Origin of the sequence: Enterococcus cecorum, from assembly GCF_052119425.1 — a bacterium.
GTDB classification, from domain to species: Bacteria; Bacillota; Bacilli; order Lactobacillales; family Enterococcaceae; genus Enterococcus_E; species Enterococcus_E cecorum_C.
In genome coordinates this window covers 1-57,671 of the sequence record NZ_JBQKFH010000009.1, presented here as the reverse complement: position 1 = coordinate 57,671, position 57,671 = coordinate 1, and the positions used below count along the sequence as shown (strand labels likewise).

Below are 57,671 nucleotides of genomic sequence, written 5' to 3'. Positions count from 1 at the left end.
ACCAGATATGAATGGGTTGGCTACTGGTTTTATTTTGTCACAAACATCCGTAGTATTAGCAACTTTAACTGGTATTTATTTCTTAAAACAAGCAAAAACCAAAAAAGAAATGACTGTAACAATTTTAGGCTTGGTACTTATTATCTTTGCTGCAAGTTTGACGGTAATTGTATAAAAATAATGAACATAAACGAATTTCTAAGCAACTGATGGTGGTTGTTTGGAAATTCGTTTTTATCATATAGAAAAGATTTTTTTAAGATTACTGGCTATTTCTTGAATGTGTTGTAATCTAGCGTATATTAATCTTTGAATAGCATTTAAGGAGATTGATTATGAAAAAGCAACTTTATCGTATACTTGGTTTATTAGCAGTTGGGGTGATGGTTGTTTTACTTTGGTTTTTCTGGCCAAGTCATAAAGAAACCGCACCAAAAGCAGCACATAGTAATCACAAACAAGTCACTTCAACACAAAATGAAGTTAAATCCTATCCTGTCACTTTATTTTTTCACGGATATGGCGGAACCAAACATTCGATGGGTGGGATGATTCAACGCCTTTGTTCCCGTTACCAAGCAACACATACGCTGGATTTGACTGTGAATACAGATGGCACGATTCAGACATCCGGGACATTTGAACAAGCAGACAAACCAGTACTCATAAATGTATTATTTGCTGATAATAAAAACAATGAATGGAATCAGGCCGAATGGATTTATCAAGCTTTACAATTTGTGAAAGCCCAATATCATGTTGAAAAAGTCAATGTAGTCGGACATTCGATGGGTGGGGTTAGTCTATTTCGCTTTTTAGAAACGTATCAAAATCAAGGCGAACTGCCAACGGTTGAGCATTTTATTTCGATTGCAGCACCGTTTAATGAATTTTTAGATACTTCAAATGAACAAAGTGTGGATCAATTATTACAACAAGGACCGACACAGATTAGCCCACGGTATCAAGATTTTCAAAGTAATATCGCTAATTTCCCTAAAAATGTCCAAGTGAGCTTATTTGCGGGACAATTAACCGCGTCTGATTTAAGCGATGGTACTGTGCCACTTACTTCTGCCCTTGCCGTCAATCAATTATTATCCAGTCAACAAATACCCGTTGAAACTTTTGTGTTTAAAGGAATTTTAGCCCAACATTCAGCGCTTCATGCTAATCCAAAAGTAGATAAAAGAATCGCAGAAATACTTTGGAAATAATTTTTTTGAAAAAACTTTGAAAAAACGGTTGAAAACTATAAAATCTTACGCTATACTATTCCAGTGTGCACGAAAAAGTGTACATTACGTGGGAGGAGAAATTTTGAGCTCCAATTAACCACATCACGGACTCAAGGAGGTATGTCTCGTGGCAAAGAAAGTAGAAAAAATTGTTAAATTGCAAATTCCTGCAGGTAAAGCAACACCAGCTCCACCAGTAGGTCCTGCATTAGGTCAAGCAGGGGTTAACATCATGGGATTCACTAAAGAATTCAATGCTCGTACCGCTGATCAAGCAGGTTTAATTATTCCGGTTGTGATTTCTGTATACGAAGACCGTTCATTCACATTCGTTACAAAAACACCACCAGCTGCAGTATTATTAAAGAAAGCTGCTAAAATTGAAAAAGGCTCAGGTGTGCCTAACAAAACTAAAGTTGCCAAAGTTACTAGCGATCAAGTAAGAGAAATCGCTGAGTTGAAAATGGAAGACCTAAACGCTGCATCTGTTGAAGCTGCAATGCGCATGGTTGAAGGAACTGCACGAAGCATGGGTATCACTGTAGAATAATTTCTGCACACCCTAGCGTAGCTTCTCAGTTGGCTTTATATTGAAAAATATAAAACACGTGGGAGGTTCTACCGTTATAACCACATCAAGGAGGAAAACTAATGGCTAAAAAAAGCAAAAAAATGCAAGAAGCATTGAAAAAAGTTGAAGCTGCGAAATTATACTCTGTTGAAGAAGCTGTAGCTTTAGCAAAAGAAACAAACTTTGCAAAATTTGATGCAACTGTTGAAGTTGCTTATCGTTTAAATGTAGATCCTAAGAAAGCAGACCAACAAATTCGTGGCGCTGTTGTATTACCAAATGGTACTGGTAAAACTCAATCTGTCTTAGTATTTGCACGTGGCGAAAAAGCAAAAGAAGCAGAAGCTGCTGGTGCTGACTATGTTGGCGAAGCAGACTTAGTACAAAAAATTCAAGGTGGTTGGTTCGACTTTGACGTTGTCGTAGCAACTCCTGATATGATGGCTGAAGTTGGTAAATTAGGTCGTGTCTTAGGTCCTAAAGGCTTAATGCCAAACCCTAAAACTGGTACTGTTACAATGGACGTTACAAAAGCAGTTAACGAAGTAAAAGCTGGTAAAGTAACTTACCGTGTAGACCGTAACGGTAACATTCATGTACCAATCGGTAAAGTATCATTCGACAACGAAAAATTAGTTGAAAACTTCAAGACTATTCATGACGTTTTAGTAAAAGCAAAACCATCTGCTGCTAAAGGTCAATACATGAAGAACATTACAATTACAACAACATTTGGTCCTGGAATCCATGTTGACCAAGCTAGTTTCTAATTTTTAGAAAAAAAGTGTTGACTTGTCCACTTTATCATGGTAAAGTGGACAAGGTTAAATAATTAACTGTACCGAAGACAGTAGGTGAGGTAACTCATAAATCCTACCGAGGACATTTATTGATAAGATCAATGGTCCCTCTATGTCTACGGTGGCATAGAGTTTTTTCGTATAGAGAAACTCTTCCATCAAAATCAGGAGGTGAAAGTATAATGAGTGAAGCAACTATCGCTAAAAAAGCTGCTATTGTTGAAGAAGTTACAGAAAAATTCAACGCTGCTGCATCTGTTGTAATCGTTGATTACCGTGGATTAACAGTTGATGAAGTAACTCGTTTACGTAAACAATTACGCGAAGCAAACGTAGAAATGAAAGTTATCAAAAATTCTATCCTTTCTCGTGCTGCTAAAGCTGCTGGTTTAGAAGGTCTTGATGAAGTATTCACAGGTCCTACTGCTGTAGCATTCAGTAACGAAGATGTAGTCGCACCAGCTAAGATTATGGATGAATTTGCTAAAGAAGCAAAAGCATTAGAAATCAAAGGTGGTATCATCGAAGGTAAAGTGGCATCATTGGAAGAAATCCATGCATTGGCAAAATTACCAAACCGCGAAGGATTACTATCTATGTTACTATCTGTTCTTCAAGCTCCAGTCCGCAACGTGGCATACGCTGTCAAAGCTGTGGCAGAAAAGAACGAAGAAGTGGCTTAATCGCTGCTTAATCAATCAGAAATTGATGCAATTTGAAAACATATTAATTATTTAAAATATTGGAGGAAAATCATAATGGCATTAAACATTGAAAACATTGTTGAAGAGCTAAAAGGCGCAACAATCTTAGAATTAAACGACTTAGTTAAAGCTATCGAAGAAGAATTTGGCGTATCTGCTGCAGCTCCTGTAGCTGTTGCTGCTGCTGGTGGTGCAGCAGCTGCTGAAGAACAAACAGAATTCACTGTTGAATTAACAGCTGCTGGCGACCAAAAAGTTAAAGTTATCAAAGCAGTTCGTGAAGCTACTGGCTTAGGCTTGAAAGAAGCTAAAGCTGTTGTAGATGGCGCTCCTGCACCAGTTAAAGAAGGAATCTCTAAAGAAGAAGCAGAAGCTCTTAAAGCATCATTAGAAGAAGCTGGAGCAACTGTAACAGTTAAATAATTTGTTATTTAATTAGAGTTGATGACTCAGGAAACGATTGTGTTTCCTGGGTCTTTTTTTGGGTTCTGAATTTTATATGGTTGAACCATTTGATCATTCATATGAACCTGATTGGCGTGATGAAAGTCAATTAGAGAAAGTAAGTCATAAAAATTCTCAAAATCATTATGATGAAAAGGAAAATAATGAATGGTATGGAATTGATTGAGTATAGAGAATGCAAAGTTTTATTAGATATTTTGCAAGTGTAGGTTACTTGCTAGGAGCTTATGATGCGTATGATTTGATGTATCAAGAGGGCGGGTTAGGTTTTGATTTGAATGATTTGGAAAATTTGCGAGATTTAAAATAAAAAAACAAGCAGCATGAAACTACTTGTTTAAATTCTTATAGATTACGCAGGATACCAAAGATGATTAAGGCAATCACATATAGCCATAATAAGACTTGATTCCACTGAGGATTCGTTTGTTTGGTGAGCTGTAAATAGCGTTGATAGAGGATTTCACCGATCAAAAACGGCAAAGTTAGTAATAAAAACGGATTTTCCAAGTAGGCGGTATGAAAGTCTAGCTGAATGAGTGCAATCAACATATGTGTAATCCCACAACCAGGACATAACCAACCAGTGATTGTACGAAATGGACAGGGAATACCTAAATGGGTGAAATTTAACCAAAGATAATAGCCAAATCCGATACCTATAATCATCAAGAGGTATCGGATTTCTTTTTGTATTTGGCTTTTTGTTATTGTTTTTTTAGAATTCATATTCATCAAAGAAATTATTTTCGATATTTTGCATAATACACATATTGACAATAGGTAATTGGAAAATCGCTAAAATTAAGAAGATTAAATCAAAATTGCTATTGTTTTTAGAGATTTTGTTACATAAAGTTCCCATCTTGTAGTACCAATAAAAGCTATAGATACCACAAGTAATAAAGGTAAAGACTAATAATAAAGCACCAGAGACGCGTGTGGTACTTAAGTCTTCGGGATACATGGATTCATAAATGTTGTGAATTTCATCGTTTAGCATCACCATCCAGTAAAGAGAATAAATCCCACAAGTGACTAAACTTAAAAGGATGGATACGACAAAGTTTCTTTTGGTAATCTTCATTTTTAAACTCCTAACTACTAAATTATTTTTTCATTTGCACTTATTATACACAAAAATAAAGTTCATTTCATCCACCTTTGGACCGAATCATTATGAATGGTTGGTAAAATGTGCCGTTTGTGTTAATTGGATGAGAAGTTGCACGACTTTTTCAATAGGATAATTGATGTCTTCTTCTAGCCAATATTTGATTAAAGAGATGGCTCCAGAGGTGAAGTAGGCAAAGGAGAGTTCCAATTCAAAAGGACTCGCTTGTGGAAAATTTAAGGCAAAGTTTTGCAAGGACAGGTTTTTGATGCTTAGTAAGACCTGTTCAGTAAATTTATCACTTTGACTACTTTTTAGAACTAGAATCTGTAATCCTTCATCTTGTTTGACAAAATTGAGGAGTGTGGTCAGGCTCTTCTCTAGATTTAAATCGGTCTCAGAAAATTCTTGCTTGACGGTTTGGATATAGCTCGTCTGGATTTTGTTATATAAGTCTAGCACATCGGTATAATAGCGATAAAAAGTCCCCCGATTAATATCTGCTTTTTCGGCAATTTTTTTCACGGTTATTTTGTTTAAGTCTTTTTCTTTAAGCAAGTCAAAAAAGGTCTGTTGAATGATTTGTTTGGTAAACTGACTCCGACGATTATCAATTGTTCCAGCCATAAAAATCTTCCTTTCTGATGATGAACAGTTACTAAAAATGTGTTCAGTTCATGGCATAGCGTTGTAGATTGTTTCTTGAGCTTTCTTATTAACCATAGTATACTAACAGTGTGTTAAAAATTCAACACTGTGTACAAATAATCGAAAAGTAAGGCGAGGAAAATTTCATGGAATATATCGAAGTGAAAAATGAATCCAAACATTACCAAATGGGTGAGACCACCATTACAGCGAATCATCGACTGTCTTTTTCTGTCAAGAAGGGAGAACTAGCGATTATTCTAGGTCCGAGTGGTGCGGGAAAGTCCACTGTTTTAAATATTTTAGGAGGCATGGATACACCGGATGAAGGGGAAATCTTTGTGGATGGTGTAGATATTGCAAAGTTTAACGAAAAAGAATTAACGACCTACCGACGCTTAGATGTGGGGTTTGTTTTCCAGTTTTATAATTTAGTTCCGAATTTAACGGCTAAGGAAAATGTAGAATTGGCAACAGAACTCGTCAAAGATGCGATGGATCCGGTGGAAGTATTAAAACTTGTCGGCCTAGAAAACCGCTTGGATAATTTTCCAGCGCAATTATCAGGTGGTGAACAACAACGGGTATCTATCGCGCGGGCTTTGGCTAAAAATCCTAAGTTACTGCTCTGTGATGAACCGACTGGCGCATTGGATTTTCAGACAGGTAAGATGATTTTGAAATTATTACAGCAAGTTAGTCAAGTGCATGGAAATACGGTCTTGATTATTACCCATAATTCGGCTTTGGCTCCGATTGCTAACCGTGTGATTCATATTAATGATGCCAAGGTGCAAAAAATAGAAGAAAATCCACATCCAAAATCAATTGATGAACTTGTTTGGTAGGTGATGATGATGAAACATAGAACCTATTTTAAAGCTAGTTTAAGAGAAATTAAGCAATCAAAAGGCCGCTTTTTCTCCATTATGATGATTATTTTTCTAGGTGTGTTTTTGTTTGTAGGTGTAAAGGCAGCGGCACCTAGTTTACAAAATTCAGCTAATCAGGAATTAAGGGATTTAAAGGCTAGTGATATTCAAATTATCTCTACAGGTGGCTTAACGAAAAAAGATGTTCAGTCATTAAAAAAGTTAAAAGCAACGATTGATCCAGGGTATTTATTATATGATGCCGATGCTAAGACCAATAAAGTCTATGAATTATTGAGCTATCACAAAAATCAACTCAATCAACTTAAAGTAAAATCCGGGCATCTTCCAAAAGCTGATAATGAAATTGTGATGGATGCTAAGGCGAAAAAGGCAGGCTATCATTTAGGCCAAACTTTTACTTTTGATTTACCGAATGATTTGCGCCAAAAAACATATAAATTAGTCGGTTTTGTGGATTCCCCGCTATTTGTATCTAATAATGAAAGAGGAGCGAGTACGGTAGGAAATGGTTCTGTAGATTATTTTGTCTATGTACCTAAAGAGAATTTCAAAGCAGAGGTTTATAGCACCATTTATCTCGCCTTTTCAGATTTACAAAAGCAAAATGTCTATCAAAACAATTATGAAAAACGTGTGTCCAAACGATTAGCGCAGGTCAAAAAAGTCTTAAAAAATCGTCCAGGTCAACGTTTAGCTGAAATCAAAACACAAGCAAATAAGCCTATTGATGATGCACAAAAACAGTTTGATGCAGGTAAGCAACAATTGCAGCAAGCCAAACAGCAACTCAGTCCACAAATAGCAATTGCTTCTCAGCTTCCTTTAGAGGCTCAAGCAAAATTAAAGCAAGCTCAAGCAGATTTGCAAAATAAAGAAGTGCAACTAAGTAAGCAACAGGCGCAACTCGATAAACAAAAGGAAAAACTTGAACAGTTACATGAACCTAAGTATCTCTATTATACCAAGGATGAGAATGTAGGAATTCAAAGCTATGGGGAATTAACAACACAAATTGATGGGATTGCCAATGTCTTTCCAGTATTTTTCTTTTTCATTGCTGCTTTAATTACCTTTAGTACCATGACTCGCATGGTAGAAGAAAACCGTCGCGAAATCGGTATCCTAAAAGCTTTAGGGTATGGAAAATGGACAATTGCACAAAAATATATATTATATGCGAGTTTGGCTACTTTCTTGGGAATTCTCTTGGGGACTGTTGCTGGAACGAATTCTTTACCTTACATTATCAATCTATTCTTAACGGCTAATTTCATTTTTGATACGCTACATTTATCTTATGCAACCGGTGCGATTTTACTTTCCATTATTGCCTGTATTTTCGCATCATTAGGGGCTGTGGCGATGGTTTTAGTGAAAGAATTACACGAAAAGCCAGCCTATCTCTTACTTCCTAAAGCACCTAAGCCAGGCAAACGAATTTTGTTGGAGTATCTTACACCGCTTTGGTCACGATTTAGCTTTAATCAAAAGGTCAGCTATCGAAATATTTTTCGGTATAAATCCCGCATGATTATGGCAATTATCGGGATAGCTGGTTGTTGCGGTTTGATGGTTGCAGGTGTGGGCTTGAAACATTCATTAGAAGCCGTGATTGATGAGCATTTCGGCCCAATTGTAGATTATCAAGGTATTGTTTCACTAAACGATACCTCAAAAAAGAGTCGGGAAAAAGTTGAGCAAGTGCTGTATTCAGATCATCATATCAAAGCAATCTTACCTGTTGAAATGCAGTCGTTGGAATATCATAAAAAGTCTGTGTCGGTTATGAGCTTTGATCAGGGAAATCCTAATGAAAAATTTGTTCACTTCAAAGATTTACAGAATAATCCGCTACATGTTACTAATCAAGGTGCAATTATCACTCATCCGTTTGCAAAAGAATATGATTTGCAAAAAGGGGATATGCTGACTTTACAAGATAGTGACGGTAGAAAATATAAAATAAAAGTAGCAGCGGTGGCAAAATATTATATTGGTAACTTTATTTATATGACGAAAAATTATGCTGAAGATATTTTTGGCAGTAACTATCAAAAAAATACTTTACTGATTCAAGCAACCAAGATGAGCAAATCACAAGAAGCTAAATTTTCGAAAAAAGTCCTTAAAACTAATAAAGTAAGCAATCTTACGTTGATGACAGGTCAAATTAAATTGCAAAAGAAAATGACAGATAATCTGGATATTATTGTGATTATCTTTGTTGTACTCTCAGGGATGTTAGCCTTAGTTGTTTTATATAATTTAACGAATATCAATATTTCTGAAAGAATTCGTGAATTGTCTACGATTAAGGTGCTGGGCTTTTATAACAAGGAAGTTACGATGTATATTGTACGTGAAAATATCATCTTCACTATTTTGGGGATTATACTTGGATTTGGTGTAGGTTATCTTTTGACGGGCTTTATTTTATATCAAGTCTCCTTTAATCAAGTCATTTTTCCAATAAAAATCCATGCAAGTGCTTATCTTCTGGCAAGTGGGATGACGATTATCTTTACCTTTATTGTAATGGTTATTACGCAATTTCGTTTGAAACATATTCATATGATTGATGCATTAAAATCAAATGAATAACGAAGATTGTGATGGCTAAAGATGTGAAAAATGTTGTTTCATGGTATAAACCTTTCCTTATATGAGGGTTACACCTCACAAAAAAGAACAGCTCTTTATGAACTGTTCTTTTTTGATTAGTTGTTATTAAAAAAGTTTTCAAGTCCTTTTACAATATCATTAGCGATCTTTTCTCGATAATCATTACTGGTAATATAGGCTAAATCTTTTTCATTATTAAGGTAACCTAGTTCTAGTAAAAGAGATGGCTGGGTTGTTTCACGAATCACTTCGAAATTTCCTTGCTCAATACCTAAATTATTCAAAGGTAGGTTATCAAATTGGTGACTGATACTTTGAGCTAAGTTTTGATATTTATTATAGTAGTAATAAGTTTTGACGCCTGAGTACTGATTATCAACATCAGCTGCGTCAAAGTGAATGCTTAAGAAAACATCGGCATTTTTATCCATTGAAAATTTTGTGACATCATCTAAATAAATATATTTATTACTTGAATTATGGGTTAAGTAAACTTTTGCACCAGCATTTTCTAAGGCTTTTTTGATTACTTTAACCATCGCGATGGTCATATCTTTTTCATAGTATTTTTTATTTATGCTAGATGCACCAATGTCATCGCCTCCATGACCAGCATCTAAAACGATAATTGCATTTTTAAGTGTATGTATGGGTTGAAGCATTTTTTTTGTGAATTTACTAGCATCACTTTTCGAAACATAGCCAGTAAAACCTTGATTAGTAGACACTAAATAAAAGTCATTTTCCATTCCTTGATAATCAAAAATTTCCCCTGGTGATACAGCTTCTAAAATTTGACTAGTAGCATCGGCATTTTGATATAGATTAATATCACGAGATGTTACTTTTACAAAAGACTTTTCTTCTGCTTTTCGCTGAGGAATCTTTTTTTTCTTAACGGTTGTTACTGTAGTTGCCTCCTTTTTTTCTGGTTTATGTAGTAAATGCCCTTTGATTGGTCCAAAAATGAGCCATAACAGTAAAAGAATACCTAGAAGGGAGAAACGATAGCGCCACTTCTTTTTTAATCTGCGTTTTTTCTTTTTCTTAGCCAAAAAATGACCTCCATTCTTTCAGTGAATATTGAAGAACTATGTGACAAGTATGTAAAAGATTAATGACAACTGAATCACCTTACTTGTAATTTTACTGAATCTTTCTTACAATGTAAATTATTGAATAAGAATTTTGGGGGAAATATGAAAAAAATTGTGATATTTCTATTCAGTGGGGTATTGTTTTTTTCAATTGGCATTTATTTTGAGCGCTGGATAGCGGGAGATTATTCAAAGAAGTTGCATCTATCTGAAACGGTACTAGCAACTTCTTTGAATAAGCAAAAGCAAAGTGAATTGAAAGAAAATAATTTGAATTCATCTACTACTTTAATGGCCGAGGCTAATCATGAATTACGCAATCCATTGAAAATAGTTTCAAATCCAGCAATGCAAAATTTTCGTTGGCGTAATCTTGAACCTGTTGTTTTAGTCGATGAGCAGACGAATCATTTTTTGTTTCAAACTGGTAAAATCTATCTCTATCCGCATAAAGAGTCGCTTGTTTATCCAAAGTCTGAACAATTTTTGCATTTTATGGCTATCTCTAGACAAACGGTCAAGAGCCAAGGAAAATTATGGTATCAAGTGGCCTTTCCTGATGAAGTACTAGGGTGGGTTTGTGAAGATCAGATTGAAATGCACAACGATGACTATTATTTCTATCAAACGGGTGGTTCCCAACCCAATTTAGCTAAGGTTAAGGATCTGAATATTGAGGTATCAATTGGGCAAAAGCGTGTTTATGTAAAAAGTGGAGAAAACATTGTGTATACCATGCTTTGTCAAACTGCTCGTAACGGTTACTTCACGCCGACTGGCAGTTATTCTGTTAATGATTATCGAGCGAATAGTTTTTGGTCTACTTTTGGTGGGGCGGACTATGCGGTTGGTTGGAAAGATGGCGGATTGTATCTGTTCCATAGCATTGATAAAGAATCTGATAAAGGTCCTTATGCAAAAAGTCAGGGATTAAAGCTTGGAGTGACGGGAAGTGGCGTTTCCCACGGCTGTATTCAATTATCAATTCCTGATGCGAAATGGTTTTATGAACAATTGCCGACGGGTACACCTGTTAGTATTCTTGCCTAATAAATGAGTCAATTTCTAATGATAATGATTATTAGGAATATGACTCATTTTTTGTTTTTTTATAGCGATAAACTATACATTAATAAAAATAGGTGCTAAACAAAAGCAACAATGTATGGTAAAATTGAATAAAAGTGACATAAATGTAAATTAAGAATTATACTAGAATGATTCGCTTTCATAAAAAATGAAAAATAATAAAAATGATATTTAATTATACTTGTAATTTTGATTTCTTAAATGAACATTTTAGTTTTATGTTATCTTTAGAAAGATGTGATAGCAATGTTTAATCAAATGAATATTAATGTCAATGCGCCGAATGAAAAATTAAGTATCGAAATTCGTTTAGTTGGAAAACATGTTGAATATAGTTTTTCAAGAATAGCGGGTCTTTATACTTATCATTCTGGAAGTGTTGATGAGAAAAAATCTCAAGAATGGTTGCAAGAGATTAAACAATCCTCTTTGGCTGACTGGCCGGTTTTACCAAATGATGCTAGTCCAGAAATCAAACAAAAAAATAAATGGAATGTAGAATTTTTTGATGAAGATGGATTGGTTATTTCCTATGGTGCAGATGATTATTTTCCAAAAAATTGGGGAAAATTTCAACAAAAAGTATTGGACATGATTCCTGAATTACTTGAACAGTATGGAAGAGGCATTGAAGCTGTTACTTTTACGGTCAAAAATTTAGATAAATATATGCCTTCGAATTTTATGCTTTCTAAGCAAACCTATTTAATTTTGCAAGAGACCTTAACATTACGACGCAGTACACGCAAGATCACCTATGAGAAAATCGATGAAGTGAATCAAAGAACTTATTATGAATTCGAACGTCGCGAGTTAGGTCAACTGTTAAATACTTTTCAATTGGTTTTCGCTACTCAAAATAGTCGTGGGAAAGAAGAAGACCGCAAAGTCCATGATTCAGATGTTTACTTAAAGATTGAGTTGATCGATGGCACTTTTGAAGAGTATTATTGGGGTTTACATCAGATGTTTTTTACACCTGGTTGGAAAGAATTAGTAGATGCTATCCATGATTTGATGCTACAGGGAAGTACTTTTTTAGGCCATATCTTTACCTCACTGCCACTCCGTCATAAAGAAATCAGCCAATATATCTATGCTTTGGTTGAAATTGAAGAGACCAGGCAGCAGAATTATTATGTGGTAGATAATCTTTTCGTCCATGAAGGTGATTATGTAGTAGTACCAGTGGGCAATCAATTAGAAGAAAAAGTTGCCAAAATATTGAGTCTAGAATATTATGACTTGAAAGATTTGCCTCAGCCATTAGAATTTACCCGCAAAATTTTGCGTAAGTCAGATACCGTGAAGTTTGCACGTGACTTAGAAGATGACTCGGTGATTGATAATCGTCAAATTGATATTGCTTTAGAAGAGATTGATGAGGATCCATCTATTGAAGAGACGATTGCCTTAATGGAAGCTATACGGCAAAATATGAATTTAGGTGGTGAGTTAATTTTACCTGTTCACCCGATAAGAACCAAAAATTCTCATCATAGCTATCACTTAGGTTCTAAAGATGAAATATTAATGACAACCGATGGTAAGTCTTGGGAATTGTTCCGACTTTTTGTAGAGAATAACCAAGAGGCGTTTGTTGCTTTTACTAATATTGAGGAATTTGAAAAAGACGGTCGCACGAAAGGGATTGTTTATCCGATTTCAGCAATTTTGGAAATGGTGGCAAAAACACCTAATGTCAATGGTATTATGCTAAATCCATATGGACGGCCATTCTTTTTGGCAAAGGAATTGATTATGACCATTTTCATGCGTAATCAAGAAACCATGAAGCGTAGTCAAATCTATTTAGAGTATGCAAATGTGGTGAATTTAACTGCAGATAGTGTCGTGAATAATTTGAAATTTAATTTGGATAATACCCAAAGTTTGGATTATGTGTTACGAACAAAGATTGGTACACGTTTGGCAGATTATTATGATGATTTGATGACTTTACGCCCTGGTGAGGTGAAAGTAACTCCTGGATTTGGTGCGAAAACGAAATATATTTTCCACACCGTTATTCCCAAATATCAGCAATGTCCTCAGGCAGATGAATGTGTCATCAATAGCTACTATGAGTCATTAAATCAAGCACGTAAATTAAATTTGAAACAGATTGTATTGCCAATCTTTGGCTTTAATGATGCAGGCTATCCTTTAGAAGAATTAATGCCACTCATTATCAATACAGTTGCGCAGTGGATGACTGATAATCGTGATTATGTTTTACATGTTTATTTATCTACAGAAGATTTTGAAGTATACAGTGCTTTTCGTGATTATTTAGAAGAGGCTTAAGGGGGAAAAGATGAACGATAAACAAATCAGTTCTTTAGAAAAAATTGTTAGTACAGTGGTAGATATTTTGTTAGGGATTTTGGTCGTTATTGTCATTATTGTGATGGGTGAAGCGATTTATTCGATTTTCCAGCAAGTCGTGCCGTTAAAAAGTACTAATTCCCTATACTATCTGATTGAAGAGGTAGCGACATTATTTATCCTTTTAGAGATTATTTTAATGCTATTGAGATATGTCCGTGATGACCACCATATCCCGGTGCGCTATTTAGTTTTGATTAGTATTACCGCTATCTTAAGACAATTGTTGCTTGCACATGGAAGTGGCTTAGAGACTTTATTTATGGCTTTTGCGATTTTGGTTTTAGTGATTGTTTTATATATATTAGAGCATCTCAAGTCATTTAAGCCAGAGATATTGGTTAAGCAAATGATTGCCAAAATGAAAAAAGAAGAGAAAGAGTAAGGTTTTGGCCTTGCTCTTTTTTGTTTAAATACAATGAGAATTATGTGAAAGGTTTAATAATACTTGCAATTATAACTATGAAAGCGTTACAATAATTACGAGAAATATTTTTTAAAGAGAAATGTAAACGCTAACAATAAGAGGTGGTTAACATGCGTTGGTGGCAAAAAATATTCGGAAAAAAAGAAGAAAAAATGCCAGAAAAGAAGCAAGTGGCAGCAACTTCTTTTACCGAACAAGTTCATAATAAAGAACCAGGTGAACAATGGCGCGAAATCCCATTGTTCGTTGAGGTAGAAGGAAGCCAAAGAGAGCTTGCGGCTGTTATTAGCAGTGCGATTTGTGCAGGAGATGCTCCGGATAGTACTTGGCAAGTAAAAAGCATTAAGCAGCACAATCCTGATGCGAAAGTGATTAGCTTGATTGCAGCGAGTTTGGCAGCTGAAATTTATCCAGAGAGTCAATGGAAAATCCATTCTATTAAAGAAAAAATTTAGTCGGAGGAATTGTTATGCTTAGAAAATTTAAAATATCAATTGATGGGAAAGAATATTTAGTGGAAATGGAGGAAATTGGGGGAGGTGCACCACAAGCACCGGTTGTCCCACAAGCACCAGTAACTCCTACACCACCGGTTGCGCCTCAAGCACCGGTAGCACCAGAAGTTCCTAAGACACCTACAGCTGCTAGTCCAGTTACAAGTGATGCTGAGCCATTGGTTGCCCCTATGCCTGGTAATATTTTGAAATTATTAGTAAATGTTGGAGATTCCGTACAAGAAAATCAACCAGTGATGATCTTAGAAGCGATGAAAATGGAAAATGAAATTGTCGCGCATCGCAGTGGGTTTGTCAAACAAATTTGTGTTGAGGTTAATACAATGGTCAATCCTGGAGATCCGTTAATTGTAATTGAATAGAATGGAGGGAGAGTCATGCAAGCTTTAATGGATAGCTTACAAGTCTTTGTCCAAGAACCAGGACGCATTGTGATGATGGTCATTGGTGGCATTTTAATGTACTTAGGGATTAAAAAGGAATATGAACCTACACTTTTAGTACCAATTGGGTTAGGGACGATTTTAGTTAATTTTCCATTTTCTGGGGTATTGATGACTGGAAATGAAAAAGGCCCATTTCAAATTCTGTTTGAAGCAGGGATTAATACGGAACTCTTCCCATTATTATTGTTTATCGGGATTGGGGCAATGATTGATTTTGGTCCACTGTTACAAAATCCTTCGCTACTTTTATTTGGTGCCGCCGCGCAATTTGGGATTTTCTTTACAATAATTATGGCTGTTTTACTAGGCTTTGATTTGAATGATGCGGCGTCAATTGGCATTATCGGTGCAGCTGATGGACCAACTTCGATTTTCGTGGCTAATACGTTACATTCTAAATATTTAGGGGCGATTATGGTGGCTGCTTATTCTTACATGGCTTTAGTACCGATTATTCAACCGGTTGCCATCAAAGCAGTCACGACTAAAAAAGAGCGACAAATTCGTATGCATTATCAAGCACATAATGTTTCACAAACGGCTAAAATCATTTTCCCGATAGTCATTTGTGTAATTGCTGGAATTATTGCGCCGGTTTCACTACCATTGGTGGGCTTTTTAATGTTTGGTAATTTACTTAGAGAATGTGGGGTATTAGATCGTCTTTCTTTGAGCGCTCAGAATGAATTAGTGAATTTAATTAGTATTTTATTAGGGCTAGCTGTTTCAGTAAAAATGCAATACAGTGAGTTTTTGCGCTGGGATACATTAATGGTCATCGCACTTGGTTTAGTTGCCTTTGTGATGGATAGTGTTGGTGGCGTTTTGTTTGCGAAGTTTTTGAACCTTTTCTTAAAAGACAAAGTGAACCCAATGATTGGGGCGGCGGGTATCTCGGCTTTCCCAATGTCTAGTCGCGTGATTCAAAAAATGGCTACCGCTGAAGATCCCCAAAACTTTATATTAATGCATGCGGCTGGCGCAAATGTTTCTGGTCAGATTGCTTCGGTGATTGCCGGTGGGTTAGTCCTATCCATGTTAGTGTAGAAAGTGAGGAAGCAGAATGTCTGAGAATTTAGCCAAAGCACTAGAAATTTTATTATTTGGTTGGGGTGGCGTTTTTGTTGTGATGATTTTGATTTATCTTGCTTCTAAATTAATGGCTACACTATTTAAGGTGAAGAAGTAAGATAGAAAGAAGGGTCAATATGTCTAAGGTTATACGTTTTACAGAAACTATATTACGTGATGCACAACAAAGTCAAATCGCTACAAGAATGAGTACAGAAGATATGTTACCAATTTTAAAAACATTAGATGAAGCAGGATTTTATGCTTTAGAGATGTGGGGGGGCGCGACTTTTGATGCTTGTTTACGGTTTTTAAATGAAGATCCATGGGAAAGATTGCGTAAAATTCGAGCTGAAGTGAAGCATACGAAGTTACAAATGTTGCTGCGTGGTCAAAATTTATTAGGATATAAGAATTATGCCGATGATGTCGTAGAAAAATTCGTACAAAAATCCGTTGAAAATGGCATTGATATTATTCGTGTATTTGATGCCTTAAATGATGTGCGTAATTTAGAGACTTGCATCCGCGCGACGAAAAAAGCTGGCGGTCATTGTCAAGCAGCGATTAGTTATACGACGAGTGAGATTCATACCGTGGATTATTTTGTTGATTTAGCCGTTGAAATGGAAAAGATGGGTGCTGATTCCATTTGTATCAAGGATATGGCTGGGGTATTAATGCCACAAACTGGTTTTGAACTTGTGAGCAAATTAAAAACTGCTTTAAAAGTACCGGTTGAAGTTCATACACACGCAACCAGTGGCATTGCTGAAATGACTTATTTAATGTGTGCCAAAGCTGGGGCAGATATTATTGATACAGCTATTTCTTCTTTTGCAGGAGGTACCAGTCAACCAGCCACTGAGTCGATGGATTTAGCCTTAACAGAGCTAGGATTTGATACCAAACTAGATATCGATAAGCTTTCAGAAATTGCAGAATACTTTAATCCAATTCGGGACCGTTTCAGAAAAGAAGGAAGATTAAATCCTAAAGTCAAAGATGTCGAACCAAAAACCTTACTTTATAAAGTACCAGGTGGCATGCTCTCGAATTTATTGAGTCAATTAACAGAGCAAGGTTTGCAAGATAAATACGAAGAAGTCTTAAGAGAAGTGCCTAAAGTGCGAGCAGATTTAGGCTATCCTCCATTGGTTACGCCTTTGTCACAAATGGTTGGTACGCAATCTTTGATGAATGTGATTTCAGGGGAACGCTATAAATTAATTCCAAAAGAGATTAAAGATTATGTCAAAGGGCTATATGGACGACCACCCATGCCAATCTCAAAAGAAATGCAGGAAAAAATCATTGGTCAAGAAGAAGTTATTACTTGCCGACCAGCTGATTTGTTAGAAGACCAATACGATCAGTTTGCTAAAGAAATTGCGCAATACGCGAAATCAGAAGAAGATGTCTTGATTTATGCCCTATTTCCAAAACAAGGTCGTGATTTCTTAGGTCGTAGAGAAGATAAATTTTATGATGTGCCTGTTCAAACAGTGACAGTAAAGTTTTGAGGTGAGCCCCATTAAGCGGTTGGTTCAAACTTCTGATTGATAAGCAAGTTATTATTATGTTTGCTCAATGTATGTTAGAATAGTTTTGCTTTTAAATTTTTAAAGCAAAAAATTATTTTTAGGAGGATATTTGTGAGTCAAGTACATAATAATGATTTTCAAGATATCGTATTGAACCGTCGCTCGATTCGAAATTACGATCCATCTTATAAAATTGAACATAGTGAGTTATTACAAATAATTGATGAAGCTGCTAAAGCGCCGTCATCTGTCAATTTACAGCCTTGGCGTTTTGTGATTGTTGAAAGCGAGGAAGCAAAAGCCAAGTTAAAACCATTGATTCGCTTTAACACTTTACAAAACGAAACTTCTTCAGCCATGATATTAATTTTTGGGGATTTGAAGTGTCAAGAGTATGCTCAAGAAATTTATCAAGAAGCAGTAAATCGTGGATTGATGCCACAAGAAGTCATGGAAAAACAATTAGCTGCGATTGTGCCAATGTATGACAGTCTAAATAAGGCACAAATGGAACGTATTGTACAAATTGATGCGAGTTTAGTGGCCATGCAGTTGATGCTAGTGGCTAGAAGTCATGGCTATGATACGAATCCAATCGGTGGTTTTGATGCGGATCAATTAGCTGCGGCCTTTGATTTAGATGAGGAGCGTTTCCATCCAGTAATGATTTTATCGATTGGTAAAGCAATGGAAACTGGCTATGAGTCTGTACGCTTATCAGCTGAAAAGATTACATCCTTTAAATAAAGATAAATAGTTCATTCCAATGTTCTGGGATGAACTATTTTTTCTAGGTATGCGTAAAAAAATATGCTAAAATATGAATACGTATTCAAAAAAAGGTGAGGAAAACAGTTGCTAAAATTAATATTAACCGATATGGATGGCACGTTTTTAAATAGTCAAGGAGCATATAATCGTGATTATTTTCTAAAACTGTGGCCAAAGTTAAAAGAAAAACAAATTGCATTTGGCGTATGTACAGGCAAGAGTAGTGCACGAGTGGAGGCGTTATTTCCTGAGATAAGTGATGAAATCTGGATTTTAGCAGACAGTGCGACCAGAATCAAATATCAAGGAAAATGCTTATATGAACAACTGTTGGATAATCAGCTTGCCTTAGCTATGATTGCCCGTTTACAAGCGATTCATAGCGACCAAATAATCATAGCTTATACGAAAAATGCCGTTTATATCAATCAAGATATTCCAAAGATTCATAAAAACAGAGTTCTAGCCTCTAATCCTGGTGCGATCGAAATAAATGATTTGCAACAAATTACCGATGACTTTATCAAGGTGACGGTCTATGATCCAGCTAGTCGTTGTTTAGAAACGGTGCAACAATTAGCTGATTTTACCGAGCGTGCTTATATTGTTGCTTCAGAAACGCAGTGGATTGATATTGCAGCAAAAGGTATACACAAAGGGAGTACCGTTGCAAAACTCCAAGAATTGTTAAAGATAAGTCCCAAAGAAACGGCGGCCTTTGGAGATGGTTGGAATGACTTGGAATTATTCGCTCAAGCCAATTTTCGTTTTGCAATGAAAAATGCAGTAGAAGAGTTAAAAAATCAGGCAAATTTCATCATTCCATCTAATGACGAAGACGGTGTTTTACAAACCATTGAATTATTATTATCCTTAATGGAAAAGAAAGAAGGAAGTACCGGTGAAAATTGAACATGTTGCTTTATTAACCAATGATTTAGAAAAAATGCGTGACTTTTACGAAACTTATTTTTCAGCCAAAAGTTCAGTGTTGTACCATAATCCAAAAACCAAATTTTCTTCTTATTTTTTGAGTTTTGAATCTGGTACACGTTTAGAGCTTATGCAAAAACTTCATACAGCGCCTCATGGATTTGAACAACTTGGTTATCATCACTTAGCTATCTCACTTGGTAGTAAAGAAAAAGTAGATGCCTTTGCGCAAAAATTAAATGCAGATGGCTATCCCTTATTAAGTGGTCCGCGCACAACTGGCGATGGCTATTATGAAGCAGTCTTACAAGATCCTGAAGGCAATCAAATTGAGATTACTGTTTAGTAGTTACTTCAAAGTACCTAATTGTCCTCCTGATTCGCTTATGTTAAAATTAATTTGTAGTTGAAACAAAGAATAGGGGGATTTTTATTATGCGTGAAATGAATAATATAATTATTGGCTTTGGTAAAGGTGGAAAAACATTAGCCAAAAAGTTAGCTAGTCATCAAGAAGAAGTTATCGTTATCGAAGCAGATGATAAAATGTATGGTGGTACTTGTATTAATGTAGGTTGTATTCCATCTAAAACTTTAATTACTCAAGGTTTGAAGCAACGTGATTTTACTGTTGCTTCAGAGAAAAAACGTACCCTTATTGATAAGTTACGTCACAAAAATTATCACATGCTAGCAGATGAAGCTACAATTGAAGTGATTCATGGGTACGCACAATTTAAAGATAACCATACTGTACAAGTGCAATTACCAAATGGAGATGTAGAAGAAATAAAGGCAGAACGTATCTTTATCAATACTGGTTCAAAATCAGTGATTCCTGAGATTGAAGGATTAAGTTTAGGAAAACGAGTAGGAACATCTAAAGAAATAATGGATCTAACGGATAAACCAGAAAAACTTGTGATTTTAGGTGCGGGCTATATTGGATTAGAATTTGCATTTATGTTTGCTAATTTTGGTAGTCAAGTAACTGTTTTAGATAATCGCGAATTATTAGGACGTGAAGATGAAGCTTTCGTAACCTTAATTAAGGAACAGGCTGAAAAAATAGGGATTCATTTCAAATTAGATGCTCAAGTGCAAAAAGTAGATGAATCCGCAGAAAATGTAACTGTAACCTTAGCTGACGAAGTATTGACAGCTGATTATTTATTAGTAGCAACTGGACGTAAACCCAATACCGAAGCATTAGGATTAGAAAATACGGATATTCAAGTTGATGCTAGAGGTGCTATCCAAACAGATGAATTCTTACAAACAGCCGTAGAAAATGTCTGGGCTTTAGGTGATGTTAGAGGAGACTTACAATTTACTTATATCTCATTGGATGATTTCCGTATTGTTTATAATCAACTATTCCAAGATAAACACCGATCAGTCAATAATCGTCCTAATGTGCCATATACGATGTTTATCCAACCAGCTTTTTCTCATGTAGGATTACATGAAAAAGAAGCTCAAGCAAAGAAAATGAAGTATCGTAAGTTCACCCATCTTAATAGTAATGTACCAAAGGCAAATATTTTAGAAAACCCAGTAGGAATGTGGCAAATTCTTGTAGATGAAGAAACAGACCAAGTACTTGGTGCGACTATTTTTGGTGAAGAATCTTATGAAGTCATTAATTTGCTTACCTTAGCAATGAATGCTCATGTTCCATATCAATTATTACGTGATCAAATTTACACGCATCCAACAATGACTGAAGCATTAAATGATGTCTTAAAATAGATTTATCTCATATTGAGCGAATAGCAAACTGGCAAGAAGTCATTTTGCTATTCGCTTTTTTAATGGCAAATGAGATTTATTTGTCCCCAGTGTTTCATTTGTTTGACTATTTGAAAGAGTTCACGTCCCTTAGTCGTGAGTTGATAGGTAGATTCGACGCTATTTTGAATGGTTATTTTTTCGTTTTTGACTATTTCATTGGCAATCAGTAGGTCAAGCTGCTGTTTAATCATTTTCGGTGTACTACCATCAAGTTGCCGAACTAATTCTAAAAAGCGTGTGTCTTGAATGGCTAGCGTTTCAATAATTTGAGGGACCCATTTTCTTCCTAGTAGATTTGCTAAAGCTTCAGCCGGACAAGTGTAAATCTCCTCTGATGTGAATTGAAAATCGTTCATTAGTTTCTCCTCTTGCTAACTATTTTCTTCATTATACAAAAGGTACTAAATGAAAGCTAGTTATTCGGAATGAAATATTTATGCGAAAATATGAATTTTTATTGAAAAATATCAGGGATATATGTATAATAATGCATAAATATCAAAAGGTTGTGGTTAGATGAATTCAGTATTTCAAGGAAAAAGTTTTTTAGCGGAAAAGGATTTTACGAAACAAGAATTAATGTATCTGATTGATTTTGCGATACATTTAAAAGAATTAAAACAAAAAAATATCCCACATGCTTATTTGGCAGGAAAAAATATTGCTTTATTATTTGAAAAAACTTCGACGCGTACCAGAAGTGCTTTTACGGTAGCGGCGAATGATTTGGGGGCACATCCTGAATTTTTAGGTGCCAATGATATTCAATTAGGCAAAAAAGAGTCGGTTATTGATACAGCGAAGGTACTCGGTAGTATGTTTGACGGGATTGAATTTCGTGGCTTTGCGCAAGATACGGTTGAAACTTTAGCGCAATATGCTGGGGTACCGGTTTGGAATGGTTTAACCGATTTATGGCATCCGACGCAGATGATTGCTGATTTTATGACTATCAAGGAACATTTTGGACATTTAGAAGGCTTGAAGTTGGTTTATTGTGGCGATGGACGCAATAATGTGGCGAATTCTTTATTAGTAACCAGTGCCTTGTTAGGTGTGAATGTGGCGATTGTTAGTCCGAAAAATTTACTTCCAAGTCAAGCAATTGTGGAGATGGCCCAACAGTTTGCCCTTGAGTCAGGGAGTCAGATAGAATTGACCGATGAGATTGCTCTAGGTGTCAAAGGGGCCGATATATTATATACCGATGTCTGGGTTTCGATGGGTGAAGAAGCGCAAATAGCCACGCGAATCAAAGAATTACTGCCTTATCAAGTCAATGCCGAGTTAGTTAAATTGACCGGCAATAAGGAGCATTTGATTTTCCTACATTGTTTACCGGCCTTTCATGATTTACAGACCAAAACAGCCCAAGAAGTATTCGAGCAATTCGGCATGAAGGAAATGGAAGTGACGGATGAAGTTTTCCAAGCCTCCTATGCCAAACAGTTTATTCAAGCTGAAAATCGGATGCATGCGATTAAGGCAATCATGGCTGCGACTTTAGGCCATTTGTTTATTCCAAAGGTTTAATCTTTCGTATATTCTTTCACATGACTTTCAAACGGTGACATCAATCGTTTGAAAGTTTATTTTTTTGTTATCGTTTTAATAAAGATATGTACTAAAATTCCTTTACATAGTCTATAATTATGCTTGTTTTTCATAGTCTAGGACTAAAGTCGCATAGTCAGCTTATTAAAATGGTGTTATACTATTTACGGTTAGTAAAAAAGTTTAAGTTTATTTTAAGAAAGCATGAAAAAGTTAAATTCACTTAAAAATTGATTGCTCATTGTTTAATGGGCAACTATAATTACCCATGATGAAGGAGGCAGTTAACATGAACTTTTTAAAATCACGACCTCGATTAAATTATTGGTTATTATTTACAGCTAAAACCCTCTTTTATTTCGGCATATTGCTTGCATTGATTTATTTGTATCATTACAAGAATATCCAAGGTGGTAGTTTTATTTATAACGAGTTTTAGGGGGATGAAAGATGGTTTCTATCATTGAAAGAATTGATCAGCAGGCAGGAGATAGACTTGTCTACAGTGATGATCAGTGCCAATATACGTATCAAGATTTAAAAGAAAAATCTGATCATATTGCTTATTATTTAGCAAAACATTTTCCAAATCGTGCACCTGTTGTGGTTTACGGTGGTTTACAATTTGAAATGCTTGCCTTTTTCTTAGGAGCAGTCAAATCCGGGCATGCTTATATTCCGATTGAAAGTCATACGCCGAGTGAACGTATTCGCTTAATTTTACAAACGGCGCAACCGGCTTGTATTTTAGCAGTGGATGATTTTGATTCAAGTATTGCGCCAGATATGCAAGTGCTAAGCTTTCATGCAGTACTTCAGCAACCAATCGATGAGACTTTGGCATTAGAACCAGTAACCAAAGATGAAAACTTTTATATTATTTTTACTTCGGGAACAACAGGTGTGCCAAAGGGTGTACAGATTTCTCATGATAATTTAGTGAGTTTTGTTGATTGGGAGTTAAAGGATTTCCAATTACCGAACCAGCCAAGATTCTTATCTCAAGCACCTTATTCTTTTGATTTGTCGGTGATGAGTATTTATCCTGCTTTATGTGCCGGTGGTTCATTGATGCCACTAGCTAAAGAAATAGTGGATGACTTTAAAGCATTATTTGCTCATTTGCCAAAATTAGGCATAAATGTTTGGGTCTCTACGCCATCTTTTGTGGATATTTGTTTAATGGCTCCTGAATTTGACGGTCAGCATTTGCAAGAATTAACGCATTTTCTATTCTGTGGGGAAGAGTTAACGAAACAAACGGCTCAAAAATTATTGGATCGTTTCCCAAATGCAAAAGTCTTTAATACTTATGGACCAACGGAAGCGACGGTTGCTATTTCACAGATTCAAATTACGCAAGACATTATTGATAATAGCGCTCGTTTGCCGATTGGATATGTCAAAGAAGATTGCCAAGTAGTGATTTTGGATGAAGGCAAGGAGCAAGCAGTAAATGAAGTTGGCGAAATTGTGATTGTGGGGCCAAGTGTTTCAAAAGGCTATATGAACAATCCTGAAAAGACCAAAGAAGCCTTTATTACGTACCAAGGGCAACCAGCCTATAAGACAGGTGATGCGGGTAGTTTAGATGAAAATGGCTTACTTCATTATAATGGACGAATTGATTTCCAAGTGAAGTTACATGGTTTTCGAATGGAACTAGAAGATATCGACCATCACTTAATGAAAGTTTCCTACGTGGATAAAGCAACGGTAGTCCCAAAATATAAAGATCATAAAGTACAACAGTTAGTCGCTTTTGTGGTGGCGAAAGAAAATGAGTTTGCCAAAGAATTTGAACTCACTAAGGCAATCAAAGCTGAATTAGCCCAAACCGTTATGGATTATATGATTCCGCAGCGTTTTGTCTATGTGAAAGAATTGCCACGAACCGCCAATGGCAAGATTGATCGCAAAGGTTTAATGAATGAGGTGAATACATAAGATGAATTTTCCTCACATGATTCCATATGCCAATCCAACTTATTTTGGTTATGTCTTTTTACTGATTTTACCGATTGTCTTTGGTTTATTAAAATATCAACGCCGCTTTTTAACTTATGAAGCACTGATTACCTTATTTTTCTTATTTGTAAGCTTTGGTGGGAGTGATTATAAGCAAGGTCTGGCATTGATTGGCTATGTCGTATTCCAAACGATTTTGGTCTGGGGCTATTTTAAGATTCGCCAAAAAAATAATTCGACACCATTGTTTTATTTGGCGGTGATTTTAGCTATTTTGCCGCTGACATTAAGTAAACTAACCCCGTTTTTTGAGCAGGGCAAGGCTTCGATGTTTGGCTTTTTAGGGATTAGTTATCTTACCTTTAAATCGGTGCAAATGGTCATGGAAATTCGTGATGGGATGATTAAGGAATATCATCCAGTAAGCTATATTCGCTTTTTACTATTCTTCCCGACGATTTCTTCTGGACCGATTGATCGTTATCGCCGCTTTGAAAAAGATGTGAAGGCCAGTCTAAGTGCTGATCAATATTTAGAAATGATTGCCAAAGGGGTCACGCGAATCTTTTTAGGCTTTTTGTATAAATTTATTATTGGCTATTATTTAGGAAGTTTATTATTGCCTTTGGTTAAGCGTTTAGCCTTAAGTTATCATGGCATTTCATTACCGTTAGTGGGCGTGATGTATGTTTATAGTTTATATCTATTCTTTGACTTCGCTGGTTATAGTTTATTTGCAGTAGGGGTAAGTAATTTGATGGGCTATGACACACCGATGAACTTTAATAAGCCATTTTTATCTTGGAATATTAAAGAGTTCTGGAATCGTTGGCATATGAGCTTATCTTTCTGGTTTAGAGATTATGTTTATATGCGTTTGATGTTTACCTTAGTGAAGAAAAAAGTCTTTAAGAGTCGGATAGTTGCTAGTAATGTTGGGTACTTTGCGTTATTCTTATTAATGGGGATTTGGCATGGCTTGACTTGGTATTATATTGTCTATGGTTTATATCATGCGACTTTAATTTGCTTAACTGATGCCTATCTACGCTTTAAGAAAAAACATAAAGATAAATTGCCATCCAATAAATTTACGCATGCTTTAGCGGTTGTCGCAACTTTCCATGCAGTGGCGTTTAGCTTTTTGATTTTTTCAGGATTTTTAGATCAACTATTTTTTAAATAATAAATGAATGGAGTTTTTGAAAATGCAAGAAACAGTCTTATCAATTTTAGAAGATTTAACAGGAACAAGTGAAGTACGTGAAAATTTAGATGTGGAATTATTTGATGAAGGTTTATTAGATTCTATGGGTACTGTTCAATTATTGGTTGAATTAGATGGCCAATTAGGTGTGAATATTCCTGTTTCTGAATTCGAACGTGACGAATGGAGCACCCCAAATAAAATTATTGCTAAAGTAGCGGAATTACAAGGTTAATCAAATGAAAAAGAAAAGTTGGCATTTATTTGGCCCTTTTCTTGCAGCATTTGTACTTTTAGGGGCACTTCTCATCAGTCCTTTGGCACCTAAATTGCTTAACCGCACCCAGATTTTTCAAGCTTCTACTTCGATGTCAGCTGATGTAATCAAGGGCAATGCGGTGAAGAATCAAGCCTTTGCTGACAAGGAGTATGTCCCTTTTTTTGGTTCATCTGAATTAAGCCGTATCAGTGCCTTTCATCCATCTACTTTAGCACTGAAGTACAAACGGCCTTATGTTCCTTTTCTTTTGGGGGCACCGGGAACACAGTCAATGACCCATTATTTAATGTTGCAATCTATGGGCAAAGAATTAACGGGTAAAAAGATTGTTTTTGTGATTTCTCCGCAATGGTTTGTGCCAGAAGGAGTAACGAGCATGTATTTTGACCGCTATTTTTCTAAGCAGCAGGCCTATCAATGGTTGTTCAATTTACAAAAGATTGAGGAAGCTGATCGCTATTTTGCCCAACGTCTATTAAAATACGATGTGGTGCGTAAAGATGTCCTGTTAACGGGGATGCTTCATCGTGTGAGTCAAAATCAATTACCAACGTCACTACAATATGGCTATTTGAAACTAGCTAATCGTTTTTATGAAAATGAAGATGCAATGTTTGCTGGTTTAGATATTAAAGGCAAAGAGCAAAAAGTAGCCCAAGCGATGAAAACTTTGCCAAATAAGTATAACTATCAGCAACTTGATAAATTAGCCTATCAACAAGGGGAAAAACGCGTAGGTAAAACGCCTTTTATGATTGACCGTCGTTTCTTTAATCGCAAAGTGAAACCTGATTTAGTCAATCTAAGAGGGGCGCAACAAACTTTTGACTATCGCTATTCACCAGAGTATTCGGATTTTGAATTAGTTTTACAAGCCATGGCTAAATATCAAATTGAGCCACTCTTTATCATTCCACCGGTAAATAAGCAATGGAGTGATTATACCGGTCTGTCGCAACAAATGTTAAAAGAATGCGCGGAAAAAATTACTTATCAGTTGAAGTCACAGGGATTTGAAAATGTAGTCGACTTTACGGATCAAGCAGCGACTCCTTACTTTTTACAAGATACTATTCATTTAGGTTGGCGCGGTTGGCTAGCTAGTGATCAATATATTCAACCATTTTTAATGAGCAAGAAACAACCTGTCAAATATCATTTGGATAATCGTTTCTTTACCAAAGAATGGCAACAAGCGAAAATAAAGGAAATGGTTTTACCAAATCCAAATGAGTAAAAATAAAAAATACTTTCTAATCTCTCTGCAAGGTGGATTAGGAAGTATTTTTTTGTAAACATCTTGCAGCGTTCAGTAAACTGATGTATAATGTTTACCAAAGACAACAGAATTGGGGAGTATGTTTATGGCAGGGATTAGAACAGTTGCGCAACGGGCTAAGGTATCACCCGCTACTGTTTCTCGTTTCTTGAATAATGATCCGTCATTAAGAGTAACCGAGGAAACTAAAGAAAGAATTTTGGAAGCGGTACAATTTTATCATTATGAAAAGAAAGAGCGTAAAGGGCAAAAAGGTCCTTTAATTGAATTAGGAGTCATTACGGCAGCTTCTGAAATTGATGAGTTAGAAGATCCGTATTTTCGCTCGATTCGAATTGGTATTTTGACAGAATCATCGAATAGTCATGTGGAAGTCAAAAAAATATTGTATCGTCAGCAAGATAAGGAATTTAGACTTGATGAATTAAATGACTGTGGGGCCATATTGGTGATTGGTCGTTTTTGTGATCAGGTGATTGAGCAATTATATCAAATGAATCCACATATTATTGTGTTAGATGTTCCGAGTTCAGAAATTCATTATGAAGTAGATTCAGTGTATACTAACCTTGGTAAAGCGATGGTGCAGCAATTAGATCGTCTGTATGAAAAAGGTCATCGGAATATCAGTTATATTGGTGGTAAAAACCAAGTGATGACAATTAAAGGAACAACGGATGTCAATGGTTTAGAGGTGCGGAATATTGCTTATGAACAATGGATGAAAGAAAAAGAATTGACCCTATATGAGCATAGTTATCTAGGAGATTGGAGTTATGAAGACGGCTATCGTTTAACAATGGAACTTTTAGATAAACAAAAAGATTGTTTACCAACAGCAATTGTTGCTGGTAGTGATCCGATGGCAGTGGGGATATACCGTGCATTGCAAAAACAAGGGTTAAGAATTCCAGATGATATTTCAATAGTCAGTTTTGATGATGTGGATGTTGCAGAATTTTTAACACCCAATTTAAGTAGTGTCTATGTTGCAGCTGACGAAATTGGTAAAATTGCGGTTCGTTTAGCAAGGCAACGATTATTAAAAGAAAGAAAGGTACCAGTTAACGTTGAAGTAGGTTATCAAGTAAGGGTACGAGAAAGCGAAAAAACGATTACTGAATAATTATTGATAGAGCATCTAGTGTACATACTAGGTGCTTATATTGTTTAGTAAAAAATACTAAAATTTTTACCGCTAAAACATTGACAAAACTTTAGTGAACGTTTATTATATGGTTGTAATAAAGAAAACGCATCCATTGTAGGAGGGAAAAAGCATGAAAGTTGCTAAAAAATTGTTAGTAGGTGTTAGTTTGGTTAGTGCAGTTGGTTTACTAGCTGCCTGTGGTAATTCGTCTAAATCATCTAATGGTGGTAAAACGAAAGAGATTGAATTCTTTAGCCAAAAGAAAGAAATGCAACCAACACTACAAAAAATTATCAAAGACTTTGAAAAGGAAAATCCAGATATCAAGGTTAAATTTACCAATGTACCAGATGCTGGTAAAGTCTTGAAAACACGTATCGCAAGTGGAGATACACCGGATGTAGTTAACGTTTACCCACAAAACGCTGATTTCCAAGAATGGGCAAAAGCAGGGATCTTCGAAGATTTAACTGGTAAAGATTACTTGAAGAACTTAAAAGAAGGTGCGGCTGAAACCTATGCGATTAACGATAAGATTTATTCCATCCCATTAACAAACAATGCTTGGGGATTCTTCTACAATGCAGATAAGTTTAAAGAATTAGGTTTAGAAGTACCTAAAACTTGGGATGATTTTGAAAAATTAGTTGCCACAATTAAAGATAAAGGTGAAACGCCTTTTGCTTTAGCGCTAACACAAGCAGATTCATGGATTTTAAACGGTTACCATCAATTAGCTTGGGCAACAGTAGCCGGTGGTTTCAAAGCAGCGAATGATGAATTAGTTCGCAGTCCTAAAGATGGCATTAAAACATCAAGTGAAGTATTCCAACAAGTGACTAAAGAATTAGATTTATTACATGGTAATGGACAAAAGAATGCAACTGGGGCAACTTATGATGATGCCATTGCAACGTTTGCTAAGGGCGATGCTTTAATCTTCCCTAATGGTATTTGGGCATTACCAGCTATCCAAAATCAACATCCAAAATTTGAAGTTCGTACTTTTGCTTATCCAGGTGTAAAAGAAGGACAAGAATTGACTGTTGGTGCGGCTGACTTAGCATTATCTGTTTCAAATAAATCTAAAAACAAAGAAGCTGCCAATAAATTCATGAAATATATGACAACTAAAGCAGCAATGCAAAAATACTATGATGTAGACGGTTCACCAACCTCAGTTACTGCTGTTGATACAGATGGCAAATTTGAAGAAACAAAAGGTGTAACTCAATATGTATTTACGGATAAACAAATCGTATGGTTACAAAAAGAATGGACTTCAGAAGAAAAATTCTGGCATGCAACTGTTAACTATGTCAACTCTCAAAAACCTGATCAATTAGCAAATGATCTAAACACATTCTTCAATACAATGAAGAAATAAAAAATAATCAATAAAGGAGCACACCATTATGTTTAAGAAGGGATTTTTCAATCGTAGTTGGGCATGGCTATTTGTCATCGTACCAATTGTTTTACAGTTAGTATTCTTCTATGTACCAATGGTGCGTGGATTTATCTATAGCTTAACAGACTGGACTGGTTTAACCCCAGATTACAATTTTATTGGATTAAAGAATTTTGAACATATCGTTTCTGATTCTTACTTCATGAAATCAGTTGGGTTTACAGTAATGTTTACGATTGCCCTCATTATCGGTGAAGTGGTGCTCGGCATTGTGATTGCGCGTTTATTAAACCGCAAGATGAAAGGAGTAGGCTTTTTTAGAACAGCCTACTTCTTCCCCGCAGTGCTAAGTACGGTAACTTTAGGATTGATCTTTAAACAATTATTTAACTATGGTTTACCACAATTAGGAGAAAAATTAGGAATTGAGTTTTTATCGCAAAACTTAATTGCTAATGAGCATACGGTATTTTGGGGAGTGTTATTTGTAGCTCTCTGGCAAGGTGTTGCGATGCCAGTCGTTATCTTCTTAGCTGGTTTACAAAGTATTCCCGAAGATATCTTAGAAGCAGCCGACATTGATGGGGCAAATAATTGGCAGAAGTTCTTAAATATTGAAATTCCGTATTTATTGCCTTCGTTGAGTATGGTCTTTATCATGGCGTTAAAATCTGGGTTAACGGCCTTTGATTTGATTTATGCCTTAACTGGTGGCGGACCAAACGATAAAACGACCAGTCTTGGATTATTAGTTTATAATTATGCGTTCCAAAACAATCAATATGGTTATGCCAATGCGATTGCGGTTGTATTATTCATCGTGATTGCTATTATCTCAATCTTACAAATTCGTTTATCTAAAAAGTTTGAAGTATAGGAGGAGTAGAAGATGAAACGTAAAGGAACTGTTTTTAGTTATCTAGCTTTGATACTGGGATTTTGCTTAATCTTTATTCCGCTGTATTTCACTGTCTTGTCCTCTTTTAAAGAAACAAGTCAAATCACAGGTAATTTCTTTGGTTTACCGAACCCATTTACGATGGATAACTTCCAACGTTTACTAGATGATGGGATTAGTCAATATTTCTTGAATTCAGCGGTTATCTCAGTGTTTTCAATTGTTTTAATTACCTTTTTTGTACCGATGGCAGCTTTTTCAATTGCTCGTAATTTATCTAAGAAAAAAGCCTTTGCCTTGATGTATTCATTCTTGATTCTAGGTATTTTTGTTCCCTTCCAAGTCATTATGATTCCTATTACGACAATGATGACAAAATTAGGTCTTTCAAATATCCCTGGATTAATCATTTTGTATTTAGCTTATGCGATCCCACAGACTTTATTCTTGTATGTAGGTTACATCAAAACAGCCATTCCTGAAGAGTTGGATGAAGCTGCAGAAATTGATGGTTGTGGTAAGTTTCGGATGTACTTCCAAATTGCATTTCCATTGATGAAACCAATGCACGCAACGACATTAATCATTAATGCTTTGTGGATTTGGAATGACTTCTTATTACCTTTATTAATTCTAAATAAAGATAATTCAAATTGGACATTACCATTATTCCAATACAACTATCAAGGACAATATTTCAGTGATTATGGTCCAAGTTTTGCTTCTTATGTTGTAGGGATTATCGTTATCTTAATCGTTTACTTGATTTTCCAAAAGAACATTATTTCTGGTATGACTAATGGTTCTGTAAAATAATTTTGAGGAGTAGCTAAATGATAATTTTTGATGAGAAAATAAATGTATTTCACTTATTTAACGAAAAAATAAGTTATTTGATCCAAATTGAAGACTTTGGGTATGTCAATCATCTTTATTTTGGTAAGAAAATCAAAGGTTATTCGAATTTACATCGTTATCGTCGCATTGACCGCGCGTTTTCACCAAATCCGAGTGAAGCAACTGATCGTACCTTTTCTTTAGATACGATGTTGATGGAATATCCAAGTCATGGAAATGGCGATTTTCGCGAACCAGCTATTCAGCTACAATTCAAAGATGGTTCAACCATTTGTGATTTTCGCTATCAAGACTATCGAATATTCGATGGTAAAAAAGCATTACCAGGGTTACCGGCCACTTATGCTAATGAAGCTCAGGCGGAAACTTTAGAGCTTATTCTAGTCGATGAAGTCGCACAATTACGCTTGGTTTTGAGTTATACAATTTTTAAAGAGTTGGCAGTATTGACAAGATCTGCTCGTCTAGAAAATCAAGGGACTCAGACCGTTGCGATTCAGCGTTTAGCAAGTAGCAATCTTGATTTTTATGCTAGAGAGCTAGAAGTCATTGATTTACACGGTGCTTGGGGACATGAGCGACAAATTGGACGTCAAGCCATTACGCAAGGAATTCGAATTTTTGATAGCAAACGCGGTGCAAGTAGTCATATGCAAAATCCATTTGTGGCCCTTGTAGAACCTACCACTACGGAATTTCATGGAGAAGCTTTTGGCTGTTGTTTAGTCTATAGCGGCAATTTTGAGGCAGTGGTGCAACAAGATCAATATCAGCAAACGCGTCTGATAATGGGAATCAATTCTTTTCAGTTTAATTGGCAATTGCAGTCAAACAAGAGTTTTACCACACCGGAAGCCGTATTCGTGTATAGCGACCAAGGATTAAATCAATTATCCGCAACTTATCATGATTTATTTAATCAACATTTGGTTCGTGGAAAATATCAAGGAAAAGAACGCCCAACGCTGATTAATAACTGGGAAGCGACTTACTTTGATTTTAACGAAGAAAAATTGATGCAAATCGTGGATGAAGCAGAAAAACTAGGAATCGAAATGTTTGTATTAGATGATGGCTGGTTTGGCAAACGCGATGACGATTATTCTTCATTAGGTGACTGGGTTGAGTATCGCGAAAAACTAAATGGGCGCTTGCAAAACATTGCGGAAAAAGTACATGCTAAGGGAATGAAATTTGGTCTCTGGGTGGAACCGGAAATGATTTCAGAAGATAGTGAACTATTTCGTGCCCATCCTGATTGGGCGTTTCAAGTACCGAATCGTCCACGTAGTACGAGTCGTAGCCAGTATGTATTGGACTTTTCAAGAGAAGAGGTTCGTGAAAATATCTACCAACAATTAACTGCGATTTTAGACCATACGGATGTTGATTATATTAAATGGGATATGAATCGCAATATGACCGAAGTCTATTCGAAACAACTACCACCACAAGCGCAAGGGGAAGTGGCGCATCGCTATATTCTTGGGTTGTATGACTTGTTAGAAAAAATAACCACTCGCTATCCAGATATTTTATTTGAAAGTTGCTCTGGTGGCGGCGGACGCTTTGATGCAGGAATGTTGTATTACATGCCGCAAACATGGACGAGTGATAATACGGATGCTTTAGCGCGCTTGAATATTCAATATGGTACAAGTATGGTTTATCCAATTTCGACGATGGGTTCCCATGTTTCAGCAGTACCAAACCATCAAACCCATCGCGTGACTAGTTTAGCAATTCGTGGCAATGTCGCGATGTCGGGTGTTTTAGGTTATGAGCTTGATTTAACGAAATTGACTGCCGAAGAAAAGATAAGCATTCAAGAACAAATTGTCTTTTATAAACAACACCGTGCTTTATTCCAATTTGGACGATTTATTCGTTTGACCTCACCATTTGAGAAAAATAGTTGCGCGTGGATGTTTGTTTCAAAAGATCAAAAAGAAGCCATTGCCTTTTATTTCAGAAAGTATGCTCAGGCTTCCTTCCCGCTAGAAACGTTACGACTAGCAGGACTAGATGAAGAACAAATCTATGAATGGAATGGTTGTGAAATCTCTGGTAGTGAAGCCATGCATTTAGGACTTTACATTGATGAAAACCTAACAGGCGATTATGCTACACAAATGTTTTATTTAAAAGCAAAATAACAGTAGGCAACCAAATGACTTGAATAATTCTCGTTTCATTTGGTTGCTTTTTTAAAGAAAAATTGGGGGTTATACCATGAAAATTAAAAATGAAGCGATGTTAATTACGTATTGTGATAGCTTAGGAAATAATTTGAAAGATTTAAATAAAGTATTAGATAAACATTTAAATGGTGTTGTGGGTGGGATTCATCTGTTGCCTTTCTTCCCATCAACTGGTGATCGTGGTTTTGCGCCAAGTGATTATACCGTGGTGGATCAAGCATTTGGGACTTGGGAAGAAGTGGAAGCATTAGGCGAAAAATATTATTTAATGTTTGATTTCATGATTAACCATATCTCGCGCGAATCAAAATTTTTCCAAGATTTTAAACAAAATCATGAACATTCGCCTTATAAAGATATGTTTATCCGCATTCATGAGTTTTTCCCTGAAAATCGTCCGACACCAGAAGATATTGATTTGATTTATAAACGCAAAGATAAAGCACCGTTTCAGGAAGTGACTTTTGCCGATGGGACCACTGAGCAAGTGTGGAATACTTTCGGTGAAGAACAAATTGACTTAGATGTAACCAAAGAAGTAACCAAACAATTTATCAAGGATACTCTAAAAGATATGGCAAGTCATGGGTGCTCTTTGATTCGTTTGGACGCTTTTGCCTATGCGATTAAAAAATTAGATACCAATGATTTCTTTGTCGAACCAGAAATTTGGGAATTATTAGATGAAGTGCGTGAGGAAGCAGCCAAATATGATTGTGAGTTGCTGCCGGAAATTCATGAACATTATACAATTCAAATGAAAATTGCAGATCATGATTACTATGTTTATGACTTTGCTTTGCCAATGATTACGCTGTTTTCATTGTATAGTGGGAAGTCCAACCGCTTAGCTCGTTGGTTGAAAATGAGTCCGATGAAGCAATTCACTACACTAGATACACATGATGGTATCGGAGTGGTGGATGCCAAAGACTTATTGACCGATGAAGAGTTAAATTATACATCTGAAGAGCTATATAAAGTCGGTGCGAATGTGAAGAAAATTTATTCTTCTGCAAGTTATAATAATTTAGATATTTATCAAATCAATTCGACCTACTATAGTGCTTTAGGGGATAATGACCGTAGTTACTTATTAGCACGGGCCATTCAGTGTTTTGCACCGGGTATTCCACAAATTTATTATGTTGGTTTATTGGCAGGGAAAAATGACATTGAGCTATTGGAAAATACGAAAGAAGGCCGCAATATCAACCGTCACTACTATTCATTGCCAGAAATCGATGAAGAAGTAAAACGCCCAGTGGTGAAATCTTTATTTGATTTACTACGCTTTAGAAATACTGCTGCAGCTTTTGATTTAGCCGGTGAAATCATTGTTGAAACACCAAGCGAAGAAACAATTATCATCACTAGAAAGGATAGTCAAGAGAATCGTGCGGTATTGACTGCTAATCTTCAAACCAAGGACTTTGAAGTGAAACATAACGGAGAAGTAGTACTAACACAATTAGCTGAATAAGAAAAGAAGGAGTGCAAATTTTGTGCTCCTTTAATTAATTAAAGTGTTTTAAAATATTTCTAATCTTATCTGAAAAACAGAAGAGATTTAAACATTGATATATCAACGTTTAATTGAATATTTAATAAAAAACACAGAAAATTTTAAATTAATGCTTGCTAGTTAGGTTGATACATGTTATTATCCATCTTGCAGCACAACTGCGAACGAGAGAGGCGAGTATGACTTTGCCAAACTTATTGCTGCCTGAAATTTAGGCAGATTTGATGTAGTAAAGGGGCTTTTCGCGCCCATTGAAGAGATGAGAAGAAATAAAAGGACTTCTTGTCGACTCAAATTTTTTATAACGTAATGATCCAATCATCATTATGCTTGTGAAAACGATTAGTAAGAGTGGTAAAAGTAGGCATGCTAAATAGACTCTGCGTTCTAACAATAATAAAGAGAAGGACTGCCCTTTTTTAGGGAGTCTTGATGAAATAAAATGTAGAAATCGAAAAACTCAGGTATAGGATGAAGACTGTACCTGAGTTTTTTTGTGCTTAAATAAACAGCCTATTTTTATAAGTGAGTAGCAAATCTCGTAATACCGCTTGATAGACTGTTAAAGTGAGCGACTACATTAAAAAAGTGAAAATTTGATCGTGAGGTGATCGTAAGTGTTAACCAATCAAGAACAAACGCCCATCGTCCAAGCTTTGATGGATTTGAAAAAACAACGCCTGGTGCCTTTTGATGTACCTGGACATAAGCGAGGGAAGAGTGGGAGTGATCTTGTACAACTCTTTGGTGAAAAAACCATTTCCATCGATGCGAACTCGATGAAACTATTAGATAATTTAAGTCATCCTGTATCGGTCATTCGGGAAGCGGAAGAATTAGCCGCCCAAGCTTTTGGTGCTAAACATGCCTTTTTTATGGTTAATGGCACGACACAAGCAGTGCAAAATATGATTTATGCAACCGTCCAAGAAGGCGATAAAATTCTTTTACCACGTAATGTCCATAAAAGTGTGATTAATGCTTTGGTAATGTGTGGGGGAATTCCTGTATATGTCCATACGCCATTACAAAAAGAATTAGAAATTTCGACGGGGATGCCTTTTGAAGAAGTGAAGGCTACAATTGATGCGCATCCAGATGCCAAAGTGATTTTAGTCAATAATCCGACTTATTATGGGATTTGTTCTGATTTGTTACAGATTACCCAGTATGCGCATGAAAAAGGTTTAAAAGTCTTAGTAGATGAGGCGCACGGTACACATTTGTATTTTGGAAAAGGTCTACCAATCCATGCGATGGCTGCTGGCGCTGATATGGCTGCAGTCAGTATGCACAAATCGGGTGGTTCATTAACTCAGAGTTCATTTTTACTTTGCAATGCGTCTATGGATCCAGAATATGTCCGTACAATGATTAATTTAACTCAAACGACAAGTGCGAGCTATTTATTAATGGCTAGTTTGGATTTGGCTAGACGTAACTTAGTCTTAAATGGTGAAGAAATCTTTAAAAAAGTAGTGGCCTTAGCGCAATATGCACGTGATGAAATCAATGAAATCGGGGATTATTATGCGTATTCAACCGAAATCATTGATCGCGAAGGGATTTATGATTTTGATGTGACTAAGCTATGTGTGAAAACGACTGGCATTGGTTTAACAGGTAGCGAAGTGTATGACTTATTGCGTGATGAGTATAATATCCAAGTCGAATTTGGCGATACGGCTAATATTTTAGCTTATATTTCTGTGGGGGATAGAATTCACGATATTGAGCGTTTGGTTTCGGCTTTATCCGAGATTCGCCGCCGCTATAAAAAAGAGTCACGGGATTTATTAGTTTTTGATATTGCGCAAACCGATGTCGTCATTTCACCGCGTAAAGCTTTCTATGCTCAAAAGGAAAGTCGTTTGCTTCAAGAGAGTATCGGTGAAATCTCAACGGAAATGGTCATGTGCTATCCGCCGGGAATCCCGATTGTGGCACCTGGTGAGTTGATTACAAAAGAAATTATTGAACATATCGAATATGCGAAGGAAAAGGGTTGTTTCTTGATGGGGACACAAGATCCAGAGGTGGCTTCGATTTGTATCGTGAAAGGAGAATGCTAAATGGATTTATGGTATTCCGATTATCATGTCGATGATGTCAGACTATCGATTAATGTCGAGCGAGAAATCTATAGTCACCAAACAGAATTTCAGCATATTGCGATTTTGGATTCTAAAGAGTTTGGGCGCATTTTAACGCTAGATGGCGAATTGATTAGTACTGAAAAGGATGAATTTTTCTATAGCGAGATGATGGTGCATGTACCAATGGCGGTGCGACCAAAAATAAAAAAAGTCTTAGTCATAGGTGGCTGCGATGGGGGAATCTTAAAAGAATTATGTAAATACCCAACGATTGAACAAATTGATGTGGTGGAATTAGATGCCCAAGTCGTGCAAATTTGCCAACAATTCTTCCCACCGGCTGGCCAAGCTTTTCAAGATGAACGGGTGCAATTATCGATTCAAGATGCACTGAAATTTATGCGTCGTAAAGAAGATGAATATGATTTGATTATTGTTGATTCAGCTAATCCGTTTGGGGTGAATGAAAGTTTGTTTACCCGTGAATTCTATGGTAGCTGTTATAACGCTTTAAAAACTCAAGGCGTCTTAATTAGCCAACATGCCAATGCTTTTTATGCCGAAGATGAAGAAGCGTTTAATCATATCAGAAAACGCTTGACTTCAGTTTTTGAAAATAATTATGTCTATATGGCAAGTATTCCAACGTATGCAGCGGGTTATCTCTTGTTTGGCTATTCATGTAAGTCTGGCCATCCACTTTTAGATTTGCAAAAAGAAGTCTGGGAAAGTTTAGCGATTCCCACACAGTTTTATAATGTGGCCTTGCATCAGGGTGCCTTTGCTTTACCAAACTATATTAAGGAGCTGTTGTAGATGTTAACACCAAATATTGAAACCTTTATTGCTTGTGAGTCAAGTTATGAAGAAGCACAAACGGTACTTTTCGGTGCCCCTTATGATTCGACCACCTCTTATCGTCCAGGTACGCGCTTTGCTAGTCGAGCCATCCGCAGCGAATCATTTGGCCTTGAAACGTATAGTCCTTATCAAGATAAAGATTTAGAAGAGATTCAAGTATTTGATTCCGGTGATTTGGAGCTTTCATTTGGGCGTGTGGATTTAGCTTTAGCAGATATTAAAGCACGCACCCAAACCATTTTAGCTGACAATAAGCGCCCTTTTATGATTGGTGGCGAGCATTTAGTGACTTTACCCGCAGTAGAGGCGACTTTTGAGAAGTATCCTGATTTACAAGTGATTCAGTTTGATGCCCATACAGATTTACGTGAGGCTTATTTAGATGCTAAATTATCGCATGCGACCGTGATTCGTCGGATACATGATTTTCTAGGCGATGGCAAAATTCATCAATTTGGGATTCGCTCAGGGGAACGTGCGGAATTTCAATTTGCTAAAGAACATACGAATTTGCATAAGTATCATCTAGATGGACTAAAAGAGACGGTTGCTGCTTTAAATGATACCCCGGTTTATTTAACGATTGATTTAGATGTCTTTGATCCGGGTGTTTTTCCAGGGACAGGGACTCCTGAGGCTGGGGGGATTTTCTTTATGGAGTTTGTGGAAAGCTTAAAGTTAATCAGTCAATTAAATATCGTCGCTTTAGATGTCAATGAATTATCACCTACTTTAGATCAAAGTGGGGCATCTACCGCTTTGGCATGTAAAGTTGTTCGTGAATTATTATTAGCCATTCATTAATTAATTTGAGGAGGAAAAAAACTATGGCAAAAGCATTAATTATCGGTGCAGGAGGCGTCGCAAGTGTAGCGGTGCATAAATGTGTGCAAAACAGCGAAGTATTTGAGGAAATTTGTATTGCCTCAAGAACAAAATCAAAATGTGATGCATTAAAAGAAAAATTAGACGGACAAGGTTGCAAAATTTCAACTGCTAAAGTCGATGCGAATAATGTCGAGGAGTTGATTGCTTTAATTGAAGATTTCAATCCAGATATCGTCATCAACTTGGCTTTACCTTACCAAGATTTAACCATTATGGATGCGTGTCTAGCTACCAAAACACACTATCTAGATACGGCGAATTATGAACCAGAAGATACGGCTAAATTTGAATATAAATGGCAATGGGAATATCGTGAAAAATTTGAAAAAGCAGGTATTACCGCTATTTTAGGTTCTGGTTTTGATCCAGGCGTTACTGGTGTCTTTTCCGCTTATGCACAAAAACATTACTTCGATGAAATTCACCAAATTGATATTCTTGACTGTAATGCTGGTGATCACGGCTATCCATTTGCGACCAACTTTAACCCAGAAATCAATATCCGTGAAGTCTCTGCAAAAGGTAGCTACTGGGAAGATGGTCATTGGGTAGAAACGGAACCAATGGAAATTAAGAAGGTCTATGATTTCCCACAAGTTGGACCACGTGATATGTATTTATTACACCATGAAGAAATCGAATCCTTAGCATTAAATATTAAAGGGATTCAACGTATTCGCTTCTTTATGACATTTGGCCAAAGCTATTTAACGCATTTGAAATGTCTAGAAAATGTTGGTATGACAAGTATTGAACCAATTATGTTTGAAGGTAAAGAAATTATTCCTCTACAATTCTTAAAAGCAGTGTTACCAGATCCAGCTTCATTAGGTCCTCGTACCAAAGGAAAGACCAATATTGGCTGTATCTATCAAGGAGTCAAAGATGGCAAACCTGTGAACTACTATGTCTATAATGTTTGTGACCATGAAGCATGTTATAAAGAAGTAGGTTCCCAAGCTGTTTCTTATACAACTGGGGTACCTGCGATGATTGGTGCAATGTTAGTCGTTAACGGGACTTGGAATAAGCCAGGGGTACACAATGTGGAAGAATTAGATCCAGATGCCTTCATGGAAGCTTTAAATCAATGGGGCTTACCATGGGTAGAAGATTTTAACCCTACCTTGGTGCAAGACTAATGGAAAATAAAATCTTATGGGATGAAAGGAGTATCCCAACACCAAGTTTTGTTGTGGAAGAAAACTTATTACGAAAAAATCTAGAAATCTTAAAACGAGTACGCGAGGAAAGTGGTGCTAAGATTTTATTAGCACAAAAAGCTTTTTCGATGTTTCACTTTTATCCATTGATTCGTGAATATCTAGATGGCACAACGGCCAGCGGTATTTATGAAGCAAAGCTAGGGGCAGAAGAATTTGGTAAGCAAACCCATGTCTTTTCGCCGGCTTATCGTGATAGTGAATTTACTGCTTTGCTTGAAATTTGTGATCACATCGTCTTAAACTCTTTTAGTCAGTGGCAACATTTTAAAGCACAAGCCTTGCAAAGTGGGAAATCTTTTGGTTTACGGGTCAATCCTGAATGTTCTACCCAAGAAGGCCATGCGATTTATGATCCATGTGCACCAGGGTCACGTTTAGGGATTTTAGCGAAAGATTTTGTAGGCCAAGATTTAACCGGAATTGAAGGATTGCATTTTCATACGCTGTGTGAGCAAAATGTGGATGATTTGATTCCTACCTTACAAGCTTTTGAAGAGAAATTTGCGGATTATTTACCGCAGATGAAGTGGGTGAACTTCGGTGGTGGCCATCATATCACGCGTGAAGATTATCAAGTGGATGTCTTAATTGACGTCATCAAACGCTTTAAAGAAAAGTATCAAGTGGAAGTCTATCTAGAGCCAGGGGAAGCCATTGCCTTAAATGCGGGTTATTTAGTGGCGAGTGTTTTAGATATTACTGAAAATCATGGCGTGAAAAATGCGATTTTAGATACTTCTGCGACTTGTCATATGCCAGATGTCTTAGAGATGCCCTACCGTCCGATGATTATAGGTAGCGCTCAACCAGCAGAAAAGCCCTATACCTATCAATTCGGTGGACCAACTTGTTTGGCAGGCGATATTATTGGTCAATATTCTTTTGATCAGCCTTTACAAATAGGGAGTCGCTTAATCTTTTGTGATATGGCTATTTATTCGATGGTAAAAACGAATACATTTAATGGCATGCCACTTGCCAATATTTATGCTTGTGATACAGCCAATAAGTTACAGCTAGTCCGTAGTTTTAACTACCACGACTTTAAAAATCGTTTATCATAAACATTCAGTCATAGATAAGGAAGTTTTACTTCTTTATCTATGACTTTTTTATGTGCAGAAAAGAGCTGTGGGGTAAGGGGTTATATTCAGCGTTAAAACCTTTTAAAAACGGCCTGTTCATTCTATCGTGCAAAAATATGCGTTAAACAAATTTTTCACAAGAGCATGGAATGAAGTGATTGATTTAGAAAATTTACTATATAATAGTAGAAAAAAATCAATCTAGTAGCTGTATTTGTGAATTTATTTATAAACCGCTTTACAATGGGAAAATATCAATTTCGAATCAAACAACTAGGTCGCTTTCTTTTATGGATGCAAGATCCGTTAGTTTATAGTTTAATCATGGCTGCGATTGCTTTAAGAATTGCGGTATTACTTTTGTTTAAAAAATGATTTTTCTAAGCGTAGAACATGTTCCAAATGGGGCATGTTTTTTTTATTAGGACATCTTCCAAATAGTATTAAGTAAGATGACTAATTTTCATAATATTTTCATTCGCTACTTGCATTGATAGATAATCGCTGTATAATAAAATAGTTACTTAAAGTAATTATTTTCGATAAGTAAGGAGGATGGAAATGAACTGGGAAGATTCAGAACGGTATATTTCTGCTTGTATTGCAGCAAAGAAGACGTTACAATTTTTGCCTGTGCCGCCTAAAGATTTACGCCGGCAGCAAATATACCAATTGAAAGTGTTGCATGATTTGATGGAATGTCAAGACTCAGTCAAAATCAGTGATATTGCCCATCGGATTGGGACGACCTTACCAAGTGTCACGAAGAGTATGAATGAGTTGGAAGAAAATGGTTATGTCAAAAAGGTGGAAAATCTTCAGGATAAACGCATTACCAATATTGCTTTAACGGATAAAGGACAAGCAATATATGATCAACTGATATACCAATTTCATGTGCAAAATGCCAAAGTATTAGCTGATATTCCGGAAGAGGAGTTAAATACAACCATCGCAACCATTCGTAAAATTTATCAGAAAATGGATACTTTTAATCGATATAAAGGAGATGAACAGTTTGTATAAAACCTTAGCAAAATCGATGCGTCAATATATTAAGCCTTCGATATTCACGATGATTTTTTTAGCTGGTGAAGTTTTTGCTGAAATGATGATTCCTTATTTGATGGCTAAAGTATTGGACCGTGGATTTGAAACCAAAGATATTCAATATATTATTCAAATTGGCCTATTGATGGCTGTGATTGCCTTAATTTCCATGACTTGTGGGATTTTAGGTGGTAAGTTTTCTTCAGATGCTTCAGCGGGATTTGCGGCGAATTTAAGAGAAGATATTTATCGCAATATTCAACGATTCTCTTTTCAAAATATTGACCGTTTCTCTACACCAAGCCTGATCACCCGTTTGACCACTGATATTACCAATATTCAGTTTGCCTTTCAAATGGTCTTAAAAACAGTGATTCGTGCGCCGTTTATGATTGTGTTTGCTTTTATTATGGCAGCTTATACCAATCTTAAGCTATCTATGATTATCTTAGCCGTGATTCCATTTTTAGGAGCTGCCTTGATTTTCTTGATTTATCGTGTGCATCCTTATTTTGTGAAGGTCTTTCGTCAATATGACCATTTAAATCAAACCGTTCAAGAAGTGATTAATGGCGTACGTGTGGTGAAATCTTTTGTACGTGAAGAAAAAGAAATTGACCGTTTTAAAGAGGCTTCTGAACAAATCAAGCAAGTCTTTATGAAAGCTGAAAAGTTAATCGCGTTAAATAGTCCGATTATGCAAATTGCAGTCTATAGTTCCTTACTTGTCGTTTATTGGTTTGGTGCCAAATTTGTCGTAGCGGGAAGTATGACACCTGGTACTTTGACTTCATTTATTATGTACATGCTTCAAATCTTAAATAGCTTGATGATGTTTTCAATGATTTTTGTCATGATTGTGATTTCTGAAGCATCTTGTGAACGGGTAGCTGAAGTCTTAACTGAAAAATCAACGTTAACCAATCCAGAAAATCCTGTGACAACGATTGAAAATGGTGAAATTGAGTTCAAAAATGTGTCTTTCAAGTACTATCCTGAAGCACAAGAAGCTGATTTGGCCAATATTAGTTTTAAGATTGAATCAGGGCAAACGATTGGCATTATCGGAGGAACGGGAAGTGGGAAATCTAGTTTGATTCAACTCATTCCAAGACTTTATGATACCACACAAGGAGAAGTCTATGTTGCTGGACGAAATGTCAAAGAGTACGACCTAGTAACCTTGCGTGATCAAATTGCGATGGTTTTACAAAAAAATACGCTATTCTCTGGTACGATTTTAGAAAATTTACGTTGGGGAGATAAGGATGCTTCTTTAGCTGAAGTGAAGCGCATGGCTAGTCTTGCCCAAGCGGATCAGTTTGTTTCGACTTTCCCAGAAGAATATAATACCATCTTAGACCAAGGTGGGAATAATGTATCCGGCGGACAAAAACAACGCTTAACCATTGCTAGAGCTTTATTGAAGAAACCTAAAATCTTGATTCTAGATGATTCAACCAGTGCTGTCGATACAAAAACGGATGCTAAAATTCGTCAAGCATTTAAAGAAGAGATTCCAAATACAACGAAGATTATTGTGGCGCAACGAGTTTCTTCTATTCAAGATGCCGATAAAATTATTGTGCTAGATGAAGGAAAAATTAATGGCATCGGCACACATGAGGAATTATTAGCGAATAATCAAATTTATCAAGAAGTTTATGAATCACAAGTGAAAGGGGGACGAATCAGTGAATAAGAAAAAAGCAATGGGTAGACCAGCCAATCCAGTAAAAATATTTGGTCGAATTTTATCTTATGTGGGTAAAAAATATCGTTGGCGTTTAATCGTTGTATTTATAAGCATTATTGTTTCAGCAGCGGCAAATGCAATCGGAATTAGTTTCTCACAACGCTTGATTGATGATTATATTGTGCCCCTTTTAGGCAAAGCGAATCCTAATTTTGTTCCTTTAGCGAAGGCGATTGGCTTTATGGCGATGATTTATTTGAGTGGTGCGATTTTGACGTATGTGTATAATCGTACCATGGTCACTGTCTCTCAAGGTGTGCTAAAAGATATTCGTGATGAAATGTTTGCGCATATGGAAATTCTTCCTGTACGTTACTATGATAGTAATGCCACTGGCGATATTATGAGTCATTTTACGAATGATACGGATACGCTTAGACAAATGATTAGTCAGTCGATTCCTCAAACGATTGCTGCTTTGATTAGTGTCTTATCGATTGTCATTGCAATGTTTATGATTAATGTTCCGATGACGATTTTTGTCTTATTCATGGTTACTTTAATGATTTTAGTCATTCAAAATTTAGGTTCCAAGAGTGGAAAGTATTTCTCTTTACAACAAAAAGCTTTAGGAACGTTAAATGGTTATATTGAAGAAATGATTGAAGGGCAAAAAGTCGTGAAAGTCTTTAATCATGAAGAAGCTGCCATTGATCGTTTCGTGGAATTAAATGAAGATTTGCGCGTGAATTCTACTAAAGCAAATACTTATGCCAATATTATGATGCCAATTATGGGAAATATCGGAAACTTCATGTATTTATTAACGGCTGTGGTGGGTACTATTTTTTCTATCACTGGCGTTACGGCGTTAACAATTGGTAGTATTGTTTCTTTCGTGCAGTTTACGAAGAGTATCACGATGCCAATTGCCCAAATTTCACAACAATTCAATGCGATTATTCTGTCTTTAGCCGGTGCACAGCGTATTTTTGAACTATTAGATGAAGTGCCTGAAACGGATGAAGGACACGTCGAGTTAGTCAATATCGTTAAACATGAAAATGGTCGTATGGAAGAAACTGCCAAACGTACGGGTCACTGGGCATGGAAAAATACTGATTCGAATGGGCATGTGCAATACACTGAGTTAAAAGGGGATGTGCGCTTTGAAGAGGTGACGTTTGGCTATCGCGAGGATAAAACGATCTTGCATGATATCAATTTATTTGCCAAACCAGGGCAAAAAATTGCCTTTGTCGGTGCAACTGGGGCTGGTAAGACGACGATTACCAACTTAATTAATCGTTTCTATGACATTCAAAAAGGGATGATTACTTACGATGGGATTAATGTTCAAGCGATGAAAAAAGCGGATTTACGTCGTTCACTAGGAATTGTGCTACAAGATACGCATTTATTTACTGGTACGATTAAAGAAAATATCCGCTATGGGAAATTAGATGCGACGGATGAAGAAGTCTATGCTGCGGCGAAATTAGTGAATGCGGACCACTTTATTCGTCAACTACCAAAAGGCTATGATACTGAGTTAACCGGTGATGGTGGCTCGCTTTCTCAAGGACAACGCCAACTATTAGCCATTGCTCGGGCGGCTGTGGCAGATCCACCGGTATTAATCTTAGACGAAGCGACTTCAAGTATTGATACACGTACTGAAGCGATTGTACAAGCGGGAATGGATTCATTGATGAAAGGACGTACCGTATTTGTCATTGCGCACCGCTTATCGACGGTTCGAAATTCTGATGCGATTATGGTATTAGATCAAGGTCGTATTATTGAGCGCGGTACCCATGATGAATTGATTGCCCAACAAGGTGAATATTATCAATTATATACTGGTGCTGTAAAATTAGCCTAAAAGAAAAACCAACGAGACTCTAGGGTAAAAGAGTTCCGTTGGTTTTTTTGATTTCTTTATGATAGTTCGCCGTGTTCGCGATACCAATGATCAGGTTGCCATACCCAGTTAAAGCCATCTTCTTGAAGTAAGTGGAAAGCTTCATCTGGTCCCATTGTTCCAGCGGCATAAGTTGGAATAGGAGAAGTAGTGTCAGCATCCCAAGCTTGGCGGATTTGATCCACAATTTTCCAAGATTGGGCTACTTCATGCCAGTGTGTAAAGTTGGTACCATCGCCGTTTAAGCAATCTAAAATCAGTTTCTCATAGGCTTCTGGTGTATTCGCAATAATTTCTGCACTGTTACGGTAGTCAAGTTTTACCGGCAATAGATTGAAATTAGGGCCAACTTCTTTCCCATTTAATGAAAGGGAGAAGCCTTCTGTTGGTTGGATATAGATGGTTAAGACATTTGGTTCTGGTTTTTGGGCATTTTGTTCTTCTTCATCAAAGGAATGATTGAAGAGATTAATTGGCACAGACTTAAAGACGATATTGATACGTGTGCCTTTTTCGGTCATACGTTTACCGGTACGAATATAAAACGGTACGCCAGACCAGCGGAAATTATCGATAAACAAACGACCGGCGACAAAGGTTTCTGTACGTGATTCAGGATTGACTTGATCTTCTTCTTTATAGCCTTTATAAGTACGACCAGAAATTTTTCCTTGGACATATTGTGCGCGGACAAAGTTTTTCGCTACTTCTTCAGCATCGTACATCCGAATCGTACGTAAAGCTTTAATTTTTTCGTTGCGGATTTCTTCTTCATTAAAAGCAGCGGGTGGATCCATAGCAAGTAAGGCTAAGACTTGGAAGATGTGGTTTTGGACCATATCTTTTAAGGCGCCACTTTGATCATAATAGCCTGCGCGTTCTTCCACACCAAGATTTTCAGCCAAACTAATTTGCACATTATCTATATAACGATTATTCCAAACCGCTTCGAATAAAGAGTTAGCAAAACGCACTGCAGAAATACTTTGAATCATTTCTTTTCCTAGATAATGGTCAATGCGATAAATTTCTGATTCATCAAATACTTCGTTAATTTCATTGTTTAACTTTTCAGCTGTTTGATAATCAGTACCAAATGGTTTTTCGATAATGACACGATGATACCCATTTGATTCAAGTAAACCTTGTGATTGTAAATGATGCACAATCGTACCAAATAGGCTAGGGGACATCGCTAAGTAAAATAGGCGATTACCAGCTAAACCGTATTCTTCGTCTAATTGGTTGGCTAATTTCTTTAAAGTATCATAGTGATTGGTATCATTGACATCGTGTGATTGATAATAAAAATGGCTCGCGAATGCCGCTGCTTGTTGCTCACTTGCAGTTAAATTTGAGACAGAAGACATTACGACTTCACGGTAAGTTTCGTTAGACCATGGCCGACGCGCGGTTCCAATCACAGCGAAACTCTCTTTTAACAGCCCTTTTTGATATAACCGAAATAAAGAAGGATAGAGTTTACGTTGTGCTAAATCTCCTGTACCTCCAAAGATAGTGATCAAAACCTTTTTTTCTTTCATATGTTTCACTCCTCGTTTAGTAAATCGACAAATATTGTACTCGCAGCTTTAAAACTAACTGCGATGGTTTTTTCTTGATTTTGTATGGTTACCGGACCTTCGTAATCCGCAATATCGATAATCCGGTATTCTTCTTGAAGATTCAAATCTAAGGAAACCAAATAATCCAGTAGTTCTTTTTCATCTAATACACGTGCAATTCTAATCAGACTGCCTACTGGATAATCCGCTAAAGTTTGGCGTTTTTTTTCAGAGATAATGCCATTTTCTTTCGGAATTCTCCCTCCATGTGGACAATAATTTGGATAATTCATAAAAGCTTCTAATTTGTTGGCTAATTTATCAGAAGTGACGTGTTCTAAAACTTCTGCATCATCATGGACATCATTCCATGAATATTGTAAGTATTCAACTAAAAATACTTCCCACAAACGATGGCGGCGCATTAAAGAACTCGCGGTTTGTGCACCTTGATCCGTTAATTGTATGCCTTGATAAGGAAAGTGGAGTACTAAATTTTCTTTTTCTAATTTTGAAATCATTTCACTGACTGAAGCCGCGGATACACCTAGACCAGCCACGATTTGCTTGTTTGAGATTTTCTTTTCATGCCCACCTAACTCTAGGATGAGTTTTAGGTAGTCTTCGCGATTAGGAGTCAAAAAAATCCCTCCTTTATAGTATGTAATAAATTTTACCACGCATTTATCAAAAAAGCTAATATTGTTATCATTTGTCAATAAAAAGAATCAGGCATGGGTTTGCCTGATTCTACAATTATCTGATTTCTAAATTTTATTTTTGTTAGGCAAGCTGCTTGGAGCTGATTGACCTTATCTCACATCCTTATGCAATCTGTGTTCGCCGGGTAGCTCCTGTGCATCTAAGCCGGCCTGTCTAGGAAAATCTTGAAACACAGAGGATTTTCCTGACATTCCGAACAAACTTAGCTGCTTGGAGCTGACCGACCCGGCTCACAACCTTATGCCCAATCTCCGTTTCTGAAGACTGGTACTCGGGTGCCGTCTGCTTTGATGCCGTCGATATTCATTTTATCTGAACCGACCATGAAGTCTACGTGGGTCGTGCTGCGGTTTAAGCCTGCTGCAGCTAATTCTTCTTCGGTCATATCGGTACCACCTTCTAAGCTAAAGGCATAAGCAGAACCAAATGCCAGGTGGTTTGAAGCATTTTCGTCAAATAAAGTATTGAAGAAGATAATGCCTGATTGGGAAATAGGTGATGGATCAGGAACTAAAGCCACTTCACCTAAATGTTTTGCTCCTTCATCAGTTGCAAGTAATTCAGCGAGGACATCTTGACCTTTATCAGCTTTGAAATCAACAACTTTACCATCTTTGAATGTAAAGTGCATGCCTTCAATAATATTTCCAGAATAACTTAATGGTTTTGTTGAAGCAACAGTACCATTAACATTACGACTATCAGGGGCAGTGAATACTTCTTCTGTAGGCATGTTTGCCATAAAGAATTCGCCACGACTGTTATGACTACTTGCGGCTTCCCAGTGATGTCCTTTAGGTAAACCAATTGTTAAATCTGTGCCTGGTGCGGTATAGTGAAGTGCAACAAATTGTTCTTTATTTAACCATTCTGCTTTTTCTAATAAATTAGCATCGTGTTCTTTCCAAGCTTGCACTGGGTCATCCGCATAAATCCGTGTTGTTTTAAAGATTTGATCCCATAGTGCATCGACTGCTTCTTCTTCACTTAATTCAGGGAAAACTGTTTTGGCCCAAGCAGGACTAGCGGCAGCAACCACTGTCCAGCTATATTTATTCGCTTGTAAGGCTTGCATTAATGGCGCAAAAGCAGCATTGTTTGCTTTACTGAAGGTTGCTAAACGTTTGCCATCGACACCCGCTAAAGCACCTGGGTCATTCGATACTAGACTAATACGACTAGCTCCTTTTTCTAACCAGTCATTAGCTTCTTCAATTTTATATTGAGGAACTGTTGAAATGCGATCATCTGCAGCATGTAACATAAATTCTTTACTAATGACATCATCGGACCATTGCATTAAGACTTCAGCTGCGCCTAATTCGTAAGCTTTTTTTACGATTAAGCGTGCAAGAGGTGCTTGATCAACCGCAGCCCGTAACACAACTGTATGTCCTTTTTTTACGTTTACACCGATTTCGACGATTAATTGGGCGTATTTTTCTAATAATTCTTCAAAATTTGGTAAAGTCATTTTTTTCACCTCATATAAATATTGTTCGTTTTTTATGATAGCATAGATTTTTAATAAAGAATAGAAGAAAGTTTAGAAGCGAATCAGAAGTAGCTAAGAAACAAAAGTAAATTATATTAGTTATATAGCTGTTTTCGTTAGGATTTTAAAATGTTTTACTTAATTATATTAGGCTGATGTTAAACAAAATGTAAAATAAGTATGATTATATAAAAGGATAAAATATTTAATGATATTGTGAAATTAGATATTGTACAAAGTTAAAAAACAGTCTAAAATAAATATAGGATGTTTTGGAAGCGATTCATAGAAATAGGAGGGATAGGAAATGGCTCGTAAAAAAACAATAACCAAAGATCAAATTTTAAAAGCAACTTATGAACTTGTCGCAAAAGAAGGATTGTCAAAATTTACTGCACGCAATATTGCGGCGAAGATGAAATGCTCAACTCAACCAATTTACTTAGAATTTAAAAACATGGATGATTTACGCTCAGCATTAATTCAAAAGATTTTTGATCATCTAGGTGAAGATGTATTACCAAAAGTACAGACTGGCGACCCTGTGATTGATTTTTGTTTGAATTATATTGATTTCGCAACAAAAGAAAATCACCTATATCGTGCCTTATTTATTGTTGGACATGGTGGTGAACCTGTTTTACAAGGATTTTCGTTTGATTATTTCAAAAATACGGTTATTAAAGATACTGAATATGAAAAATTACCAGATAAAGAAATTGAAAATCTTTTTGTGAATTTATTAGTGATGGCAAGTGGCGTTTCTTCATTAATGTATTCTGGGGTTATTGCACCTAATAGTCAACAAATTACAGGCATCTTAAATGAAGTCTTAAAGGCGGTGCAGGAGAGGCAAACTACTTACGATTTAAATTTTATCGCCCCACATCATCCAAGTGAAGTATAAAAAATAAGCATTCAACCTGATTTGTAGGGTTGAATGCTTTTTTATCTAGGCATTTTCTTCAACTGATTTAGCTAACTGTTTTGCAAATTCTTCTAAGTTATCAATATCTTCGTCTTCAGCGTTTAATTCAACTTTCACGCTGTCAGCCCCTTTAATTGCACCAGTTTTTAAGAAGGCTTGTTCGAAGTCGTCCACCGATTTACAGAAATAATCATAGAATGTATCGCCGGAACCACAAACACCAAAGACTTTACCAGATAAGTCCATTTCTAGTAAATCATCATAAAGATCGACAATTTCATCTGGTAGATCGCCATCGCCATAAGTATAAGTGGCCACAACGCATAGGTCAGCATCTTCAAAATCACTTGCTGAAACATTTGAGCATTCTTCAATTTCAACATCGAAATCTAAATCTTCTAAGCTTTCTGCAACAATATCAGCAATTTCTTCTGTATTTCCTGTCAAACTAGCATAAAAAATTTTTGCTAAAGGCATAATCTTCACTCCTAAAATGTATCTTCATGCAAGAAAATATCATACTTTCATACAAAAAAAGCGTATAACAACCTACTCAAAAAGTCAATTAGTTTCTACTTATGAGTATTTTCTAACTCTGTTTGTTTCAGTTTTAAAAATGTGCTAAAATTAAATGAATGAAGTTTGAAAGGAAATGAAAAATGATTACTTTAAAATCTGAACGTGAAATCGAAATGATGGCACAATCTGGTGCGCTATTAGCAGATGTGCATAAACATTTACGAGATTTTATTAAACCTGGAATTACAAGTTGGGACATTGAAGTTTTTGTCCGTAATTATATTGAATCTCATGGAGGAGTAGCTGCACAAATCGGCTTTGAAGGCTATAAATACGCAACTTGTTGTAGTATTAATGATGAAATTTGTCATGGTTTTCCACGTAAAAAAGTGCTTAAAAATGGTGATTTAATCAAAGTTGACATGTGCGTAGATTTAAAAGGTGCGATTTCTGATTCATGCTGGTCTTATGTTGTTGGCGAGGCAAGTCCTGAAGTAAAACGTTTGATGGAAGTAACCAAAAAAGCTTTATATTTAGGAATTGAACAAGCTCAAGTTGGCAATCGGATTGGTGATATCGGCCATGTGATTCAAACATATGTAGAAGGTGAAGGATATGGGGTCGTCCGTGATTTTATCGGTCATGGTATTGGACCTACTATTCATGAAGCACCGTCTGTTCCTCATTATGGCGAAAAAGGGAAAGGATTACGCCTAAAAGAAGGAATGGTTATTACGATTGAACCCATGGTAAATACGGGGACTTGGAAGATGAAAATGGATAAAAATGGTTGGACTGCGTATACCCAAGATGGTGGTTTAAGTTGTCAATATGAACACAGTCTTGCCATTACAAAAGATGGTCCACGTATTTTAACATCACAAGGGGTAGAAGGTACTTACTAAAAGGAAGGGTCAGAATGAAGAAAAAAGGCTCTAAGGAAAAAAAGAAAACCCCAAAGATAAAAACATTTATTGATTTAATGTCAGTAAGAATGCAAAATTCAGAGATAGGCGTCACTTCTTCAGTTGTCGCCTATTATCTGTTATTGTCTTTTTTTCCGTTATTGATTGCGGTTGGAAATATTCTGCCGTTATTTCATTTTAATCAAAATCAAGTTTTAACCATGTTAAAGACAATGATGCCACAAGAAATTTACTTATTATTTGCACCTTCAATCAAGGCTTTATTGACAAGTGGTTCTAAGGAGTTGCTTTCGATTTCAGCTGTGGCGACGTTATGGTCTGCGAGTAAGAGTATTAATGCTTTGCAAATTGCGATGAATAAGGCCTATGGGGTGACTGGGACAACAAATTATCTAGTCATGCGTCTGGTGTCGATGCTTATGCTTATTCTTTTTTTTGCGGCTATTGTCGGCGTTGTTATCGTCATTGGGTTTGGTAAAGTAGCGCTAGATTGGATTCAGCCACATTTGAAAATACCTGATTCTATCATTACGACATTCCAAACCGTGAAGTGGCCAGCGACAATCATTGTACTATTGGCAATCTTAACTTTGGTGTATTGGATTATTCCTAATGCCAAAATTGGGATTCGTTCGGCTTTTCCAGGAGCTGTTTTGGCGACAATTGGTTGGTTAGGATTGACGCAAGTATTTGGAATATATATGAAATATTTTGCGACGGGGTTTAATGGATATAAAATTATTGGGACTTTTATGTTATTGATGATTTGGCTGAAATTTGCAGCAATGATTGTGGTATTTTGTGGTGTTTTCAATACTGCGCTTGCTGAATATCGAACTGGTGGAGATTTAAGTCAACGCAAAGATCCGCTAGAAGTATTAACTAAACGAATGAAAGCACAATTATTACATTCAAATGAGAACGAAAGCGAGTCATAGGAATGGATTTTACTTTAGAATTTATTTTACACTTTTTGGCGACAATGATGTTATCGGTCATTTTAACCCCTCTTGTAAAGTTGTTAGCTTTTCAAGTTGGTGCGGTGGATTATCCGGGAAAACGTCGGATTAATCAAAAGGTGATGCCGACAATTGGTGGATTAGCCATTTTTATTGCCTTTGCGATTGGATCTATTTGGCAGTTTCATGAGTATCTTTTTATGAAAAAAGTGTGGGCTATTTTGTTAGGTGCACTCATTGTCGTGATTACAGGTTTTATCGATGATCGCAAAGAATTATCACCTTTACAAAAATCAATCGGCTTATTTATTGCCGCTCTAGAAATTTATTTTGTAGCGGGTTTAAAGATGGATACGATTAGTATTCCGTTTTTTGGGATGTTTCATTTAGGTTGGTTGAGTTTTCCGGTGACGATTATTTGGATTTTTGCGATTACTAATGCAGTCAATTTGATTGATGGTTTAGATGGATTAGCTTCAGGAGTTTCGATGATAGCTTTATCCACGATAGGTATTGTAAGTTATTTTTACTTGCCTGATAATATTGGAACGTATTTGACGATGCTTATTTTCTTATTAGTGGCTGCGATATTAGGCTTTTTCCCTTATAATTTTCATCCTGCGACGATTTTTTTAGGAGATACGGGCGCTTTATTCTTAGGTTTTATGATTTCCGTAGTATCGTTGCATAATTTGAAAAACGTTACTTTTATTTCCGTTGTGACACCAATGTTTATCTTAGGTGTGCCAATTACAGATACTGTGTTTGCAATTATTCGCCGGAAATTTAATAAGCAACCTATTTCGTCAGCGGATAAAATGCATTTACATCATCGCTTACTTTCTTTAGGTTTTTCACATCGTGGAGCAGTCCTTACGATATATGGTTTAGCTTTAACTTTCTCATTTATTGCATTATTGATGACTTATGCAAGTACACCAGCGATTATCTTGATGATTATTTGTACAACTGTTGGAATCGAACTTTTTATCGAGCTCATTGGTCTAGTTGGTGAAAATCGCCAGCCTTTGTTAAAAACTTTGAAATTTTTTGGTAATAGTGAGTATCGACATGAGTATTTATTAAATCGCTATGAAAGAAAAAAAAACGAAAAAGAACAAAACCGTAAAAAATTATAGCTATTTAAGTCTTGATTGTTTGATAACATCAAGGCTTTTCTTTTATCTAAAAATAGTGCTATAATAAAAGAAACAAGCAGGCAAATGAGGTGAAGAGATGATTAAAATAAGTGACAGCGAATGGGAAGTTTTGCGTGTTGTTTGGACCAATCCAGATTGCGATGCCCATTTGGTAAGCGAGGTCTTAGGAGATTCTAAAGATTGGCAAAAGTCAACAGTAAAGACTTTGCTTGCTCGTTTAGTAAAAAAAGGTGCATTAAATACGACGCGTGTCAGAAATAAGTTCATCTATACACCGACTGTGACGGAAGAAGAGGTCATTGTTAGTGCTACTGAGACGCTTTTTTCACATATTTGTGCTAAAAAAATTGGTCAAACGATTGCTGAGATGATTACCTCTTGTGAATTAACACCTGCTGATTATCAATTAATTCAAGAAGCTCTAGCGCAAAAAGAGACCGTTGATACAATTGAATGTAATTGTATTCCTGGACAATGTCACTGTAAAGAGCATCAATAATGTTAAGTGGGGGGAGAGTATGGAATTAAAAAAATTAGAAGTACCAACTTCATCCATAACTGAAGTGAAAAAATCACCAATGGATGTTTTTCAACAGGCGCGTGATGCAAAAACAGGTGTCTATATTTTTAATCGTGAAAAAATTGCAGGAGTGATGCTTACTCAGCAACAATATGAAGAGTTGTTGACGGAATTGCATGAGTTACGTAATCAATTAAATGTAAACCAAGCGCAAATGATTGTTTCTTCAGATATTGATGGTTTGGAAAATTTTGCTGAAAATATTCGCGATGCTTTAGTCACTGGTTCAAGTATTTCTGCTAAGAACTTAGATGAGCGTATGGTAGCGTTTGGCTTTATTACGAAAAAGACAGGCTTTGGTGGAGTTGTAGAAATGCTAAACGAATTAAAAGAAACTGGGAAAATAATCTATCATTTGCGAAAACGCACCGGTGAAAAAAATATTGTTGCGGAAGTAGTCGGTGAATCAGATAACCAAACAAGTATTTTTGATAAAATTATTATTCGCAAAGTATATTTGAAAACAAAATAAATTGACAGTTGCTAGGATAATGCATAGAATTTAACTGATAAATAAATTTAAAGGAGATTTTCATGGCTGAATTATTACAATTAGCTTTAGCCGAACAAAAAGGGCCTAAAGCATTAATCAAAACAAATCGTGGGGATATTTTGGTGCAATTATTTCCTGAGGTAGCTCCTAAAACAGTAAAGAACTTTGTTGAATTAGCAAAAAAGGGCTATTACGATGGTGTGATTTTCCACCGCGTGATTCCTGATTTTATGATTCAAGGAGGCGATCCAACCGGTACAGGTATGGGTGGCGAAAGTATCTATGGCGAAAAATTTGAAGATGAATTTAGTCCACAAGTATTTAACTTCCGCGGTGCACTTTCTATGGCAAATGCTGGTCCAAATACAAATGGCAGTCAGTTCTTCATCGTTAATAATCAAAATGTTCCAGCACAAATGGTTCAACAAATGCAAGCAGCGGGTTATCCTGAAGCAGCGATTGAAAAATATAAAGATGGTGGTACTCCATGGTTAGATTTTCGTCATACTGTTTTCGGACATGTATTAGAAGGTATGGATGTTGTTGATGAAATCGCCAATGTTCAGCGCGGTCCACAGGATCGACCAGTATATGATGTGGTCATGGAAACAATTGAAATTAGTGAATAGAACGAGAAGGGAAAGTGCCGGTGTAGCCTTTCCCTTTTTCATGCCAAAATATGCTATAATATTAAAAAATGTAGAAGGAGGATTTTATGAAGTATAAAATTGGACAAATACTAGATGGTGTGATTACCGGGATCCAACCTTATGGGGCTTTTGCAGCTTTAGATGAACAGACACAAGGGTTGATACATGTTTCAGAAATTCAGTCAGGATATACGAAAAATATTCATGATATATTACATATTGGTCAACAATTAAAAGTACAAATTATTGATATTGATGAATATTCTCAAAAAATAAGTTTGTCTAGAAGGACGCTAGAAAAGCAATACGTACAACACAGCTATCGAAAAAAACGCTATTTTACAAATAAAAATCGTAAAATTGGTTTTAAAAAGATTAATCAAGAATTACCCATTTGGATAGAAGAAGCCTTAAGAGAGCTTGAACACCCGACAACTGATACTTCAAATTAGAGTGGTTTCATTATTCAAATTATTGAAAATGCAAAAATATAATGTAAATTTTCTGAAATGTGTGTTAAAATATTAATGTTTTAGTTTTGCTGTATAAGATACAGTAATTCGTGCATTTATGATTTGTTTGTCAATTGAGGTGTATAGTTTGGAAAATAAACAAATTGCTGCGACAGTTATTCTTCACAGAAATGATGGTAGTAAAAGATTTTTAACTGAAAATCAAGCACAGGGACAATCATTATTATTGGTAGAAAATGATACCATGCATACTGGATTAGCGAATGTCTTACAGAATATAAAAGAAAATGTACATTTGGATGTTTTTCAGTTGCGACTTGTTGAACTAACAAATGCAAAAATCGCGGATAAGCGTATGCCAATTTTTGTTTTTGAGGTAAAAGAAGAGGATATTGATATTCGCTTGCCTGCTCAATATTCATGGAAAGAAGCCAAATATTTTATGCAGATGATTTCAGAATTTGAATTACAAGGTATGCCAATTTTTTAACTAGTGTATCTGTAAATTTATTTTAGGCTTGCCAAATTTTTACTTTTTTTGAAAAAGTCGTTGACAGGTTAGTGATAATTTGATATTATTTAAAAGTCGCTGAGATATAAGATGATTTAGATATATTACTATATCCTACTCAGATACTCAGAATTTGACATAAAGTAGACCTTTGAAAACTGAACAAATAAATGCAAACAACCAATGTGTAGGGTCTTTAGTTTATTGCAAACTAGAGAAAAATACATGCAAGCAATAGCTAGCAAAATCAATTTTGAGCTTAAAGTCATTTTTTGACTTATCAATACTTTTTTATGAGAGTTTGATCCTGGCTCAGGACGAACGCTGGCGGCGTGCCTAATACATGCAAGTCGAACGCATTTTCTTTCACCGTAGCTTGCTACACCGAAAGAAAATGAG

61 protein-coding genes, 1 rRNA gene and 1 other annotated feature (1 of these 63 running past the window's edge) are annotated in these 57,671 nt (G+C 36.2%); of the genes, 53 read left to right on the top strand and 9 right to left on the bottom strand.

All coding sequences use genetic code 11. The annotated features are described in order from the left end of the window. From rbsU to ACTQZM_RS03590, 8 genes are all read left to right on the top strand, one after another. Positions 1 to 175 carry the 3' portion of a ribose/proton symporter RbsU gene (gene rbsU / locus ACTQZM_RS03625; RefSeq protein ID WP_113843048.1) on the top strand. 713 nt of this gene lie to the left of the window's left edge, so the window shows 175 of its 888 coding nt (coding positions 714-888); the start codon falls outside the window, past its left edge; the stop codon is at positions 173 to 175. A gap of 160 nt (positions 176 to 335) precedes the next feature. Continuing rightward, the gene (locus ACTQZM_RS03620) at positions 336 to 1,217 is read left to right on the top strand and encodes an alpha/beta fold hydrolase (RefSeq protein ID WP_441652918.1); all 882 of its coding nucleotides are present in this window, start codon (positions 336 to 338) and stop codon (positions 1,215 to 1,217) included. A 148-nt stretch (positions 1,218 to 1,365) separates the two neighbouring features. Beyond that, positions 1,366 to 1,788, top strand: coding sequence for a 50S ribosomal protein L11 (rplK, locus tag ACTQZM_RS03615; protein ID WP_016183374.1), 423 nt, complete (start codon positions 1,366 to 1,368; stop codon positions 1,786 to 1,788). A 101-nt stretch (positions 1,789 to 1,889) separates the two neighbouring features. Continuing rightward, positions 1,890 to 2,579 carry a 50S ribosomal protein L1 gene (rplA, locus tag ACTQZM_RS03610; protein ID WP_016251633.1) on the top strand — a complete coding sequence of 230 codons (690 nt, stop codon included), beginning with the start codon at positions 1,890 to 1,892 and terminating at the stop codon, positions 2,577 to 2,579. A gap of 53 nt (positions 2,580 to 2,632) precedes the next feature. Continuing rightward, positions 2,633 to 2,757: a sequence feature (ribosomal protein L10 leader region), on the top strand. A 34-nt stretch (positions 2,758 to 2,791) separates the two neighbouring features. Beyond that, positions 2,792 to 3,292, top strand: coding sequence for a 50S ribosomal protein L10 (gene rplJ, locus ACTQZM_RS03605; RefSeq protein WP_047334290.1), 501 nt, complete (start codon positions 2,792 to 2,794; stop codon positions 3,290 to 3,292). A 75-nt stretch (positions 3,293 to 3,367) separates the two neighbouring features. Continuing rightward, positions 3,368 to 3,736, top strand: coding sequence for a 50S ribosomal protein L7/L12 (rplL, locus tag ACTQZM_RS03600; protein ID WP_016251635.1), 369 nt, complete (start codon positions 3,368 to 3,370; stop codon positions 3,734 to 3,736). Positions 3,737 to 3,794: 58 nt separating this feature from the next. Beyond that, positions 3,795 to 3,944, top strand: a complete 150-nt coding sequence (locus tag ACTQZM_RS03595) for a hypothetical protein (protein WP_441652917.1) — start codon at positions 3,795 to 3,797, stop codon at positions 3,942 to 3,944. A 9-nt stretch (positions 3,945 to 3,953) separates the two neighbouring features. Further along, the gene (locus ACTQZM_RS03590) at positions 3,954 to 4,088 is read left to right on the top strand and encodes a hypothetical protein (RefSeq protein WP_441652916.1); all 135 of its coding nucleotides are present in this window, start codon (positions 3,954 to 3,956) and stop codon (positions 4,086 to 4,088) included. A 35-nt stretch (positions 4,089 to 4,123) separates the two neighbouring features. Here the strand turns inward: ACTQZM_RS03590 and ACTQZM_RS03585 are convergent, their stop codons facing one another. From ACTQZM_RS03585 to ACTQZM_RS03575, 3 genes are all read right to left on the bottom strand, one after another. After that, on the bottom strand, positions 4,124 to 4,447 hold the full coding sequence (locus tag ACTQZM_RS03585; RefSeq protein ID WP_441652915.1) for a DUF2752 domain-containing protein: 324 nt from the start codon (positions 4,445 to 4,447) through the stop codon (positions 4,124 to 4,126). A gap of 49 nt (positions 4,448 to 4,496) precedes the next feature. Continuing rightward, a complete protein-coding gene (locus ACTQZM_RS03580; protein WP_248625270.1) occupies positions 4,497 to 4,865 on the bottom strand; it encodes a DUF4234 domain-containing protein in 369 nt (122 codons plus the stop codon). Between the two features lie 90 nt (positions 4,866 to 4,955). After that, positions 4,956 to 5,519 (bottom strand): TetR/AcrR family transcriptional regulator, encoded by a 564-nt coding sequence (locus tag ACTQZM_RS03575; protein WP_441652914.1) that lies wholly within the window; start codon positions 5,517 to 5,519, stop codon positions 4,956 to 4,958. A gap of 167 nt (positions 5,520 to 5,686) precedes the next feature. Here ACTQZM_RS03575 and ACTQZM_RS03570 point away from each other — a divergent pair, with 167 nt between their 5' ends. Beyond that, entirely contained in the window at positions 5,687 to 6,388 is a 702-nt protein-coding gene (locus ACTQZM_RS03570) for an ABC transporter ATP-binding protein (protein WP_248625266.1), read from the top strand. A 9-nt stretch (positions 6,389 to 6,397) separates the two neighbouring features. Further along, positions 6,398 to 9,037 carry an FtsX-like permease family protein gene (locus ACTQZM_RS03565; RefSeq protein WP_441652913.1) on the top strand — a complete coding sequence of 880 codons (2,640 nt, stop codon included), beginning with the start codon at positions 6,398 to 6,400 and terminating at the stop codon, positions 9,035 to 9,037. A 116-nt stretch (positions 9,038 to 9,153) separates the two neighbouring features. On the opposite strand, the gene ACTQZM_RS03560 is transcribed toward ACTQZM_RS03565, so the two are convergent. Then, positions 9,154 to 10,113, bottom strand: a complete 960-nt coding sequence (locus ACTQZM_RS03560; protein WP_441652912.1) for an N-acetylmuramoyl-L-alanine amidase — start codon at positions 10,111 to 10,113, stop codon at positions 9,154 to 9,156. Positions 10,114 to 10,257: 144 nt separating this feature from the next. On the opposite strand from ACTQZM_RS03560, the gene ACTQZM_RS03555 reads away from it, so the two are divergent. From ACTQZM_RS03555 to ACTQZM_RS03500, 12 genes are all read left to right on the top strand, one after another. Further along, positions 10,258 to 11,205: a L,D-transpeptidase gene (locus ACTQZM_RS03555; RefSeq protein WP_441652911.1), complete on the top strand. Its 948-nt coding sequence runs from the start codon at positions 10,258 to 10,260 to the stop codon at positions 11,203 to 11,205. A gap of 285 nt (positions 11,206 to 11,490) precedes the next feature. Further along, positions 11,491 to 13,551, top strand: a complete 2,061-nt coding sequence (locus tag ACTQZM_RS03550) for a macro domain-containing protein (RefSeq protein ID WP_441652910.1) — start codon at positions 11,491 to 11,493, stop codon at positions 13,549 to 13,551. Positions 13,552 to 13,561: 10 nt separating this feature from the next. Next, the gene (locus tag ACTQZM_RS03545) at positions 13,562 to 14,017 is read left to right on the top strand and encodes a phosphate-starvation-inducible PsiE family protein (protein WP_243199277.1); all 456 of its coding nucleotides are present in this window, start codon (positions 13,562 to 13,564) and stop codon (positions 14,015 to 14,017) included. A 152-nt stretch (positions 14,018 to 14,169) separates the two neighbouring features. Next, positions 14,170 to 14,514 (top strand): hypothetical protein, encoded by a 345-nt coding sequence (locus ACTQZM_RS03540; protein ID WP_248625256.1) that lies wholly within the window; start codon positions 14,170 to 14,172, stop codon positions 14,512 to 14,514. A 14-nt stretch (positions 14,515 to 14,528) separates the two neighbouring features. After that, complete coding sequence (locus tag ACTQZM_RS03535) at positions 14,529 to 14,936, top strand: acetyl-CoA carboxylase biotin carboxyl carrier protein subunit (RefSeq protein WP_441652909.1); 408 nt, start codon at positions 14,529 to 14,531, stop codon at positions 14,934 to 14,936. A 15-nt stretch (positions 14,937 to 14,951) separates the two neighbouring features. After that, positions 14,952 to 16,067: a sodium ion-translocating decarboxylase subunit beta gene (locus ACTQZM_RS03530; protein ID WP_171315786.1), complete on the top strand. Its 1,116-nt coding sequence runs from the start codon at positions 14,952 to 14,954 to the stop codon at positions 16,065 to 16,067. Between the two features lie 16 nt (positions 16,068 to 16,083). After that, a complete protein-coding gene (locus ACTQZM_RS03525; RefSeq protein ID WP_016251649.1) occupies positions 16,084 to 16,209 on the top strand; it encodes an OadG-related small transporter subunit in 126 nt (41 codons plus the stop codon). A 19-nt stretch (positions 16,210 to 16,228) separates the two neighbouring features. Then, a complete protein-coding gene (locus ACTQZM_RS03520; protein ID WP_113843039.1) occupies positions 16,229 to 17,614 on the top strand; it encodes an oxaloacetate decarboxylase subunit alpha in 1,386 nt (461 codons plus the stop codon). A gap of 132 nt (positions 17,615 to 17,746) precedes the next feature. Then, on the top strand, positions 17,747 to 18,382 hold the full coding sequence (locus ACTQZM_RS03515) for a nitroreductase family protein (protein ID WP_441652908.1): 636 nt from the start codon (positions 17,747 to 17,749) through the stop codon (positions 18,380 to 18,382). 108 nt (positions 18,383 to 18,490) lie between these two features. After that, the gene (locus ACTQZM_RS03510; RefSeq protein ID WP_441652907.1) at positions 18,491 to 19,318 is read left to right on the top strand and encodes a Cof-type HAD-IIB family hydrolase; all 828 of its coding nucleotides are present in this window, start codon (positions 18,491 to 18,493) and stop codon (positions 19,316 to 19,318) included. Then, entirely contained in the window at positions 19,308 to 19,685 is a 378-nt protein-coding gene (locus tag ACTQZM_RS03505) for a VOC family protein (protein WP_441652906.1), read from the top strand. Before ACTQZM_RS03510 ends, ACTQZM_RS03505 begins: the two co-directional genes overlap by 11 nt. 89 nt (positions 19,686 to 19,774) lie before the next feature. Further along, positions 19,775 to 21,091, top strand: a complete 1,317-nt coding sequence (locus ACTQZM_RS03500) for an FAD-dependent oxidoreductase (RefSeq protein ID WP_441652905.1) — start codon at positions 19,775 to 19,777, stop codon at positions 21,089 to 21,091. A gap of 59 nt (positions 21,092 to 21,150) precedes the next feature. Here ACTQZM_RS03500 and ACTQZM_RS03495 read toward each other — a convergent pair whose 3' ends face one another. Continuing rightward, positions 21,151 to 21,489, bottom strand: a complete 339-nt coding sequence (locus ACTQZM_RS03495; RefSeq protein ID WP_441652904.1) for a winged helix-turn-helix transcriptional regulator — start codon at positions 21,487 to 21,489, stop codon at positions 21,151 to 21,153. A gap of 160 nt (positions 21,490 to 21,649) precedes the next feature. Here ACTQZM_RS03495 and argF point away from each other — a divergent pair, with 160 nt between their 5' ends. From argF to ACTQZM_RS03390, 21 genes are all read left to right on the top strand, one after another. Next, the gene (gene argF, locus ACTQZM_RS03490) at positions 21,650 to 22,666 is read left to right on the top strand and encodes an ornithine carbamoyltransferase (RefSeq protein WP_441652903.1); all 1,017 of its coding nucleotides are present in this window, start codon (positions 21,650 to 21,652) and stop codon (positions 22,664 to 22,666) included. 310 nt (positions 22,667 to 22,976) lie between these two features. Continuing rightward, a complete protein-coding gene (locus tag ACTQZM_RS03485; protein ID WP_016251658.1) occupies positions 22,977 to 23,126 on the top strand; it encodes a teichoic acid D-Ala incorporation-associated protein DltX in 150 nt (49 codons plus the stop codon). 11 nt (positions 23,127 to 23,137) lie between these two features. Beyond that, positions 23,138 to 24,634: a D-alanine--poly(phosphoribitol) ligase gene (gene dltA / locus ACTQZM_RS03480; protein ID WP_441652902.1), complete on the top strand. Its 1,497-nt coding sequence runs from the start codon at positions 23,138 to 23,140 to the stop codon at positions 24,632 to 24,634. A 1-nt stretch (position 24,635) separates the two neighbouring features. Beyond that, on the top strand, positions 24,636 to 25,841 hold the full coding sequence (gene dltB / locus ACTQZM_RS03475) for a D-alanyl-lipoteichoic acid biosynthesis protein DltB (protein WP_441652901.1): 1,206 nt from the start codon (positions 24,636 to 24,638) through the stop codon (positions 25,839 to 25,841). 22 nt (positions 25,842 to 25,863) lie between these two features. Next, positions 25,864 to 26,097 carry a D-alanine--poly(phosphoribitol) ligase subunit DltC gene (dltC, locus tag ACTQZM_RS03470; RefSeq protein ID WP_016251661.1) on the top strand — a complete coding sequence of 78 codons (234 nt, stop codon included), beginning with the start codon at positions 25,864 to 25,866 and terminating at the stop codon, positions 26,095 to 26,097. 4 nt (positions 26,098 to 26,101) lie between these two features. After that, complete coding sequence (gene dltD, locus ACTQZM_RS03465; protein ID WP_441652900.1) at positions 26,102 to 27,379, top strand: D-alanyl-lipoteichoic acid biosynthesis protein DltD; 1,278 nt, start codon at positions 26,102 to 26,104, stop codon at positions 27,377 to 27,379. 127 nt (positions 27,380 to 27,506) lie between these two features. Further along, complete coding sequence (locus ACTQZM_RS03460) at positions 27,507 to 28,547, top strand: LacI family DNA-binding transcriptional regulator (protein ID WP_441652899.1); 1,041 nt, start codon at positions 27,507 to 27,509, stop codon at positions 28,545 to 28,547. Positions 28,548 to 28,701: 154 nt separating this feature from the next. Next, positions 28,702 to 29,958 carry an extracellular solute-binding protein gene (locus ACTQZM_RS03455; protein WP_113827293.1) on the top strand — a complete coding sequence of 419 codons (1,257 nt, stop codon included), beginning with the start codon at positions 28,702 to 28,704 and terminating at the stop codon, positions 29,956 to 29,958. Between the two features lie 28 nt (positions 29,959 to 29,986). Further along, complete coding sequence (locus ACTQZM_RS03450; RefSeq protein ID WP_047338473.1) at positions 29,987 to 30,859, top strand: carbohydrate ABC transporter permease; 873 nt, start codon at positions 29,987 to 29,989, stop codon at positions 30,857 to 30,859. 12 nt (positions 30,860 to 30,871) lie between these two features. Further along, positions 30,872 to 31,696 (top strand): carbohydrate ABC transporter permease, encoded by an 825-nt coding sequence (locus ACTQZM_RS03445; protein ID WP_016251666.1) that lies wholly within the window; start codon positions 30,872 to 30,874, stop codon positions 31,694 to 31,696. Positions 31,697 to 31,713: 17 nt separating this feature from the next. Continuing rightward, on the top strand, positions 31,714 to 33,894 hold the full coding sequence (locus ACTQZM_RS03440) for an alpha-galactosidase (RefSeq protein WP_441652898.1): 2,181 nt from the start codon (positions 31,714 to 31,716) through the stop codon (positions 33,892 to 33,894). A 76-nt stretch (positions 33,895 to 33,970) separates the two neighbouring features. After that, entirely contained in the window at positions 33,971 to 35,422 is a 1,452-nt protein-coding gene (gene gtfA, locus ACTQZM_RS03435) for a sucrose phosphorylase (RefSeq protein ID WP_441652897.1), read from the top strand. A gap of 659 nt (positions 35,423 to 36,081) precedes the next feature. Further along, positions 36,082 to 37,536, top strand: coding sequence for an aminotransferase class I/II-fold pyridoxal phosphate-dependent enzyme (locus tag ACTQZM_RS03430; protein ID WP_441652896.1), 1,455 nt, complete (start codon positions 36,082 to 36,084; stop codon positions 37,534 to 37,536). Next, positions 37,537 to 38,376, top strand: a complete 840-nt coding sequence (speE, locus tag ACTQZM_RS03425; protein WP_441652895.1) for a polyamine aminopropyltransferase — start codon at positions 37,537 to 37,539, stop codon at positions 38,374 to 38,376. Further along, complete coding sequence (gene speB / locus ACTQZM_RS03420) at positions 38,377 to 39,225, top strand: agmatinase (RefSeq protein WP_441652894.1); 849 nt, start codon at positions 38,377 to 38,379, stop codon at positions 39,223 to 39,225. It begins immediately after the preceding gene. Positions 39,226 to 39,248: 23 nt separating this feature from the next. Next, positions 39,249 to 40,451 carry a saccharopine dehydrogenase family protein gene (locus tag ACTQZM_RS03415; protein WP_047334268.1) on the top strand — a complete coding sequence of 401 codons (1,203 nt, stop codon included), beginning with the start codon at positions 39,249 to 39,251 and terminating at the stop codon, positions 40,449 to 40,451. Continuing rightward, a complete protein-coding gene (gene nspC, locus ACTQZM_RS03410) occupies positions 40,451 to 41,599 on the top strand; it encodes a carboxynorspermidine decarboxylase (RefSeq protein WP_441652893.1) in 1,149 nt (382 codons plus the stop codon). Before ACTQZM_RS03415 ends, nspC begins: the two co-directional genes overlap by 1 nt. Before the next feature lie 237 nt (positions 41,600 to 41,836). Next, complete coding sequence (locus ACTQZM_RS03405; RefSeq protein ID WP_441652892.1) at positions 41,837 to 41,995, top strand: hypothetical protein; 159 nt, start codon at positions 41,837 to 41,839, stop codon at positions 41,993 to 41,995. Between the two features lie 186 nt (positions 41,996 to 42,181). Beyond that, positions 42,182 to 42,646 carry a MarR family winged helix-turn-helix transcriptional regulator gene (locus ACTQZM_RS03400; protein WP_441652891.1) on the top strand — a complete coding sequence of 155 codons (465 nt, stop codon included), beginning with the start codon at positions 42,182 to 42,184 and terminating at the stop codon, positions 42,644 to 42,646. Further along, positions 42,639 to 44,372, top strand: a complete 1,734-nt coding sequence (locus ACTQZM_RS03395) for an ABC transporter ATP-binding protein (RefSeq protein ID WP_441652890.1) — start codon at positions 42,639 to 42,641, stop codon at positions 44,370 to 44,372. Before ACTQZM_RS03400 ends, ACTQZM_RS03395 begins: the two co-directional genes overlap by 8 nt. A gap of 10 nt (positions 44,373 to 44,382) precedes the next feature. Then, a complete protein-coding gene (locus ACTQZM_RS03390) occupies positions 44,383 to 46,251 on the top strand; it encodes an ABC transporter ATP-binding protein (RefSeq protein ID WP_441652925.1) in 1,869 nt (622 codons plus the stop codon). A 56-nt stretch (positions 46,252 to 46,307) separates the two neighbouring features. Here ACTQZM_RS03390 and zwf read toward each other — a convergent pair whose 3' ends face one another. The 3 genes from zwf to ACTQZM_RS03375 form a co-directional block, all read right to left on the bottom strand. Next, positions 46,308 to 47,834, bottom strand: a complete 1,527-nt coding sequence (zwf, locus tag ACTQZM_RS03385) for a glucose-6-phosphate dehydrogenase (protein ID WP_349279322.1) — start codon at positions 47,832 to 47,834, stop codon at positions 46,308 to 46,310. A 5-nt stretch (positions 47,835 to 47,839) separates the two neighbouring features. Continuing rightward, positions 47,840 to 48,496: a metal-dependent transcriptional regulator gene (locus tag ACTQZM_RS03380; protein WP_441652889.1), complete on the bottom strand. Its 657-nt coding sequence runs from the start codon at positions 48,494 to 48,496 to the stop codon at positions 47,840 to 47,842. 320 nt (positions 48,497 to 48,816) lie between these two features. Next, positions 48,817 to 50,052, bottom strand: coding sequence for an aminopeptidase (locus ACTQZM_RS03375; RefSeq protein WP_441652888.1), 1,236 nt, complete (start codon positions 50,050 to 50,052; stop codon positions 48,817 to 48,819). Positions 50,053 to 50,380: 328 nt separating this feature from the next. Between ACTQZM_RS03375 and ACTQZM_RS03370 the strand changes: the two genes are divergently transcribed. Continuing rightward, complete coding sequence (locus ACTQZM_RS03370; RefSeq protein WP_441652887.1) at positions 50,381 to 50,980, top strand: TetR/AcrR family transcriptional regulator; 600 nt, start codon at positions 50,381 to 50,383, stop codon at positions 50,978 to 50,980. A 45-nt stretch (positions 50,981 to 51,025) separates the two neighbouring features. On the opposite strand, the gene ACTQZM_RS03365 is transcribed toward ACTQZM_RS03370, so the two are convergent. Further along, positions 51,026 to 51,478, bottom strand: a complete 453-nt coding sequence (locus ACTQZM_RS03365) for a flavodoxin (RefSeq protein ID WP_047342924.1) — start codon at positions 51,476 to 51,478, stop codon at positions 51,026 to 51,028. A gap of 182 nt (positions 51,479 to 51,660) precedes the next feature. Here ACTQZM_RS03365 and map point away from each other — a divergent pair, with 182 nt between their 5' ends. From map to ACTQZM_RS03320, 9 genes are all read left to right on the top strand, one after another. Next, on the top strand, positions 51,661 to 52,425 hold the full coding sequence (gene map, locus ACTQZM_RS03360) for a type I methionyl aminopeptidase (RefSeq protein ID WP_441652886.1): 765 nt from the start codon (positions 51,661 to 51,663) through the stop codon (positions 52,423 to 52,425). A gap of 14 nt (positions 52,426 to 52,439) precedes the next feature. Further along, positions 52,440 to 53,384 carry a YihY/virulence factor BrkB family protein gene (locus ACTQZM_RS03355; RefSeq protein WP_441652885.1) on the top strand — a complete coding sequence of 315 codons (945 nt, stop codon included), beginning with the start codon at positions 52,440 to 52,442 and terminating at the stop codon, positions 53,382 to 53,384. Positions 53,385 to 53,386: 2 nt separating this feature from the next. Beyond that, positions 53,387 to 54,544, top strand: a complete 1,158-nt coding sequence (locus tag ACTQZM_RS03350; protein WP_248626081.1) for a glycosyltransferase family 4 protein — start codon at positions 53,387 to 53,389, stop codon at positions 54,542 to 54,544. 97 nt (positions 54,545 to 54,641) lie between these two features. Further along, positions 54,642 to 55,064, top strand: a complete 423-nt coding sequence (locus ACTQZM_RS03345; RefSeq protein ID WP_113827282.1) for a CopY/TcrY family copper transport repressor — start codon at positions 54,642 to 54,644, stop codon at positions 55,062 to 55,064. 19 nt (positions 55,065 to 55,083) lie between these two features. Continuing rightward, a complete protein-coding gene (locus ACTQZM_RS03340) occupies positions 55,084 to 55,617 on the top strand; it encodes a type II toxin-antitoxin system Phd/YefM family antitoxin (protein ID WP_248626080.1) in 534 nt (177 codons plus the stop codon). 62 nt (positions 55,618 to 55,679) lie between these two features. Next, positions 55,680 to 56,267, top strand: a complete 588-nt coding sequence (locus tag ACTQZM_RS03335; RefSeq protein ID WP_047241657.1) for a peptidylprolyl isomerase — start codon at positions 55,680 to 55,682, stop codon at positions 56,265 to 56,267. A gap of 86 nt (positions 56,268 to 56,353) precedes the next feature. After that, complete coding sequence (locus tag ACTQZM_RS03330) at positions 56,354 to 56,740, top strand: CvfD/Ygs/GSP13 family RNA-binding post-transcriptional regulator (protein WP_441652884.1); 387 nt, start codon at positions 56,354 to 56,356, stop codon at positions 56,738 to 56,740. A 139-nt stretch (positions 56,741 to 56,879) separates the two neighbouring features. Then, a complete protein-coding gene (locus ACTQZM_RS03325) occupies positions 56,880 to 57,251 on the top strand; it encodes a hypothetical protein (protein ID WP_248626077.1) in 372 nt (123 codons plus the stop codon). Between the two features lie 310 nt (positions 57,252 to 57,561). Beyond that, positions 57,562 to 57,671, top strand: a 16S ribosomal RNA gene (locus tag ACTQZM_RS03320); the annotation flags it as partial.

Coding starts and splice junctions, on each gene's coding strand:
- dltB (WP_441652901.1), top strand. CDS start 24,636: ATGAATTTTCCTCACATGATTCCATATGCCAATCCAACTTATTTTGGT.
- ACTQZM_RS03400 (WP_441652891.1), top strand. CDS start 42,182: ATGAACTGGGAAGATTCAGAACGGTATATTTCTGCTTGTATTGCAGCA.
- gtfA (WP_441652897.1), top strand. CDS start 33,971: ATGAAAATTAAAAATGAAGCGATGTTAATTACGTATTGTGATAGCTTA.
- ACTQZM_RS03500 (WP_441652905.1), top strand. CDS start 19,775: ATGCGTGAAATGAATAATATAATTATTGGCTTTGGTAAAGGTGGAAAA.
- ACTQZM_RS03370 (WP_441652887.1), top strand. CDS start 50,381: ATGGCTCGTAAAAAAACAATAACCAAAGATCAAATTTTAAAAGCAACT.
- dltA (WP_441652902.1), top strand. CDS start 23,138: ATGGTTTCTATCATTGAAAGAATTGATCAGCAGGCAGGAGATAGACTT.
- ACTQZM_RS03550 (WP_441652910.1), top strand. CDS start 11,491: ATGTTTAATCAAATGAATATTAATGTCAATGCGCCGAATGAAAAATTA.
- ACTQZM_RS03445 (WP_016251666.1), top strand. CDS start 30,872: ATGAAACGTAAAGGAACTGTTTTTAGTTATCTAGCTTTGATACTGGGA.
- rplL (WP_016251635.1), top strand. CDS start 3,368: ATGGCATTAAACATTGAAAACATTGTTGAAGAGCTAAAAGGCGCAACA.
- ACTQZM_RS03375 (WP_441652888.1), bottom strand. CDS start 50,052: ATGACTTTACCAAATTTTGAAGAATTATTAGAAAAATACGCCCAATTA.
- ACTQZM_RS03390 (WP_441652925.1), top strand. CDS start 44,383: ATGGGTAGACCAGCCAATCCAGTAAAAATATTTGGTCGAATTTTATCT.
- ACTQZM_RS03355 (WP_441652885.1), top strand. CDS start 52,440: ATGAAGAAAAAAGGCTCTAAGGAAAAAAAGAAAACCCCAAAGATAAAA.
- ACTQZM_RS03350 (WP_248626081.1), top strand. CDS start 53,387: ATGGATTTTACTTTAGAATTTATTTTACACTTTTTGGCGACAATGATG.
- rplA (WP_016251633.1), top strand. CDS start 1,890: ATGGCTAAAAAAAGCAAAAAAATGCAAGAAGCATTGAAAAAAGTTGAA.
- ACTQZM_RS03485 (WP_016251658.1), top strand. CDS start 22,977: ATGAACTTTTTAAAATCACGACCTCGATTAAATTATTGGTTATTATTT.
- ACTQZM_RS03535 (WP_441652909.1), top strand. CDS start 14,529: ATGCTTAGAAAATTTAAAATATCAATTGATGGGAAAGAATATTTAGTG.
- ACTQZM_RS03330 (WP_441652884.1), top strand. CDS start 56,354: ATGAAGTATAAAATTGGACAAATACTAGATGGTGTGATTACCGGGATC.
- ACTQZM_RS03585 (WP_441652915.1), bottom strand. CDS start 4,447: ATGATTATAGGTATCGGATTTGGCTATTATCTTTGGTTAAATTTCACC.
- ACTQZM_RS03365 (WP_047342924.1), bottom strand. CDS start 51,478: ATGCCTTTAGCAAAAATTTTTTATGCTAGTTTGACAGGAAATACAGAA.
- speB (WP_441652894.1), top strand. CDS start 38,377: ATGTTAACACCAAATATTGAAACCTTTATTGCTTGTGAGTCAAGTTAT.
- nspC (WP_441652893.1), top strand. CDS start 40,451: ATGGAAAATAAAATCTTATGGGATGAAAGGAGTATCCCAACACCAAGT.
- ACTQZM_RS03545 (WP_243199277.1), top strand. CDS start 13,562: ATGAACGATAAACAAATCAGTTCTTTAGAAAAAATTGTTAGTACAGTG.
- ACTQZM_RS03575 (WP_441652914.1), bottom strand. CDS start 5,519: ATGGCTGGAACAATTGATAATCGTCGGAGTCAGTTTACCAAACAAATC.
- ACTQZM_RS03340 (WP_248626080.1), top strand. CDS start 55,084: ATGGAATTAAAAAAATTAGAAGTACCAACTTCATCCATAACTGAAGTG.
- ACTQZM_RS03345 (WP_113827282.1), top strand. CDS start 54,642: ATGATTAAAATAAGTGACAGCGAATGGGAAGTTTTGCGTGTTGTTTGG.
- speE (WP_441652895.1), top strand. CDS start 37,537: ATGGATTTATGGTATTCCGATTATCATGTCGATGATGTCAGACTATCG.
- ACTQZM_RS03555 (WP_441652911.1), top strand. CDS start 10,258: ATGAAAAAAATTGTGATATTTCTATTCAGTGGGGTATTGTTTTTTTCA.
- ACTQZM_RS03335 (WP_047241657.1), top strand. CDS start 55,680: ATGGCTGAATTATTACAATTAGCTTTAGCCGAACAAAAAGGGCCTAAA.
- ACTQZM_RS03520 (WP_113843039.1), top strand. CDS start 16,229: ATGTCTAAGGTTATACGTTTTACAGAAACTATATTACGTGATGCACAA.
- ACTQZM_RS03580 (WP_248625270.1), bottom strand. CDS start 4,865: ATGAAGATTACCAAAAGAAACTTTGTCGTATCCATCCTTTTAAGTTTA.
- rplJ (WP_047334290.1), top strand. CDS start 2,792: ATGAGTGAAGCAACTATCGCTAAAAAAGCTGCTATTGTTGAAGAAGTT.
- ACTQZM_RS03565 (WP_441652913.1), top strand. CDS start 6,398: ATGAAACATAGAACCTATTTTAAAGCTAGTTTAAGAGAAATTAAGCAA.
- ACTQZM_RS03540 (WP_248625256.1), top strand. CDS start 14,170: ATGCGTTGGTGGCAAAAAATATTCGGAAAAAAAGAAGAAAAAATGCCA.
- ACTQZM_RS03590 (WP_441652916.1), top strand. CDS start 3,954: ATGCAAAGTTTTATTAGATATTTTGCAAGTGTAGGTTACTTGCTAGGA.
- ACTQZM_RS03570 (WP_248625266.1), top strand. CDS start 5,687: ATGGAATATATCGAAGTGAAAAATGAATCCAAACATTACCAAATGGGT.
- ACTQZM_RS03495 (WP_441652904.1), bottom strand. CDS start 21,489: ATGAACGATTTTCAATTCACATCAGAGGAGATTTACACTTGTCCGGCT.
- ACTQZM_RS03455 (WP_113827293.1), top strand. CDS start 28,702: ATGAAAGTTGCTAAAAAATTGTTAGTAGGTGTTAGTTTGGTTAGTGCA.
- zwf (WP_349279322.1), bottom strand. CDS start 47,834: ATGAAAGAAAAAAAGGTTTTGATCACTATCTTTGGAGGTACAGGAGAT.
- ACTQZM_RS03460 (WP_441652899.1), top strand. CDS start 27,507: ATGGCAGGGATTAGAACAGTTGCGCAACGGGCTAAGGTATCACCCGCT.
- ACTQZM_RS03530 (WP_171315786.1), top strand. CDS start 14,952: ATGCAAGCTTTAATGGATAGCTTACAAGTCTTTGTCCAAGAACCAGGA.
- ACTQZM_RS03525 (WP_016251649.1), top strand. CDS start 16,084: ATGTCTGAGAATTTAGCCAAAGCACTAGAAATTTTATTATTTGGTTGG.
- ACTQZM_RS03620 (WP_441652918.1), top strand. CDS start 336: ATGAAAAAGCAACTTTATCGTATACTTGGTTTATTAGCAGTTGGGGTG.
- dltD (WP_441652900.1), top strand. CDS start 26,102: ATGAAAAAGAAAAGTTGGCATTTATTTGGCCCTTTTCTTGCAGCATTT.
- dltC (WP_016251661.1), top strand. CDS start 25,864: ATGCAAGAAACAGTCTTATCAATTTTAGAAGATTTAACAGGAACAAGT.
- ACTQZM_RS03450 (WP_047338473.1), top strand. CDS start 29,987: ATGTTTAAGAAGGGATTTTTCAATCGTAGTTGGGCATGGCTATTTGTC.
- ACTQZM_RS03440 (WP_441652898.1), top strand. CDS start 31,714: ATGATAATTTTTGATGAGAAAATAAATGTATTTCACTTATTTAACGAA.
- map (WP_441652886.1), top strand. CDS start 51,661: ATGATTACTTTAAAATCTGAACGTGAAATCGAAATGATGGCACAATCT.
- ACTQZM_RS03415 (WP_047334268.1), top strand. CDS start 39,249: ATGGCAAAAGCATTAATTATCGGTGCAGGAGGCGTCGCAAGTGTAGCG.
- argF (WP_441652903.1), top strand. CDS start 21,650: ATGAATTCAGTATTTCAAGGAAAAAGTTTTTTAGCGGAAAAGGATTTT.